The organism is Arthrobacter senegalensis, from assembly GCF_059091765.1.
This window is the reverse complement of record NZ_JBNHGZ010000002.1, coordinates 734,669-790,138: the sequence shown is the minus strand read 5'-3', so window position 1 is coordinate 790,138 and position 55,470 is coordinate 734,669. Positions and strand designations below refer to the sequence as shown.

The window sequence follows — 55,470 nt, the reverse complement described above, 5'->3', positions numbered from 1 at the left end:
GATTAGTGAGTTGACGGCGTCGGTGACCTGCAGGATGGCGGTGCGTCCGTCCCAGATCTCGGCCGCCTCCACCACGGCCTTGAGGTGCTCGCGCAGCTCGTCCAGGGGAACCCGCCAGTCCACGTCCAGCTCCACCGTTCCCAGCAGGGCGGCGGTCCGGCGGGTCCAGTTCTCGAAGGGGGTCCTGGTGAAGTAGGTGGAGGGCAGGATCAGCCGCCGGTCATCCCAAATGTGGACCACCACGTAGGTCATCGTGATTTCCTCCACCGTGCCCCACTGGTTCTCGACTACCACGACGTCATCCACTCGGATGGCATCCGTGAAGGCCAACTGCATGCCGGCAAAGACGTTGGTCAGGGAGCTCTGCACCGCGAGGCCGGCGACCACGGACAGGACGCCGGCGGAGGCCAGGATACCTGCACCGAGCGCCCGGACCTGGGGAATGGTCAGCAGCACGCAAGCGACCGCGATCGTCACGATCAGCGCCACTGCCACACGGCGCCCCAGGATCACCTGCGTCTTGAGCCGGCGCAGCCGGCGGTTGTCCTTGGTGTCCGTGCGGTACTTGGCCAGGATGGCCGCCTCAATGACCAGGAGTACGACGACGGCGAACCAGGCCAGCGCAGCTATGAGCACCACGATCAGGACGAAGTCCACGGCGGTGTGCCACGGCTCATCGGCGGAAGTGATACGCAGGCCCACCCGGATTCCGATGACCGCCAGCGCCACCCGGAAGGGGCTGCGCCCGCGGGCCGAGACATCCCGGATGTTGGGCACACGCCGGAACAGCTGGTTCACTGCAACCCGCAGGAGCGCGGTGATCACCAGTGCTGAGGCAACGGCGATCAACACTACTGTCGCCGGCTGGATCAGGTAGAGATAGTCATCCATATTTTCGATGGTGCAGATCCGGCGCTGAGCCTGTCCAGTCGGGCTGCGCGACCCTTCATACTGGTGCTGGAGTGCTTGGAGTTGCCTCCTCAGGACCGCACTGCCCTAGCCTAACGAAAATCAGTTCGGTTAGGCGAACCGAACTGATTTTGCTAGGTTGGTTTCGTGTCAGATTTTTCTAGCGGCAATGAGACCGGGGGTGAGCAGCCCACACCGGGGGTGCAGGTCCGCCACGGCTTCGCCTTGCTGCTCCAATGGGCCAGCAGGAAAAAGATCCGCCGATACGTCTTCGGCCCCGAAGCCGAGGACCTCTCGCCCACCGACACGGCACTGCTGGAATACCTGACCAGAAGCGGCCCGATGCGGCTATCCGACCTGGCCGCGCAGTGGGGAGTGAATAAATCCACCATGACCCCGCAAATCCGCCGCCTCGAAGCCAGGGAACTGATCGACCGCAGGCCGGACCCCGCCGACCGGCGGGCAACCCTCCTACAGACATCCGCCGCCGGTATTCAACTGCAACAGCAGATCGGCGCCGCCGGCGCTGCAGCGTTCGATGAAATACTCTCCAGCTGGTCACCGGAAGACAGGGAGATTCTCGGCGCCATGCTGGTCCGTTTCGCCAACGAACTCTCCGCCGCCACGCCCCGGCTCTTCCAAAACGGCGCGTCAGCCCCCACCGACATTCCTCCGGCCCACGACCCGGAAAGAACCCCCAACCCCTAGAACAACGCCCCGGGCCGAGATTTCCGCGACGTCTTCCACTCGCGTCGGGGATGTGTCTCGTGCTCTCAAACTGCTGTCCTCGCCGGAGGGCACTGCCGTGCCTTTCGGCACCGCACCCAAATTGCTCCATGAACTTTGTGAAGGTTGACTGAATGAGTGAAAGCAACGACATACAAGAAACGGTGACGTCCAGCGGCACGCTCAGGCGCCACGCCCCACTGATCGTGGCCGAAGCCCTCTTCGCATTCTCTGCACTCAGCGCGCTCATGCGCGGCGAGCCCACGGCAGCCGTCATCCCCGTCGCACTGCTATTGGCCTCGTTCCCGGTTCTGCTGGTGGAGCGGTGGGCGCACGTTGAGATCCCCGCACGCCTACAGGGGCTCTACGCAGTGCTGCTGCTCGGCGGCCCGTACCTGGGAAGCCAACTGGGTTTCTACGCCATCTGGACACCGTGGGACACGGTCGTGCACTTCTACTCCGGATTCGTCGTCGCGCTCGGGATCGTTTTTGCCCTGGGCATCACCGGCCGCCGATACGGGTTCTCAATGCCGCCCTGGCTCGCAGTGGTGATGATCGTCGCGTTCAGCGGTTTCGTCGCCCTGCTGTGGGAGATCGCGGAGTTCGCCTCTGATGCCGCGCTCGGCACCGAAGCCCAGATCACCAACTTCGACACCATGACGGACCTGATCGCCGGAACCGCGTCGGCGATCATCGTGGCGGCCATGCGGATCCTCGTCCGGCACAAGGGACAGTTCCCCTCCGCCGAGGTCCTGACGCAGGGCCCACCACCTCGGCAGGTACCCAGTGCGCACACCCCGGCCGCGGGGCACCCTAGGAGTGCTCCGGTGACCCAGGGCGCCATGCGATAAGACCCGAACCACCGGGCCGAAGTGGCCCGGCCGCCGTCGCACTTGAATCACAGGTTTCCCCGGAGCGTGCGGTGACGCTCCTCACCAAATTCGCCATTTGGCCACTGGGGGGTCTACAGTCAGAAACGCCGCAGGGTGGAGCAGTTCGGCAGCTCGCCGGGTTCACAACCCGGAGGTCGTAGGTTCAAATCCTACCCCCGCAACTACTAGTGGGACCCTTGCCTGTTTCAGGCCGGGGTCCCACTTTTTTGGCCTACTCCCCTGCCGGAGCGCAGCCCGGAACCAGCCGGCAGCGCCCGAAGACGGACCCGAACGACCACGGGCAGCAGCCCGGCCGCCGACCAACGGCGGGCAGCAGCGCGCGGCCAGGAGCACCGCATGGCGGAGCCGCGCCGCGGGTTTGTCCCCAGCGGCGTCCGGGCGGGGAGACGGAGGCGGGGCCCGGAAAAATTGCTCCCCCCGCAGGTGGGCACGGACAGGCTTGGGAGGTCTACGCTGTTCACCGCCACGGTTTTTTGGGCGACGTGCCGCTGACATAAGCGGCAGGCGCCGCCCGCGAGAGAAGGAGAATCCGATGGCTAACGCCGAAGACGACAGCATCTCGAACAATGAGGCGCTGAAACCACTCGTCGAACGCAGTCGCTTCGGCGTGGCGGAACGGCGCAAGCCCGCCGATGCCGATTCCGAGGCCAAGCGCCCGCCCATATCCAGCACGGAACTGAGCAAGGGGCCCGCCGAACTCACCGAGAACCGCGGCCCCCGGGTCAACTGGCGGGTTTTCATCATCTCGTCCGTGATCGTCCTGGCCTTCTCCATCTGGGCCATCATGGCCCCGGGCAACGCGGCCGGCACGATGCACACCATGGTCGGCTGGATCGCCACCAACCTGGGCTGGTTCTACGTCCTGACCGTCACCCTGGTCATTCTTTTCGTCCTGTGGGTGGCCCTCTCCAAGGAAGGCAGCGTCAGGCTCGGCCCCGACCACTCACGCCCCCAGTACAACCTCTTCACCTGGGTCGCCATGCTCTTCGCCGCCGGCGTGGGCATCGACATGCTCTTCTACTCCGTCACCGGCCCGATCACGCAATACATCAACCCTCCCACCGCCGCACCCGAATCGGCGGAAGCCGCGCAGGACGCCGTCGTCTGGACCATGTTCCACTACGGCGTGGCCGGCTGGTCGATGTATGCCCTTCTCGGCATGGCGATGGGGTATTTCGCCTACCGCTGGGGCATGCCGCTGTCCATCAGGGCCGCGCTCTACCCGCTGCTGGGTAAGCGCGTGCGCGGGGCGACCGGCGACGTCATCGACATTTTCGCCTTGGTCGGCACCGTCTTCGGCGTAGCCACGTCGATGGGCATCGGCGTCGTCCTGCTCAACGTCGGCTTCAGCTGGTTGTTCGGCCTGCCGGAGGGCCTGGCCCTGCAGATTGCCCTGGTGCTCGTCGCCGTCGTCATGACCGTGGCGGCCTGTACTTCCGGCGTGGACAAGGGGATCCGGTGGATCTCCGAACTGAACCTGTGGGCGGCCGGAGCGATGATGCTCTACATCCTGGTCACGGGCAAGACCTCATTCCTGCTGAACGCCATGGTCGAAAACATCGGCCGCTTCATCTTCTCGCTGCCGGAGCGCACCCTGCAGACCCTGGCTTACGAGGAGGACGGTTCTGCGTGGATGGCCGGCTGGACCCTCTTCTTCTGGGCCTTCTGGCTGGCCTGGGGCCCGTTCGTCGGCCTCTTCCTGGCACGGATTTCGCGCGGCCGGACCCTGCGGGAATTCGTCATCGCGGCCATCACCGCCCCGGTCCTCTGCGACTTCTTCATCGTCTCAATCTTCGGCAACAGCGCCATGAGCGAGGTGCTCGCCGGCAATACCGAGTTCGCCCAGGAGGCCATCAACAGCCCCGAGCACGGGTGGTATGCGCTGCTGGAAATGTTCCCGGGCGCGCCGTTCCTGATCGGTCTGGCCACCCTCTCGGGCCTGCTGTTCTACCTCACCAGCGCCAATTCCGGTGCGATGGTGATGTCGAACTTCTCCTCCATGATTCCCGATCCGGCGATGGACGGTGCCAAGTGGCTGCGCATCTTCTGGGCCCTGGTCACCGCGATCCTCACGGTGGCCATGCTGGTGGCCGGCGGCGTGACAACCATGGAATACGCAACCCTGATCTTCGCGTTGCCGGTGACCGTCATCGCGTATCTGGTGATGGCCTCCTTCTCGAAGGTGCTCAGGATGGAACGGGCCGAACGCGAGGGGCAGGTGCTGCGACGGCGCACTGCTGCCGCCCATGGCGGGCAGATACCGGAGAAGACCTGGCGGCAGCGCCTGGCGCGGCTGCGGTCCTACCCGTCGAACAAGGCCGTGGCACAGTTCGCCGAGCGGGTCGTGCAGCCGGCGCTGCAGGACGTCGCCAAGGAATTCACCGAACTCGGCTACGAGGCAGAGATGACGACGACGCCGAACCCGAAGACCGGCATCGACGAGCACATCCTCGTGGTGAATATGGACGACCACCGCGACTTCCACTACCAAGTGGCCGCGGTCGAGGCCCCCGTTCCGACCTTCGGCGGCCGCAGCATGCCCCGCGAGATCGACACGTACTACCGCCTCGAGGTGTTCACCCAGACCGGCAGCGAGGGCTACGACCTCATGGGTTTGACCCAGCAACAGGTCATCAACGACGTCCTCGACCGGTACGAGGCGCACCTGGCGTTCCTCAAGTACTCCAGCGAACACGCCTACGCCTCCGTCCTCACCCCCGTGGTGCCGCCGACGACCGAGTCAATTCCGCACGTGCCCAAGAAGGCCGACGACGTCGAGAAGCTCGACGAATCCTAGGAGCGCCGGCCGGCGTCTCGGCGGGCACAATGACTCCCGACGAGCCGCCGGCCCCGTTCCGATACAGTCGTTGCATGGGCACCGACGACATTTCCTTCCATACCCGCAAGTGGGTGCGTCCCGAAGACCTCAACGCCAACGGCACCCTTTTTGGCGGCAGCTTGCTGCGGTGGATCGACGAACAGGCGGCCATCTACGCCATCGTCCAGCTGGGCAACGGCAAGGCAGTCACCAAGTACATGTCGGAGATCAACTTCGTCAGCTCGGCCCGTCAGGGCGATCTGATCGAGATGGGCCTGAAGGCCACGCATTTCGGCCGGACGTCCCTGACGATGCGGGCCGAAGTGCGGAACATGTTCACGCGCCAATCGATCCTGACCATCGAGAAGATCGTGTTCGTGAACCTGGGCGAGGACGGCCAGCCCGCACCGCACGGCTTCACCGAGATCACGTACACCCGCGACCGGGTCCCGCGGCAACATCTGGATCCCACGGCGGTCCAGGACTAGCGGGCCGGCGTCCCGCGGACGGCGGAGAGGGTTACCCGGGTCCACCCGGTGGACGAGGAGGCCCGAAAGCGCCGAAACCACCGGCGGGCCGGGTCCGAGGACCCGGCCCGCCGCCGTCGTTGTTTGTGAGGGGTTACTCCGTCGCCGCCAGCTGGCCGCAGGCGCCGTCGATCTCCTTGCCGCGGGTGTCGCGCAGCGTGGTGGGGACGCCGGCGTCGTTGAGCCGGGCCACGAACTCGCGGGTGACGTCCGGGTCGGACGAGGTCCAGATGGAACCCGGGGTCGGGTTCAGAGGGATGGGGTTGACGTGCACCCAGCCGCGGCCGCGCTTGTTGAGCTTCTTGGCCAGCAGGTCGGCCCGCCACGCGTGGTCGTTCATGTCCTTGATCAGCGCGTACTCGATGGAGACGCGCCGGCCGGTGCGCTGGTAGTAGCCGTAGGCGGCGTCCAGTGCCTCATCGACCTTCCAGCGGGAGTTCACGGGGATCAGTTCGTCGCGCAGTTCGTCGTCCGGGGCGTGCAGGCTGAGCGCGAACGTGAAGGGGAGGTTCTCATCGGCCAGTTTGTTGATCGCCGGCACCAGGCCCACGGTGGAGACGGTGATGCCGCGGGCGCTCATGCCGAGGCCCTCGGGCGCCTCGTCCACCATGCGGTGCACGGCATTCATCACGCGCTTGTAGTTGGCCAGCGGCTCACCCATGCCCATGAACACGATGTTGGTGACGCGCTCGGCGTCGTGCCCGGCGTCCTTGCGCTTGCCGCCCAGACCGCCCTCGGCGATGACCCGGTTGGCCTGGACGATCTGGTCCAGGATTTCCGCGGTGGACATGTTGCGGGTCAGGCCGGCCTGGCCGGTGGCGCAGAACGGGCAGTTCATGCCGCAGCCGCACTGGCTGGAAACGCAGAGCGTGACCCGGCCCGGGTAGCGCATCAGGACCGATTCGACCAGCGAGCCGTCGAAGAGCCGCCACAGGAACTTGATCGTGTCGCCGTTGTCGGTGGTCAGGCGCTTGACCTCGGTGAGGAGGGTGGGGAAGAAGGTCTCGGCCAGTTCCGCGCGCCGCTCCTTGGGCAGGTCGCTCATGCGCTCGGGGTCGGTGGTGTAGTGCTGGAAGTAATGCGTGGACAGCTGCTTGGCGCGAAACGCCGGCAGTCCCAGCTCCTTCATTTTTTCCTGCCGCTCGGCCAGCGTCATGTCGGCGAGATGGACCGGCGGCTGCGTGACCCGCGGGGATTTGAACTGCAGCAGCGGACGGCCCTCGCTGGTGACGGCCTGGTTCCAGCCCTCGGCGGCGGGACGCACCTGGGGCCGGTCGGAAGTTTTTTGGGGGGAAGAAATCTGCGAAGACATTGCCACCTATTGTCTCACAGGCACGATATAGTTCTCCCTCCGCCGCCGCCCGCCCGGGGCCGCGGCTGCTCCCGGCCGCTCGGCCGCCGCCGGGCCGGGGCGAGGTGTGCTTATTCTGGTCCAATGCGGATATGGAGCCTGCACCCCCGGCTGCTCGACCGGAGGGGTCTGGTGGCCTGCTGGCGGGAGGCCTTGCTGGCGCAAAAGGTTCTCGTAGGCGAAACCAAGGGCTACCGCAACCACCCGCAGCTGCAGCGGTTCCGTGCCGCGGAGGACCCGATGGCAGCCATCGGCGCCTATCTGGAGGGGCTGGCAGCCGAGGCTGCGGCCCGCGGATATGCCTTCAACACCGGCCTGATCCGGTGTCCGGGAACCTCGGCGGCCGGTGCTGCCGCAAGGCAGCGGCAGCCGAGCCTGCCGGTCCATTCGGAACAGCTCAGCTTCGAACTGCGGCATCTGATCGCCAAACTCGCGGTGCGGGACCCGGACCACGCCGTGGTCTTGAACCAGCGGCTGGAGCGGCAAAGCCCCGGCCGGGTCCCCGACCCCCATCCGCTGTTCACCACGGTCGAGGGACCGGTGGAGGATTGGGAACGGCCGGTGTGACGCCTTCCGGCCGCCGGCGTGAACGCGGCCGGCCCGGACATGGCCGAGTCGGAGGCCAGTTGTATCGAGCGGAGAGGTTGATTGAGTGGCTCACTCGCCCCGGCCGTGCACCGGCCTGGCGTTCGTCGGGGGTTCTCCGACCTCCTGGATGGTGTGGCCGCCGCAAGCCGCCGTGAGTACGCTGGCCCGGTCGATGCGTGACACGGTAAACCATCGCATGGCGTTGCGCAGCCGGCACCACCCGACCAGGTACCACTGGCCGTTCGTGGAGGCGAACAGCACTGGCTCAACGTCGCGGGTGGTCGTGGTCTCGTCTCCCGACGTGTAGCGAATGCGGATCACGCGCTGCTCGGCCATCGCTTCCTCCAGTGCCGACTTGATGGAACGCGACGAGGAGGGAAGCGCGTTGACCCAGACGCGGTGGGCCAGCTCGTCGGCCCGTGCTCGGGTTTTGGGATCGAGGACGTCCAGGATCTTCTGGATTCCTGCTGCTGCCAGATCGGCGTAGGGGGCATCGGGTGCAGCGGACACGGCTGCCATGAGCGCCACGGCCTGCGCCGGGGACAGGCTGACGGGCGGCAGCGACGCGCCTGTAGCCAAACCGTAGCCACCGCCGGGGCCCGGGCGAGACCATACAGGCGCACCGCTGTTCTCTAACGCATCGAGGTCTCTCTTAATAGTGCGCACGGACACCGCGAACTCTCTCGCCAACCGGTCGGCGGAAACCCCCCGTGCGCCGCTGCGGCGCAACATCTCGGACAGGGCATGGAGCCGCTCGACCCGCTTCACAGTTCAGGCGCCGACAGAATCATGACATAAATAGTGACATACCCTTGTCCGTAGTGCCTGCGAGGGTAGGGCCATGACAACTACCACGAGCACTCCGACCATCATTCTCATCGCCGGCCACTGGCTGGGCGCTTGGGCGTGGGATGAAGTCCTTGAACACCTGACGACCGACCGCTCCCGCGCAATCGCGATGACGCTGCCCGGTCTCGACGGGGACGATCCCGAGCGTGCGGCGAAGACTCTCGACGATCAAGCCGCGGCGGTCCTGGACGTCTTCACTGAACTCGGGGTCTCCGAGGATCAGCCCGCGACTCTCGTCGCCCACAGCGGGGCGAACGCCCCCGTCAGCCTCGTCCTCGACCGTCGCCCCGAGCTTGTCCATCGAGTGGTGTGGGTCGACTCCGGCCCCGTGGCCACGGGAAGCGCCTTCGCCCCGGACCTCCCGGAGGAGTTGAAAGAGCTTCCGCTGCCGCCCCTCGACGTCCTCGCACAGCAGGCGAGCCTCGAAGGCCTGAGCGCAGAGGTCCTTGAGCGTTTTCAGGCCCGGGCCGTCCCTGAGCCCGGACCCGTGCTGCGTCAGCCCGTCGAGCTCACGAACGATGCCCGCCGTACGGTCCGGACCACCCTGGTGTGCTGCTCGATCCCGAGCGCGCAGGTGCTGGAACTGGCCCGCGCAGGCCATGCCATGTTTGCCGAAGTCGCGAACATCGAGCACCTCGACGTCCTTGACCTCCCGACGGGGCACTGGCCTATGTGGAGCCGTCCCCGCGACCTCGCCACGGCCATCCGGTCAGCGGCTTCTCGAACCAACTGAACTGCACGTACAACCTGAAGGGGTCGGCCGCATCCGTGGCGCATGCGGCTGCCAGCCGCCCTGCCCACGCTTGATCAACGTGCCCGGCCGGGAGCTAGCGGCTCCGGCCCTCCTGGAAGCGCACAATGCGCTCGATGGCCGTGGCCACGGCGTCGGCACCGGCGGCAAAGGACAGCCGGACGGAGCGGGTGCCGTTGACGGCATCGAAGTCGGCGCCGGGGACCAGTGCCACGCCCTCTTCCTCCAGGAGCGCCCGGCAGTATTCGGCCGAATCGGCGAAGCCCTCCAGCTGCCGCCCGAGGTCGGCGTACAGGTAGAAGGCCCCGTCGGCCGGTGCCGCGCTCCCCCACTCGAGCCGGCTCAGGTTCTGCAGCAACAGGGCGCGCACCTCGGCGAACGCGGCCACCGCGGCCTCCGCCTCCCTGTAGGAGTCCGCCTCGAACGCCGCCAGTGCCGCCAGCTGGGCCGGGGCCGGCGGGCACAGCGCCACGTTTCCGGCGAGCGCATCGAAGGCCGGCGCGAGGTCGCGCGGCATCAGCGCCCAGCCCAGCCGCCACCCCGTCATCCCCCAGTACTTGGAGAAGGAAGAAATAACGACGGCGGTGCGGTCCAGTTCCCAGGCGCAGGTTCCGCGGGCATCCGGTTCCGCGGGATCGGCCGGATACGTGATGCCCTGGTAGATCTCGTCGCTGACCAGGCGGACCCCATGCTCGGCGCACCAGGCCGTGAGCGCGGCGAGCTCGCTCCGCGACACCATGGTGCCGGTGGGGTTGGCCGGCGACGCCAGCACGAGGCCGGCCAGCGGCCCATGGGCCGCCGCCGCTGCGGCCAGCAGTTCCGGCGTCGGCTGGTAGCGGGCTTCCGGACCGCAGTCGATCTCCACCACGTCGCAGCCGAGCGCTCGCAGAATGTTCCGGTAGGCCGGATAGCCCGGCCGCGCCAGCGCCACCCGGTCGCCCGCATTGAACGCGCTCAGGAACGCCAACATGAAGGCCCCGGATGACCCCGTGGTCACGGCCACTTCCTCCGCCGCCACGTCCAACCCGTACCAGCGCCGGTAGTGGCCCGCGATCGCTGCCCTCAGCTCCTGGATGCCAAGCGCGCTGGTGTAGGTCAGCGGCCGGCCGGAGGCGTGGATCTCGGCGGCCCGCTCGGACACTGCCCGCGGGGCGCCGCCCGCAGGTTCCCCCGCGCACAACGACACCACGTCCCGGCCGGCAGCGCGCATCTGCGCGACCCGGTCCAGGATGCTCATCACTTGGAACGGCGGCACATGGGAACGGCCGGCCACCTGCAGTTCGTTCACGATCCTCAGAATCAGCCGGCGGTACCGGCGGTCTTGGCGATGTAGACGTCGCAGGCGGCTTTGTGGGTCACGGAACTGGCCACGCTGCCGAGCACCCGGCCCAGCCCCTGCATGCCCACGTTGCCGACCACGATCAGGCGGGCGTTGACGCGTTCCGCCTCTGCCACCAGCGCGTCCTGGGGCTTGCCGAGCACCGCCGTGTAGCTGGTCCTCAGGCCCTCCGCGCCCAGTTCTGCCGCGACGTCCCTGGCTACCTTCTCGGCCCGCTCCGACTCGTGGATGAACCACTTGTCGTTGCCGATCTCCACGACTTCGGTCGCATCGGATTCGTGGGCGGTAACCACCCGGAGCTCGGCGCCCATCGACGCGGCGAGTTTAGCCGCGGTGCGCGCCGCCTTCATGGCGGTATCGCTGCCGTCTACTCCTACGATGATGATTCCGGCCATCGGGCCACCCCTTCGAGCACGTCGTCTGGCGGCCACGTGGGCCGTTTCACACCAACTTACCCGCCGCGTGGGCGATCCGCCGGGAGCCGCGGGTCGCCGTCGTCGTTATCAGTCCACGAACTCCGACTGGGTCTCGATGAACTCCCAATCTTCTTCCGGCAGCGTTGCTTCCTTCAGGTCCGGGCCGCCCGCCTCGTAGACCGCCGCCGCCGCATCTGCGTCCACGACGTCTGCCCTCAGGTTTTCCCGGAACCACTGCTTGTGGCCGGTTGGCAGCTTCAGCCACCACTGTTCAATCCGCAATTCCGCCATCTCGCGCCTCCTTGTATCTCGCCGCTACTACTTCCACCGTAGGTGTGTGGTTTCCCGCGGACAAGGGAGGCCTGCACGCGGGCGCCGCAGGCAGCGGCGACAACTACCTCTGCCGGTAGTTGTTGGCTCGTACCGGCCGGAGTGCCACAGTGGACCTCGTCCGCACTCCCGTTGCGCCGCGCCGGCCGCGGGCCCGTCTGGAAGGAACAGCCAATGGACCGCATGGTTTTCATCAACTTGCCCGTCAGCGACCTGAAGAAGGCCACGGACTTCTACACCGGTCTGAGTTATACGCTGAATCAGGACTTCTCCTCGCCGGATGCCTCGTCGGTGGTCATTTCCGACACAATCGTGGTGATGCTGCTGACCCAGGAGCATTTCGGCAAGTTCCTCCGGAACGGCACTCCGCATCTGGGCTCGGATGCCAAGGAAGTGCTGGTGGCCCTCAGCGCCGAGTCGCCCGAGGAGGTGGACCGGTTCGTGGCCAACGCGACGTCGGGCGGCGGGACCATCTACCGGCCGGCGGAAGAAGAGATGCCGGGCATGTACGGGGCCGCCATTGCGGACCCGGACGGACACGTCTGGGAGATCATGCACATGTCACCGGAGGCGATGCAGGCAGTCGCGGAGCAGAACGCCGCGGCGGGCAACGCCGACGGGGCGCAGTAGCTTCCGCGCGGCCCGGTTTCCCTGCCGGCCGGCCGCATCCCGAAAATGTCCTGGATCCATCCCCGGGCGCGGAGTGCCCGGGGGATGGCGGCTGGCTCCCGCTGCCGGCGCTCGGCTTTCTTGCCCGGCGAACCTATGGGTCGGCTCGAAGTTCTGGCACAGTGAAGAGAAGCAGCCGGCACCGGCAGCGGGCCGGCAGCCGATCGACGCGGAGGTCCGCCATGACAGCCTCAACAACGGGCACCACCCGCCCGACCGTCCTGTTCGTGGGCGTGCGGGATGCCGGCCGCTCACAGATGGCCGCCGCCTACCTCTCCCAGCTCGCCGAGGGCGGCATCGAGGCCCGGTCGGCCGGAACCCGGCCAAGGGGACGGCTGGACGCCGCCGTCGTCGAGGCCATGGCCGAAGAGGGCATCGACCTGTCCGCCGTGCGTCCCACGGCGGTCACCCACGAATCGGTCAACAAGGCGCAGATGGTGGTCACGTTGGGTTCCGGCGACGAATGCCCGGTGGTCCCCGGCCGGCGCTATGAAGACTGGGACGTGGACGACCCCGCAGGCCGGGACGCTGCCGGCGTGCGGGCGATCCGTGACGACATCAAGCACCGGGTCCAGCACTTGCTGTCAGAACTGCAGCCGGCCCTGCACCCGGACGCGCAGTAGAGCACGCACGGCAGAAGAGCCCGCACGGGGACGCCAGACTGGATGCCGGAGCCTGTCCGCGGCCGGGCTCACGTCCCCGGCGCCTCGGCAGGCGCCTCACTCGCCGCCTCCGCGTACGAGGCCGAGATCCGACGATAGACCGGGGTCAGGAAGGCCAGCAGGGCGGCCACGATCATGACGATCCCGGCCACGAGGAACACCAGGGCGATGCCGCGGGACGTGCCCTCGCCCAGGAGCGGTGCGAGGGTGGCGGCGCCGTCACCCGAGCGCGCGTACGGGATGATCCAGAGTTGCGCGATCGGTGCGATCAGGAACGCGGTGATCGGCGCAGCCGCGGATTCGAAGGCCATGGCGAATCCGAACACCCTGCCCTGCCGCTGCAGCGGAACCACCTGCTGGATGACCGTCTGCTCGGCGGCCTCCACGAAAGGCACCAGCGCCAGGTAGAGCCAGATCCCGGCAATGTACAGCCAGGCCCACTCGCGCAGCGTGAACACCGCGCCGAGGGCCCCCATCACGATCACCGCGACGAGCATGGTGCGCAGCGGATTACGCCCGAGCCCGAACTTGCCGATCACCGCGCCGCCCACGATGAATCCGGTGGAGCCGAGCGCGAGGTACGCACCCCACAGCTCCACGGGGAACAGTTCCAGCCCATAGGGATCCATGAGCGCCATGTAAACCCCGCCGATGAAATTGTTGAAGGTGGAGAACAGGATCAGCGCGAACAGTCCGGCGATGGCCAGCACGGCGGCGATGGAACCGCGCAGGTCGAAGCCGCCGCGTGCGTCCGTGGCGGCCGCGCGCACCTCCTCCGGCATGCGCAGGGTGAGCAGGTGCAGGAAGGCGAGCGCCGTGAGCACCAGGGCGACCGCGATCGTCCCGCCCATGCCGAGCAGGCCTACCGACAGCCCCGATAGCACCGACGTAACGATGAAGGCCAGGCCCTGCACCATGCCCACCAGCCCGTTGGCATTGGCCCGCCGCTCCGGGTCGACGAGGATCGTCACCGTGGTGGAGAGGGCAATGTTGCGCATGTTCTCCACCACCGCGCCGATCAGAATGATCAGGGAGAAGACCCAGAACCACGGCCGGGTGAGGTCCAGCAGCCAGGCCTGGGGGGTCAGCAGGAACATGGCCCCGGACAGAAGGAACATCGCCAAGGTGAATACGGCGGCGATGCGCATCACGGCCAGCTTGCGGTAGCGGTCCACGAACGTGCCGAAGCTGATGCTGGAAAGCGCAATCAGCAGCATGTATGCCCCGCCGATCACTCCGGTGGCGATGACGTTGCGCGTCTCCAGGTACACCCAGAACGTCAACGCGAACCACAGGTAGCTGGTGGTGATGTTGGCCAGGGCCGTATTCACCAGGATCCCCATGAACGTGCGGTACCGCTGTGCAGGGCTGCGCAGGGTCGTGTCGACTGCGGCTGGATCGACGAGGTTCGGTGCTTCGCCGTCCCCGATCGGCACCGAAGTACCGGCCGCCCCCGCGGTAAGACCCGCACCCTCCTGGTGAGCCGGGGCCCCGGCAGGTCCCGGTTCCTGCTCGGTCATGCGTTCCAGTGTACTGACCAGACCCAGGTACGGACACGGCAAAATTCGGCCCGTCCATCCCGGCTCCCGGCCCCGGCAGGTGGCGGGGTAACTACAGGTGCAGGTGACTAGCTGCAGGTGTAGGTGACGCCGTCCACGACGTGCGTGCCCGGTCCCAGCTCGCCACAGGCTTCCATGAGGTAACCGACGCCTGCCAGCGCGATGATGATGAACAGCATCAACAGCACCGTGCCCACGGCGCCGATGATGATGCCGGCGAGCGCAAAGCCGTTTTTGGCACCCGCGCGCTTGGACTGCACCATGCCGATGATGCTGACGATCAGCCCGGCCACCGTCAGCGGTCCGAGCAGGGACAGGATAAAGCCGACGATCCCCATGGTCCTGCCGGGAACGGGTTGCCCGGGACCGGGCTGTCCCGGGTACCCGTAAGGCTCGTTTGGTTGCTGGTATGCCTGGCCGGCGCCCTGTTGCGGGTAGGCGGGGTAGGCGTCCTGTTGCGGGTGGGCGGGGTAGGCGGGGTAGGCGCCCTGCGTGGACGGCGGCTGCTGGGAAGCCGCGGGCTCGGGATGCTCCCCGTGGCCAGTGGGAGTAGACATGTGGTTCCTCTCATCGGTGCGTAAACGATTTTTCGTCCCCACCGAACACCCTATGTCCGGCGGCCGCGGATCAGCCCCGGCCCACCAGCGTGTCGACCTGTTCCAGCAAGGCATCCATCTCGCCGTCGGCCAATTGGTATTGCTGCGCATCCGGCGAGAAGAAGGTTGCGCTGTAGTAGAGGCCGTCGCCGATCAGCTTCACGGCCTGCGCCAGCGGCCGGCTGCCAAGCGCCTGCTCCAAGGCATCCAGCCAGAGTTCCTGGATCCCGGCAAAGGTCCTCGCCGCGGACGGGTGGCCTTGCTGGACCAGGCGCGCCACGGCCACGATGGCCCGGTCCAGCGGCGAATCGACGAACCTGGACGTGCGCACGTAGTAGCGGGCCGCTCCTTCCGGGGCACTGATGATCTGCTCCGCGTCGGCGGCGGTCAGCGCGGAGAGCCGCTCGCACAGGGCGTCCACCATCGCCTCCTTGGACGGAAAGTGGTACAGCAGCCCGCCCTTCGACACCCCGGCCGCCGCCGCGACGGCGTCCATCGTGGCGGCTCGCTCGCCCTCTTTGATCAGGATGTCCTCGAAGTTGTCGAGGATCCGGTCTCTCGCACTGGCCATTCACCCATCCTAGGACTCCCCCCGCCCGAGGAGCTGCCACTTTGCAGGTAAACCGTCCAGACGGTACAGTAGATCCGACTTCCCCGATTCCGAAAGACCCACCATGCTTACCGTCACCCAGCGCGCCGGGCGCCGAGAATGGACCGCCCTGGCGGTCTTGATGCTTCCGGTCCTGCTGGTCGCCGTCGACAACACGGTGCTCAGCTTCGCGCTGCCCGCGATTTCCCTGGCGTTCAGCACCAGCGGCACCACCCTCCTGTGGATCATCGACATCTACCCCCTGGTACTTGCCGGCCTGCTGGTGGCCATGGGCAGCCTGGGCGACCGGTTTGGCAGGCGCCGGATGCTGATGATCGGCGCGGCCGGTTTCGCCGCACTGTCCGCGCTGGCCGCGTTCTCCCCCAGCGCCGAACTGCTGGTTGCCGCACGCGCCGGCCTGGGCATCTTCGGGGCCATGCTGATGCCGGCCACCCTGTCCCTGATCCGGAACATCTTCACGGACCGGGCGCAGCGGCGCCTGGCGATCGCCATCTGGGCCGCCGGCTTCTCCGCCGGCGCCGCCCTCGGCCCGCTGCTGGGCGGCCTGCTGCTGGAGCACTTCTGGTGGGGTTCGGTCTTTCTGCTCGCGGTCCCCATGCTGCTGCCCATGCTGGTGCTGACGCCGGCGTTCGTGCCCGAGTCGCGCGATCCCGAGCCCGGCCCTATCGATGCGGCCAGCATCCTGCTCTCCGTCGCCGCCCTGCTCCCCGTGGTATACGCCATCAAGCAGCTGGCCGGCGGCGGAAATCCCGCCGTTGCGGCAGCAACGTTCACCCTCGGCATCCTGGCCGGCTGGCTGTTCGTCCGCCGCCAGCTGGTCCGCGCGAACCCGATGCTGGATGTCCGGCTGTTCCGCCACCGCCCCTTCACCGGCGCCGTGCTGGTCAACCTGTTGGCCGTGTTCTCCCTGGTCGGCTTCCTGTACTTCGTCTCCCAGCATCTCCAGTTGGTCCTCGGACTCAGCCCGCTGCGGGCCGGCCTGGTACTGCTGCCCGGCCTGGCGGTCACCATCACGGCCGGCCTGCTCGCGGTGCCGCTGGTGCGCCGGATTGCCCCGCACCGGCTGGTGGCCTGCGCCCTGTTGCTGTCCGCGGCGGCCTACGCCCTGGTGGCGTCGTCCCCGGACGCCCCGGCGGCGACCCTGATGGCGGCCTTCGCGCTGCTCGGCGCCGGGGTCGGCGCCTCCGAGACGCTCTCGAACGACCTCATTTTGTCCAGCGTCCCCGCGGCCAAGGCCGGCGCCGCCTCCGCCGTGTCGGAGACGGCCTACGAAGTGGGCTCTGTCTTCGGGACCGCCGTGCTCGGCAGCATCCTGGTCGGTGCCTACCGACGGAACATCGCCCTGCCCGCCGGGCTGGACGCCGAACAGCAGCAAGCCGCCGGCGAGACCCTCGGCGGCGCCATCACCGTTGCCGGGCAGCTGCCCGAACGCACCGGGGCCGCCCTGTTAGACTCCGCGGTCCATGCTTTCGACAGCGGCGTGACCGTCACCGCCGGGCTGGCCGCGGTTCTCATGGTCGCGGCAGCCTGGCTCGCCTTCCGAACGCTGCGCGTCCCGCAGCACCAGTGACTCGGGGCGCAGCCGGCGCCCTTGCGTGATACCCCTAGGGGGTATAGATTGGTGGCATAGCCCACCGAATGAGGAAGCCATGAGCCACACAGCACTGCCTGCGGAAACCGAAACTGTCACCTCCCCCGCCGACGAGCACATCGGGCACGCCTACACGTCGGACAAGGAAGCGTACCTGCGCCGGCTCAAGCGCGTTGAGGGCCAGGTCCGCGGCATCGCGCGCATGGTGGAGGACGACAAGTACTGCATCGACATCCTGACCCAGGTCGCCGCCGTCAACAAGGCCCTGCACGCGGTGAGCGTTGGCCTGCTCGAAGACCACATCGGACACTGCGTCATCGGCGCCGCCAAGGAATCCGAACTCAGCGGCGACCCGCAAATCGTCGAGGACAAGGTCAAGGAAGCCTCGGACGCCATCGGCCGACTGCTGCGCTGACCTTCCCCGCGAACCCAACCCCAAGGAGACAGTCATGAGCACCACCACCATCAGCATCGACGGCATGACCTGCGGCCACTGCGTGGACGCCGTCACGGAAGAACTGCAGGCCCTCGACGGCGTCCGCGGCGTCAGCATCGAACTCAACAAGGGCGGAATCTCCACGGCGACGGTCAGTTCCGAGGCGGATCTTGACCCGGCCCAGATTGGCGAGGCCGTCGCCGAAGCCGGGTACACCGTCGTCGCGCAGAACGCCTAGCTCCAGATCGCTTCAGGCCAGACGGCCTTTGGCCAGTGCGACGACGGTGCCCTCCGGCCGCCGTCGGCCCCCCTTTTTTCGCGAACCAGCGGACGCGCTGCCCCCGCACCGTCCCACGCAGAATTGAGACAACCAACCGATGTCCTCCCATCCCGGCACCATGGATCCTGAAGCAAAACCGAACCCGACCAGAACCGTCGAACTGGCGATCGAGGGCATGACGTGCGCCTCCTGCGTGAACCGGGTGGAACGCAAGCTCGGCAAGATCGAAGGAGTCCAGGCAAGCGTCAATCTTCCGCTGGAGTCCGCCGTCGTGCTCGTCCCGGACGGCGTCACGAACCAGCAGCTGGTGGACACGGTGAAGGCCACCGGCTACAAGGCCCGGGTGAAGCCGCAGCCGCACTCCGCGCCCGCCCCACGGCACGGGGATACGGGGCACGGGTACGACCGGAACCACGACCGGAACCCGGAGGCGGACCACGGCACCGGCCCCGGCGGCCAGGACCACCACGACCACTCCGGGGGCGCCGGACAGGGTGACGACGGCGAGCACGCCGCCCACGCCGATCACGTGGAGGGTGAGGACCACATGGCCCACGGCGGCACAGCCGGCCAGCTGCGTCCGCGCCTCTGGACGGCCGCCGTCCTGACCTTGCCGATCTTCATCATTTCGATGATCCCCGGCGCGCAGTTCCCGCACTGGGGTTGGGTGGCCTTCGCGCTCAGCATCCCGGTGGTGTTCTGGGCGGCCTGGCCGTTCCACCGCGCCGCGGCGATCAACGCCCGGCATTTCGCCTCCACGATGGACACGCTGGTGTCCCTCGGCGTGCTGGCCGCCTTCTTCTTCTCCGCCTGGCAATTGGTCATAGATCCAATGCTGACCGAACACGTGGGCGGCAACATGTCCGAGCACGAACTGTACTTCGAGGTGGCCGTCGTCGTGGTCACCTTCCTGCTGCTGGGCCGCTATCTGGAAGCCAACGCCAAGCAGCGGGCCGGCGACGCCCTGAAGTCGCTGCTCAACCTGGGCGCGAAGGACGCTACGGTGCTGCGGGACGGCGCCGAGGTGAAGGTGGCGGCCGCCGACCTGGTCCCGGGCGACATCATGGTGGTCCGGCCGGGCGAAAAGATCCCCACCGACGGCTACGTGGTGGACGGGCACTCCGCCGTCGACACGTCGCTGCTCACCGGCGAATCCGTGCCGGTAGAAGTGGATGTGGACGACACGGTCACCGGTGCCACCATCAACACCTCCGGCCGGCTGCTGGTCCGCGCCACCCGGGTCGGCTCGGACACCACGCTGGCGCAAATGGGCCGCCTGGTCAGCCAGGCGCAGGCCGGCAAGGCCCCGATTGCCCGGCTGGCCGACCGGATCAGCTCCGTCTTTGTCCCGGTGGTGCTGGTCATCGCCGTCGTCACTTTCATCCTCTGGATGGTTTTCACCGGCGACCTGCAGGCGGCGTTCACCGCGGCAGTCACCGTGCTGGTGATCGCCTGCCCCTGTGCGCTCGGGCTCGCCACGCCTACCGCCCTGCTCACCGGCACCGGCCGGGCGTCGCAGCTGGGCATCCTGATCAAGGGGCCGCAGATCCTCGAGGACACCCGGCACGTGGACACCATCGTGCTGGACAAGACGGGCACCGTGACCACCGGGCGGCAGGCAGTGGAGGGCGTGCTGGCCCTGGCGGACCGCGGCGAAGACGAGGTCCTGCTGCTGGCCGGCGCGGTAGAGGCCGGCTCCGAACACCCGATCGCGCTGGCCATCGTTGAAGCGGCCCGCAAGGTCGCGGCCCGCACCGGCACGCCGTCCGGCGCGACAGCCGGCGCGACGGCCGGCGAGCATGCGCTGCCCGCCCTCTCCGACTTCCACAGCACGGCGGGCGGCGGCGTCCGCGGCACCATCACCGAACGCGACGGACGCGCGAGCACCGTCGTCGTCGGCCGCAACAACTGGATGGACGAGAACGGCATCGCCCTCACCGACACCCACCGCCGAACCCTGCTGGAGCAGCAGCAGGCCGGGTCCACGGCGGTCTGGGTCGCCGTCGACGGCACCATCGCCGGAATAGTCAGCCTGCAGGACACCGTGAAGGAGAACTCGGCGGCCGCCATCGCACGGTTCAAGAACCTGGGGCTGCACCCCATCCTGCTCACCGGCGACAACGCAGCGGTGGCCGCCGAGGTGGCCGCCGAGGTCGGCATCGCCCCCGGGGACGTCTTCGCCGACGTACTCCCCGAGGAGAAGGTGGCCGCGATCAAGCGGCTGCAGGACGAGGGCAAGACGGTGGCAATGGTGGGCGACGGCGTGAACGACGCCGCCGCGCTGGCCCAGGCCGACCTGGGCATCGCCATGGGCGCCGGCACCGACGTGGCGATCGAGGCCGCGGACCTGACCGTGATGGGCAGCGACCTCGGCCAGGTGGTGCAGTCCATCGAGCTCAGCCGCCGGACGCTCTCCACCATCAAGTCGAACCTGTTCTGGGCCTTCGCCTACAACACGCTCGGGATCCCGGTGGCCGCGCTCGGGCTGCTCAACCCGATGATCGCCGGGGCCGCGATGGCCGCCAGCTCGGTGCTGGTGGTAGCCAACTCCCTGCGCCTGCGCCGCTTCGGACGGTAGCGGGCGGGGGGGGCGACAGCCCGCCGGGCGGCACAGCAGCCTCCCGGCGGACCCGCCTCCCCGCGGGCCGCCTCCCGGCGCCGGGCCTAGACGGCGGCCCCGTAGCGGACGGCGGCGCGGGCACGGGCCTTCACGGCTTCTTCCTCACGGTTCTTCGGCGGCGCCGCGGTCACCAGGTCGTCGAGCAGGTGGGCGGTGATGTGTGCGATCTCGTGCACCGCCCGGTTGAAAGCTTCCTCGTTCGCCTTCGACGGCTTGTTGCTGCCGCTGACCTTGCGCACGTACTGTAAGGCGGCAGCCTCGATTTCGGCGTTCGTGGCGGCGGGCTCGAAGTTGTGGAGCTGGCGGATATTCCGGCACATGTCGGGCCTCCGGTTCGGATCGTGGATGCTGGCTGGTTCCAGTTTGCTCCCCCGCCGCGGCATCGCACCACCCCGGCAGGGCACCGCCTCCGACTTCCTCGACCACTGGCCCGCCACCCTCGGAAGGAGCACAGTATGTGGTGAGGGAGTCCCACTCGACCGGGGCAACCCGAGCTGGACAGGAGACCATCATGAAAACAGCAGTCCTCGGAACCGGCAGGGTAGGCCAAACCATCGCGGCCCGCCTGGCCGAGCTCGGCCACGCCGTCACGATCGGAACCCGCGATCCCGAAGCCACGCTGTCCAGGACCGAGACAGATGCCATGGGCACCCCGCCCTTCACCGTCTGGGCGGCCGACAACCCCGGCATCGGAGTCACCCGCTTCGCCGACGCCGCAGCCGGGGCCGAGCTGATCATTAACGCCACCAACGGCAGCGCCTCCCTGGACGTGCTGACCCAGGCCGGGGCCGAGAACCTCGACGGCAAAGTCGTGCTCGACATCGCCAACCCCTTGGACCCCAGCACCGGGATGCCCCCGACCCTCTTCGTCAAGGACACTGATTCCCTCGGCGAACAGATTCAGCGCGCCTTCCCGGCCGCGCGCGTCGTGAAGTCCCTCAACACGCTCACCGCCGACCTCCAGGCCCGCCCCGGGCTGCTCTCCGACCCCGGAACGGTCTTCGTGTCCGGCAACGACGCCGACGCCAAGATCACGGTCACCGAGCTCCTGAAGGCCTTCGGACATCAGGACGTGATCGACCTCGGCGACATCACTACCGCCCGCGGTGCCGAAATGCTCCTGCCCGCCTGGCTCCGCCTCTGGGGCGCGCTCGGCACGCCCCGCTTTAACTTCAAGATCGTCCGCCAGCCCGCTGGAGATACTTCCGGTTCACCGCCGGTTTAGGGCCGCGCAGCTCGTCCGCCCGGACCAGCACCACGCCCGCCACGATCAGGGCGCCGCCGACCAACTGGATGGCCGCGGGCAGCTCGCCCAGCAGCAGCCAGGCCCAGATGACGGCGAAGAGCACCTCGGTCAGCGAGACGAAGGAAGCCACCTTGGTACCGAGCGCCCGGGCGGCCATGATGCCGGTGACATAGGACAGCACCGTGGACAGCAGCACCAGTCCGACCAGCGGCACCCACCACTGGGTCTGCCAACCGGCCAGCTCGACGCCGGCCGTGCTGAAGGACATCGGCAGGATCTGCACCGCGCCCAGGACGACGATGGCCACACCGCCCACCAGCAGGCCGCCGGCGGCCAGCACCAGCGGCGGCAGCGAGTCGTTTTGCTTGGCAGTGATGAAGAAGTAGACCACCAGGCAGACGGCGGCACCCAGCCCCCACAGTACGCCGGCAACGTCCAGCTTGACCGGCCCAAAGACGTCGAGGACGAGCATGAGGCCGGCCACCGCCAGCACGGTACCGGCGATGGTCGCGGGCCGCGGCAGCCGGCGGCTGGTCAGCCAGAGCCACAGCACAATCAGCACGGGCGCCAGGAACTCGAGCAGCAGCGCCACCCCCACTGAGAGGCTGGCAACGGCATTGAAGTAGAAAAGCTGGCAGCCGGCCACGCCGATTAGCCCGAACAGCCCGATGGTCTTCCAGTTTTGCCGCAGTTGGTCCCACCGGCCGCGCAGCATGAACGCGGCGGGCAGGGACAGCACCAGCGCCGCGGCCACCATGCGCACCGCCACCGCCGAGCCCGGCGTCCAGCCGGCCTCAAGAAGCGACTTGGCGAAGGGTCCCGAGAGTCCGAAGATCGCCGAAGAGGCCAGGGCGATGCCGACGCCGGCCACGGCGGAGCCGGGGCGCGGCGGGGCTGTCTGGGTACGCTGTTCGGCGGCGGTGGAGGCCATGACGGATCCTTGGGGAAGTGCGGGTTCGCTCCCGGCGCAGAACAGGTCTGTCAGGAGTCATGAGCGGTATACTACTGACAATATCGCCGCCACTGTCAGGGGTCAATGTGGTCTTTGCTCATGACACCGAGCACTCGCTGGTGGATGCTGCCCGGCTGATCAATACGGCCGAGGTCTTCCCGGACACCCTCGCCAGCGTAGCGGATCTCGATGCCCTCGTGGCGGACTTCGGCTTCACCGGCTCGCGCACGCATACGACGGCGGAGCTGGAGGCGGTCCGCGCCCTGCGCCCCGTGCTCAAGGAGGTCTGGTCCGCGACGGAGGACCGCGCCGTCGTCGTTGTCAATACGATCCTGGCCGACGCCGGCGCCATCCCGCAGCTGGTCAAACACGACCAGTGGGACTACCACCTGCATGCCACCAGCCCGGACGCGCCGCTGGAGGTCCGTATGGCCGTGGAGGCGGCGATGGCGCTGGTGGACGTGATCCGCGAGAAGCAGCTGGACCGCCTGCGGACCTGCGCCGCGGACGACTGCACCGCGGTGCTGGTGGACCTGTCGAAGAACCGGTCGAAGCGCTTTTGCGATACCGGCAACTGCGCCAACCGCACGCACGTGGCCGCCTACCGGGCGCGCAAGTCGGCCGCAGCCGGCTGACCGGGCGCCAACGGTTGACCGGAGGACGGTACTAGCGGCTGCCGGCGGAGTAGGGCGGGCCGGGATCGAGGTCGATGACCGTCCGCAGCGGCGGCAGCAGCGAATCTTCCCAGCTGGCGGTGAACACCAGGTCGTCCGGGCCGTTCAGCCGGCTGTTGGATTCGATGACCGGCCCGTGTTCGTAAAGGTACGCTGCCACGTTGAAGGCCAGTTCCACCATCTGGTTCGGATCCTTGTCGCGGAAGTGCACCTGCACGTCCGGCAGGCCCAGCTGGTACATGCCCAGGCTGTCCACCACCATGGCTCCCTCGTCGTTGCTGACCAGGAAGAACCGCATGTTCACCGGGCCCGCCAGCGGGTGGGCCGCCTCAAGCTCCAGGGGGTCCCGCCAGTGCGAGTTGTGCAGCCAGCGGACCGCCGCCGGCCGCGTCTCTGCGGCCAGCAGGCGCAGCACCCGCTGGAAGGACTCGACCCGCGGCTTGGGTTCGAACCCGCTGGCCACCACCTCCGTGACCAGGATGCGGTGCGTGCAGCCGGGAACCTGCTGCTCGGCGTCGGGCCAAGACCAGCTTTGGTCCGCGGGGGTTGCCGCCAGCGCCTCGGCCGCGGACAGCGGCCCGCGGGGAACGGCTACTCCGGTGCTCAGCCGGATCGTTTTCACGCCGGAGGCGCCGTTGATGTCGAAGGAGTGCGCGGCATGCGGCAGCAGGGCTACGCCGTCGGAAAAGGAGGCGCCGGGGAATTCCTCCGCCAACCGCGCCTGGAGTTCCTCGCTGAAGAGCAGGGGATCCGACCGGTACCACAGCTCCGCGGCCACCGTGGTCTTGGCCTCGGGCGGTTGTCCGCCGCCGGTCGGCGCGGTGTCGCCGGGATCTGCCGGGACGGGCAGGTGCGGGGAAGGCTGGCCGGAAGTCATGCTGCCATGCTCGTCGGGTCCGGCCGGGCCGGCGCCAGGCATCAGCGGCGCGCGTCGCCGTCGTCGTCGTTCCCCGAGAGGCGGTTGGTGGCCTCGGGGTTCGCGGCGGCCTCCGCCGCCTGCTGTTCTTCCACCTGGGCCCGGCTCTGCGGCGTGCCGGGGGCGGGAACGGTGCCGGCGCCGCCGGGGATCTTCGAGGAGACCCGATGGATCCCGGAGCCCTCGCTGAGGTGGCTCGGGTTCTCCTTGGTGGACATGGTCAGCACCGCCACAATCAGCAGCGAGGCGATGAAGGCGATGCCGGCCGCGGTCACGCCGAGGTCCCAGCGCAGCAGGTTTCCGGACCCGCCGGTGGCGAAGACCATGGTCAGCGCGCCCGCTATCACGGCCAGTACCGCCGAGAAGATCAGCGGGCCCTTGACGGACATCCGTCCTTCGTCCGGACGGCCAGACGCGTTCTTGCCCACGATGATTTCCTCCTGCTGACGGATAAAGCCTGCATCCAGTCTACCGGCCGTAGAAGTTGCCGCGCAGGCGCCGGTGGCGCCGGCCACACCCGCGGGCCGTATTCAGCCGGCCGCGGACTGCCTGGCGTCGTGGCGCAGGCTGAGGGCGGCGATCAGCAGGACGACGGCGATGATGATCGCCGCCCCGCCCAGCACCCCCAGCAAGGCATGCGGGCCCAGGTGTGCGAAGAAGGGCAGCGCGAGGCCGAAGCCCACGGACACGGCACCGGTGATCAGCCAGTCGCGGGCCAGCACGGACCCGGCCTCACCCGTCGCGGGCGGGGCAGCCGCCGGGTTCCCGGGAACCTCGCGGCCGCGGGTCGGTCGGTTGCTCCACCAGAGCATCAGCTCGGCCCCGCCGGAGACCAGCAGCGCCGCGGTGGCCAGCACGGTGAACATCGGCACCGTCTGCAGGGCGCAGGTCAGGATGCCGGCCACCGCGAGTACGGCGGCCTGCAGGAGCAGCAGCTGGCGGTGGGCCGCAGCGGCCGGCTTGCGCGCCAGCAGCCAGACCGCCCCGCCGCTGAGCAGCAGGAACAGCCCGCCGGCCAGTGCCATCACGGTGCGGTCGGGTTCCTGCCAGAAGATGGTGGTGGCGCCAAAGGCGGCGGCCACCAGGGCGCGGATCAGGACCGGCTGCCAGAACACGGCCGCCTGGGTAGTACTCGGGATCGTCACGGTTCAAGCCTAGTGTGCCCCGGTGACCATCCACGCATCGTTGCGGACCCGCCAGCCGAGCGTGACCGCGCGGGCCGCGGTGTAGCCGAGCCCGAAGGCCGCCCACAGCCAGACGAGTCCCGCCGTGCCGGTCAGCCCGGCCATGGCCACCCACACCAGCAGCGGCGCGTACGCCAGCAGATTCACCACGCCGGCAATGGCCAGGTAGCGCGCGTCGCCGGCGCCGATCAGCACGCCGTCGAGGACGAAGACGAGGCCGCAGAGCGGCTGGCTCAGCGCCAGCAGCCAGATCGCGGCGGTGAACGCCTGGTGGACGGCCGGGTCGGAGGTGAAGACCCAGCCGAGCACCGGCGCCACGGCCGCCAGCAGCAGGCCGGTCACGACGCCGAATCCCACTCCCCAAACGATCATCCGGCGGGTCAGCGAGTGTGCCAGCGCCTTGTTCGAGGCCCCGAGTTCCTTCCCGATCAGGGCCTGCGCGGCGATCGCGATGGCGTCCAGCGCGAAGGCCAGGAAACTGTACATTGTCATCACCAGCTGGTGGCCGGCCAGGCTCACCGGTCCCTGCGAGGTGGCCACAAAGACCGTCGCGAGCAAGGCAATCCGCATGCTCAGGGTCCGGAGCATCAGCCAGGAGCCCACGTGCGTGGTGGCCTTCAGGCCGACCCAGGTGGGCCGCAGCCGCACGCTGTGCCTGACGGCTCCGCGGTAGACGATGACAAGGTAGACCGCCGCCATGGCCCACTGGACCAGGCTGGTGCCCATGGCGGACCCGGCCACCGAGAGCCCCATCCCATAGACCAGCAGGAAGTTCAGGCCGATGTTGGCCAGGAAGCCGATGCCGGCGACCAGCAGCGGGGTCTTGGTGTCCTGCAGGCCGCGCAACACGCCGGTGGCCGCCAGCACGATCAGCATGCCCGGCAGGCCGGGCATCGACCAGCGCAGGTAGTCCACCGCGAACCCCTGCACCTGCCCGCTGGCCCCCATGGCCGCGGTCAGGTCCGGGGCGAAAGCCCAGCCTGCGGCGGCCAGCACCACGCCGACGGCCAGCGCCAGCCAGATGCCGTCCCGCCCGACGGCGTATGCATCCGCCATCCGGCCGGCGCCCAGCAGCCGCGCCACCGCCGGCGTGGTGGAGTAGGCGAGGAAGATCATCAGTCCGACGACGGTCTGCACCACGGTGGCGGCCAGCCCCATTCCGGCCAGTTCCGCCACCCCGAGGTGTCCCACGATGGCCGAATCGGCCGCCAAAAACAGCGGCTCGGCGATCAGGGCGCCGAAGGCGGGGATGGCGAGTGCAAGGATTTGCCGGTTCAGGCTCCGTCCCTGCCGCTGTACGGCTGTCTTCTCCGGGTTCACGCCCACCAGCTTAGGCGCCTTGCAGCCCGGATTCCGGCGTGACGAACCGGCAGCGCGGCCCTGGAGCTTTTAGCCACCGTGCATGCATTATGCATGCACTTCCACAAGCTCTAAGGTTTTCCCCGTCATCCGGCGCCTCGCGTACGCAGGGCGAGCACCGCCGTCGTACCGGCGATGACGGCGAGCGCGGCGGTAAACGCGACGACGCCGTTCCAGCCGAACCGGCCGAAGAAGAGGCCGCCGGCCCAGCCGAACAGGCTGGACCCGGCGTAGTAGAAGAGGTTGTAGAGGCCGGATGCCTGGGCCGCGCCGACCGGCGCCAGCCGCGGCGTCCAGCCCGACGCGACCGAATGGGCGGCGAAGAATCCGCCCGTGAACACGAGCAGCCCCAGCAGGACCAGCGGGAGCGAGTCGACGAGGGTGACCGCCAGCCCGGCGATGCTGACCAGGATCCCGCCCAGCAGCACGGGCAGCCGGCCGGTCCGCGCCGTCAGGCCGCCGGCCACCCGGGAGCTCACGGTGCCGGCCAGGTAGGCCAGGAACAGCAGGGAGGCCAGCGACGCGGGCAGGGAAAAAGGCGGCGCCTCCAGCCGGAAGCCCAGGTAGTTGTAGACGGCGACGAAACCGCCCATGAGCAGGAATCCCTGGGCATAGAGCGCCAGCAGCGGCGTCGAGCGCAGGTTCGCCAGGATCCGCTGCCCCAGCCCGGGCCCCTGTCCGCGCACGATCGGCAGGAAACCGCGCGGGGCCGGTGCCAGCCGGACGAACAGCACGGCGGCGAGCGCGGCGGCGGCGCTGACCGCCAGCACGCCGGCGCGCCAATCGGCCCACTCCCCTACCGGCCCGGCGATGAGGCGGCCGGCCAGGCCGCCCACGGTGGTGCCCGCCACGTAGGTGCCGGCCGCGACCGCCGCGTGCAGCCGCTGCACCTCCTCGTTCAGGTAGACGAGTGCGACGGCGGGGATGCCGCCCAGCGCGGCGCCCTCCAGGAAGCGCAGCGCCAGCAGGGCGGGAAAATTCGGCGCCAGCGGCAGCGCCAGGCCCAGGATCACGGCGGCGCCGATCGCCCACGTCATGGTGCGCTTGCGGCCGGCCCGGTCCGCCACCGCCGACCAGGGCATGACGGCCAGGGCTAGGCCGATGGTGGCGGCGGAAAGACTGAGCGCGGCGTCGGCCGCGCTGACCTGGAAGGTTCGGGCGATGCCGGGCAACACCGCCTGCACCGAATACAGCTGGGCGAACGTGGCGAAGCCGCCGAAGAGCAGCGCCAGGAGCATGTTGCGGTATCCCCGGCTGCCTTTCGGGTGGCCTGCCCAAGGTTGTTCCGCGTCGCTCACGCCTTCGATGCTATGCCGGGTGCCACCGCCGGCAGGATTTGTACGGTCCCCTCCCGAGGTTGCAGTCCGCCGCAGCCGCCCCCTAGGCCGGAATGATGCGCACGGGAATGGATTGCCAGCCTCGCAGCGTGTTGTGCAGGAAGGGCACGGGTTCGGCGGTGAACTCGATGGTCTTCACGCGTTTGGCCAGGGTGGTCAGCAGCACGTCCATTTCCAGCCGCGAGATAGGCTGGCCGACGCATTGGTGGATTCCCATGCCGAATCCCAAATGACCGCCGGCCTGCCGGTCAATCCGGTACTCGTGGGCGTCGGGTCCCCAGTGCTCCGGATCGCGGTTGGCCGCGCCGACGAAGACCGCCACCTTGGTATCGGCCGCCAGCTCAATACCGTGCAAGACAGTATCGCGGCTGGTGGTGCGGAAGAAGGACTGGAAGGGTGACTCGTACCGGAAGGCCTCGTCGATGGCGAATTTGGTCAGCCGGGGATTCTCGTGGACCTTCGCCCACTCCCCCGGATGCTGTGCCAGCGCAGCCAGCGTGTTGCCGATAGAGAAGATGGTGGTGTCCAGCCCCGCCGAGAGCATGGCCCGCACGAGCAGCGCAGCCTGGGCTTCGGTGATCTCGCCGCGGTCGGCGTAGTCCCAGATCTGTGCCCCCAAGCTTCCCTCCGCCAGTCGCTCCCGGGCTGTATTGGCCATGGCCCAGTCATTAGTGCCGGCGCCCAGGCGGAAGAACTCCTTGGACCGCTCGTCGTCCGGGCCGAAAGTGCTGAAGTTCATCGCACCGAGCGCGAGCAGGTTTTCGGCCCGCCCCGCGCGGGGAATTCCCACCGCGTCGCCAAATACCCGCAGCGGGAAGACCTGAGCGAAGTCGGTCACGGCGTCGAACTCGCGTAGCTGCAGCACCTGCTCCACCAGCTCGTCCGCGAACTCCTGGAACTGCCCGCGCAGCGCCCGGGTTCCCTTGGGAGAGATCACGCCGGCCATCGCCTGGCGCATGGCGGTGTGGAGGGGCGGGTCGGACTCCATGATGCCCTGCGGACGCCATGACGGTTCGTGGTGGAGGTTTTTCGGCCCCGCGCCGGCACCGGAAATAAAGGTGGCGTGGTCGTCGAGGATGTCCTTGCACGCACCGAAACGGGTGAACGCCGGCACACCGTACTTGTCCAGCCACACCCCAGGTCCGGCTTGGCGCATCCGCTCGAACAGCGGATACGGGTCGGTCAGGTTCGCGTCCGAATACGGATCGTCGGAAATGGCGGGGGCTGCTGCCACCGGCAAGTCGGTTGTCATTGGAGCCTCACTCATCGTTGCGCCAGGGAATGGCCTCAACGTAGCGGTGTTTTGAGACTGAAGCGGAATCCCATTCTCATTCTGTGAGAATGGCAATTGCCGGTGGGGCCAGCCTCGGTGGAGCATCTCTGGAGTGCCCCGGATGCCGGAAGGTTTGTGAGGAGGTTGGGTTGACATCATTCGAGCGCGGACTGGCCATTTTGGCCGAGGTCGCTGCCGACGGCGATGCCACCATCGACGCGGTGGCCAGCAAGCTGGGCATCCCGCAAAGCACCGCCTACCGCTACTTCAAAACGCTCAAGGACCGCGGCTTCGTCCAGGAAGACGGGGGGCGCTACCGGCCCGGTCGGGCCCTGCTGGAACTCACCGGCCGGCACCACGTTCAGTCCCACCTCGCAGAGGTGGGCACGGCAGTGCTCAAAGATGTGGTTGATGCGGTGGGCGAGACGGCCGTTTTGATCATCCGGGTAGGCACCCAGGCCATGTGCCTGCGACGGGTGGAGCCGGATAAGTCGCTCAAATACACCTTCGCCATTAACGAAATGCTGCCGCTGCATGCCGGGGCCGGGCAGCGGATCCTGTTGGCCTGGGCGCCGCAGGACGTCGTCCGCCAAGTGCTGGACCGCCAGCTGCCGCGGTTCACGGACCACACTCCGACGGCCGAGCAGGTTCAGGCGGCCTTGCCGCAGATCCGCGCCGCGGGCCGCGCCGTCTCACGCGGCGAGCTCGATTCGGGCTCGGTATCCGTCGCAGTGCCGGTCTTCTGCCGCGGCGAGGTGGTTTGTTCGCTCAACGTCGCCGGCCCCGAAAGCCGTTGCGGCACCACAGCCTGGATTAATTCCGCGCTCAACGCCTTGGGCTGCGCCGCCCGGAACCTCACCGAATCGCTCCAGTCCACGACCAGTTTCCAATCAACCAGGGAGATCGCCGATGAACACCCAGACCGTCACTGAAACCCCCGTCGTAGTGGGGATTAGCCGCACTACGCTCGAGGATATGATCCAGGTGGCGCGGTTCCGCCGGCCGGTGGAGATCTCCGACGAGGCGCTGGCCCGGATGGAACCGAGCCGGGCTTGGCTCGGGTCGGTGGTGGAGCAGATGGAAGCCGGCCACCCTACCGCGCCGATCTACAGCATCAATACCGGTTTCGGTTCCCTCGCCGGACGCAGGGCCTTCGACGAGGCTTCCGACACTGCGGAGCTGTCCCGCCGGCTGGTCCTGTCAAACGCCGCCGGCGTCGGCCGCTATGTGGACGAGGAAGTGGTGCGGGCGACCATGTTCATCCGGATCGTGAGCCTGGTCCAGGGCCACTCCGGCATCCGGGCGGAGATCGTCACCACCTTGGCTGAAATGCTCAACCGCGGTGTCTGCCCTGCCATCCCCGAGTACGGCTCGCTGGGTGCCTCGGGGGACCTGATTCCGCTGGCGCACGTGGCCATTGTGATGACCCGCTCGCACACCGGCGAAGACGAGGAACTGGACTCCGGCGAGGCTTTCCTGGACGGCGCCATAACCAGCGGCAAGAACGCGATGGCCGCCGCCGGTTTGGACCGGCTGCCTCTGGGCGCCAAGGACGGCCTGGCACTGCTCAACGGCACCTCCTTCTCCTGCGCCCAGGCGGCTCTTGCCCTGTTCGACGCACAGAACCTGCTGGAAACCGCGCAGATTACGGCCGCCATGACCATCGAGGCGCTGATGGGCTTTGGCGACGCCTTCATCGCCGAACTGCATGAAGCCCGCGGCCAAAAGGGCCAGATCGAGGTGGCCGCCCGAATCCGGGAACTGCTGGCCGGCAGTTCCCTGGTCGATGGCAGCGCCGAGGCCGACCCTGTGCGCCAGCCGCCCCAGGACGCGTACTCGCTGCGCTGCGTGCCGCAGGTCTTCGGCCCGGTCAAGGACACTTTGGAGTTCGCTGTCGGGATCATCGGCAACGAAATCAACGCCGCCACCGACAATCCGCTGATCTTTCCGGCGCTTCCGGCCAGCCGCTCCCTCAAGGCAGTCTCCGGCGGCAACTTCCACGCCGAATACGTGGCCTTCGCCGCGGACTTTATCTCCATTGTGGTCACCGAGATCGGGAACATCACCGAGCGCCGGCTCTTCCGGCTTGACGACGGCACCCTCAACCGCGGGCTGCCGGACATGCTGATCGACAGCGAGCAGACCGGCATGGACTGCGGCTACATGCTTCCGCAGTACCTGGCCGCTGCTCTCGTCTCGGACTCGAAGACCCTCTCGCATCCGGACAGTGTGGATTCGATCCCCACCTGCGCCAACCAGGAGGACCATGTCTCCATGGCCAACAACGCCGGCAGGCACGCCCGGCAGGTCGTGGCGAACATCGAGACTGTGGTGGGGATCGAACTTCTCATGGCCTGCCAGGCCCTGGAACTGCGGTTGGCCAAGCCGGAGACCGCGTCCGCCACGCTGGCACCGGCCAGTCGGGCAGTGCTGGAGATGGTCCGTTCGGCCAGGTCGGCCGACGGCCGGGCGGTGGACCACATCAACAGGGACGTGGTGATGTACCCGCGCGTCCGCACCGCCCGGGAACTCGTTCACGGCGGCGCCGTCGTCACTGCGGTCAATGAGGTGCTGTCCGGCTCGGCCTAGGTTGGGAAGCCGTTCGGCCCGGCGGTGGGAACAGGCCGCCGGAGCCGGCCTTTTCGGAACACAGGAAGCGCCCGCTAGCCCCCTGCCACGGGCGTTCGCCGGGCACAATACAAGGAGACACCTGCATGGAAACCGCACCGCACGACGGCTTCTTCGACGTCGAGGTCACCCGGATCGAGCCCGCCTCCGACTCGGTGGTGGCACTGCGGCTACAGCATCCCCGCGGCGAGGCATTGCCTGCGTGGCAGGCCGGCGCGCACGTGGATGTGCTGCTGCCCAACGGGCTGCTGCGGCAGTACTCGCTCTGCTCCCGGCCGGAGGACGACTTCTGGCGCTTGGGCGTGCTGCGGGAACCGGCCGGACGCGGAGGCTCGGCCTGGATTCATGATGAGCTGCGGCCCGGCACCAAGCTGCAGGTGCGCGGCCCGCGGAACAACTTCGCCCTGGAACCGGCCGGCAGCTACCTGTTCATCGCCGGCGGCATCGGCATCACCCCGATCCTGGCGATGGTTCGGCAGGCCGAGGCCGCCGGCGCGGACTGGACGTTGGTTTACCTAGGCCGCAGCCGCACCTCGATGGCCTTCCAGGACGAACTGGCCGCTTACGGCGAGCGCGTCCGCTTCCACGCCGACGACGAGTCCGGCCTCTTCCCGCTCGAACCGCTGCTGGCCGAACTCGACGCCGACGCCCACGTCTATGCGTGCGGACCCGCTCCGCTGCTGGGCGCGCTCGAACAACTGACCGCGGACTGGGCGGATCTGGCCAGGTACCACTTTGAGCGCTTTGCTGCCGGTCCCGCCCCCGTCCCGGCCGCGGCGGAAGCAGACAGCGAATTTGTGGTCGAGACCGCTGACGGCACCGAGGTCACCGTCCCCGCCGGCACCACCATCCTGCAGGCTTTGATGGACATTGGCATTCCCGTGCTGAACTCCTGCCGCGAGGGCATCTGCGGCACCTGCGAGACCCCGGTCATATCCGGCGAACCCGACCACCGGGACAGCCTGCTCTCGGACGAGGAGCGCGCGGCCGGGGACACCATGATGATCTGCGTCTCGCGCTGCAAGGGCGGGCGCTTGGTATTGGATATCTGAGCCGGCCCCGAGCTTCCGCCCCTCCCTGGCCGGCGTCCAACACTTGACCATATCCGGAGCGCTCGATGCCTCACGCATTGATGGGGCAGCGGCATGCTCCGGCCGGCCTCGCCATTAGACTCGGTGACGAAAGCACGGTTTCCACTGTTACCTCCCACGAAAGAGGATCTTCTTGTCCCAGCTCCAGCCCGGCATGTCCGCCCCCGAGTTCACCCTCTCCGACGCCGACGGCAAGAAGGTCTCGCTGTCCGACTACGCCGGCGGGAACGTGGTGGTCTACTTCTACCCCAAGGCCGCCACCCCTGGCTGCACCACCGAGGCCTGCGACTTCCGCGACAGCCTCAACTCCCTGCAGGCCGCCAACTACGACGTCATCGGCATCTCGCCGGACGGCCCCGAGGCCATCCAGGCGTTCAGCGACGCCGAGAGCCTGACGTTCCCGCTGCTCTCCGACCCCGATTTCGCCGTGGCCAAGGCATACGGTTCCTACGGCGACAAGACCTTCGGCGGGAAGGTCTTCACCGGCACGCTGCGCAGCACCTTCGTGATCGGTCCCGACGGAACCATCAAGCACGCCGAGTACGACGTGGACGCCAAGGGCCACGTCGCCCGCCTGCGCGAAACGCTCGGGGTCTAGTCCCGGGGACTTCCCAACATCCCAAGCACGACGGCGGCGCTTGGCTGGCGCCGTCGTCGCTCCGTTTTGGGCGCCTGCTCCACTAAACAACCGGAGCAGGCGCCCGAACCGGAGCGTGCGCCCGAACGGGAGCAGTCAGGCCGGCTTCAATCGGCCAACTGCCGACCGCCGCCGCCACCGCCGGTGCGCACCGTCAGCCGTGCCGCGGCGGCGGCCCCCAGCACCGCGCAGGAGAACCAGATCGCGCCGCCCGGGCCTAGCGGGGCGGCCACCAGACCCGCCGCCAGCGGCAGCACGACCTGCCCCACCCGGTTGCCCAGCAGCCGCAGCGCCAGCGCCGACCCCCGGGATTCCGGCCGCACCGCGTGGCTGATCAGCGTCATGGTCAGCGGCTGGCCCAGGCCCAGGAGGAAGCCGCCCACGAACAGAGCCGCCGCGGCCACCCAGAACGGCTCCAGGACGAACGGCGTCACCGCGATCGCCGCGCCGGAGCCCAGCAGGCTGGCCACCAGCAGTTGGATGCGGGTCCAGCGGTGGACCAGCCACGGCAGCAGGATCCGCGAGATGATCGACGCGCCCGCGCGCACCGCCAGCAGGACGCCCACCCATAGCGGCGGCACCCCGAGCTCCTCGCCGACCAGCGGCAGGAACGCCACCAGGATGTCGATCACCGAGAGCAGCGCCATGGACGCCAGCATGTTCCAGGCCACGCCGGGCCGCCGCAGGATCTGGCTCACCGGCTCCTTAATCACCGGCTCCCTCGCGGCGCCGCCGTCGTTCTTGCCGCGGCGGAGCCGCCGGGCCGCGGCGCCGGGATGCGCGCCGATCAGCATCACGGGCGCCCCGGCCGCGGCAATGCCGGCCGCCAGCAGCAGGGTCAGGTCGATGGCGCCGAGCCAGCTCGGCCCCACTCCCGCGGTCTCGCTGCCCAGCAGCAGCCCGGCCAGCAGCGGGCCGACCAACTGGCCCAGCGAAAACGCCGCGGTGAACCAGCCGAAACCGCTGTCCATCTGGTTCAGCGGCGCATAGCGCCCGATGGCGGACTGGCCGGCAATGGTGAACACGAGGTGCCCCACCCCGAGCAGGGCCATGGAGATCGCGATGACCGCGAACCCCTGCGCCAGGGCCAGCCCCAGCGTGGCCACCGCCAGCAGGGCCGCACCCAACGCGACCATGCCCTTGAGCGACGGAATCCGGTCGCTCACCCGCCCCAGCCACAGCGCCGCCACCACCGGCAGCACGGCGTAGACGGCGGTCACCACGCCGATGACTGCCGCGTCTCCGCCCAGGGCCAGCAGCTTGTACGAAACCACCGGCCGCGACACGTTCAGGGACGTCTGGGTCAGCACGGCGGCCGCCATCAGGACCCAAAGCCAGAGGCGGGAGCCGGGCTGGTTCGGCGGATGCGTGCTCATGTCCTCGTTCCTGCAGTACGGCCGGCCTCCCCATTCTGCCCCGCGCCCGGCCGTTCGTCGCAAAACCGTTGCGCAGCCGGTGCCCCGGTGGTCGAATGGGTGGCATGGCTACTGGGGAGACGGTCCTGGCGATCGGGACCAAGAAAGGGCTGTGGCTGGCTACCAGCCGCGACCGGACCAATTGGTCGCTGTCCGGCCCGCACTTTTTGATGAACGAGATTCCCAGCATCGGGATCGACCAGCGAGGCGGCTCGACCCGCCTGCTGGTGGGAGCCCGTTCCGAGCACTGGGGGCCCACGATCTTTCACTCGGAGGACCTCGGCGAGACGTGGACCGAACCGGAGAACGGCGCCATCCGTTTCGGCGACAACGACGGCGCCGCTGTGGAGCGGATCTGGCAGATCCAGCCCGACGCCGCGGACCGGCCGGGCGTGGTCTGGGCCGGCTGCGAACCGATTTCGGTCTGGAAGTCCACCGACGGCGGCGAGCACTTCGAGCTCAACCGCAGCCTGTGGGAACACCCGGACAAGGACCAGTGGGGGGCCGGTTACGGCGGAGCGGCGATCCATTCGGTCCTGCCGAGCCCGCAGGATCCGGACACCGTGCACGTGGCCATGAGCACCGGGGGCGTGTACCGGACCACCGACGGCGGCGCCAGCTGGCAGGCACGCAACCACGGCATCAGCGCCTACTTCATGCCCGATCCGAATCCCGAGGTGGGCCAGTGCGTCCACAAGATCGCGCGGGATGCCGCAGATCCGTCCACGCTCTTCGCACAGAACCACCACGGCGTCTACCGCTCGGACGATTCCGGCGACAACTGGCAGTCCATTGCCGACGGGCTGCCCACCGACTTCGGCTTCGTCATGCTCACCCATCCGCGCAGGTCCCGGACCGCCTGGGTGGTCCCGATCAAGGCCGACGGCGAGCGGATTCCACCGGACGGGCATCTCGCCGTGCACCGGACCGACGACGGCGGCGCCACCTGGGCGCGTTTCGCCACCGGGCTGCCGGACCAGGATTACAACGTGGTGCTGCGCGACGCCGCCGCCGCGGACACCGGCGATCCGGCCGGCGTCTACTTCGGCACGCGCGGCGGCTCGGTGTACGCCAGTGCCGACGAGGGCGAAGTCTTCGTGGAAGTGGCCTCGGGGCTGCCGGACGTCCTGTGCGTCCGCGCGGCCACCCTGTAAGGAGGGATCCCTATGGTGGGTGTGGCAGAAAAAGCGGTCACCGTCGTCGTGCCCAGCCTGCTGGCCAAGGTGACCGGCGAGCAGCGCGAACTGACCGTGCCGGCCTCCGGTCCGCAATCCGTGGCGGAGATCCTGGACGCCTTGGCCGGCGATTACCCGGTCTTCAACCGCCGGGTCCGCAACGAAACCGGTGCCATCCGCCGCTACGTCAACCTGTATCTCGACGGCGAGGACATCCGCACGCTGCAGGGACCGGCGACGCTGGTCGCACCCGGGCAGGAACTGCTGATTATCCAGTCCGTCGCCGGTGGATAGGATCCACGATTAAGCCGACAATGGTGTACCAATAGCCGCCGCAACTTGGAGGAGGGACCCGATGACCAGCAACAGCCAGCACGAAGCAGAGATCACGGAAGCCAACGAGGCGGACGTGCAGGAACAGGCCCTTCCAGTCCGCAGTGACGACCTGGAACACGAAGCATCGCCGGCGATGACCTCCACCTGGGAGGCGAACGAGGCGGACCTGCAGGAGCAGCTGGAACCGGTCAAGTCCGACGAGGACGACGAGTATCCGCGCGGGGAAGCCGAGTAGGACCGGTCCGCTCGGGACGCGGGAGTCCAACCCAAGGACGAGTTGGCAACGTGCGGGGAATCAGCCAGGGGCAGCGCCACGTGCCGTGCCGCCCGCTACTCCCCGACCAGTCCGTCCACTGCCTCGCGCAGCAGGTCGGCATGCCCGTTGTGCCGCGAGTACTCCTCGATCATGTGGACCAGGATCCACCGGAGGCTGGGAACCCCGGTAGTGGACCCGGTCGCCGAGCCGGTCCCGTCCAGGCCCCCGTCGGCCAGGGCTTCGGCGGTCAGGGAGCGGGAGCGTGCCACGGCTGTTTGCCACATCCGGCGGAGCTGTTCCGGCGTGTTGTCGCCCGCGGACTGCCAGTCCCAGTCCGGGCTGGCCTTCCAGTCCACTGTGTCCCAGGGTGGCTGCGGTTCCTGCCCGTGCAAGCGGTGGGAGAACCAGTAGTCCTCCACGAACGCCAGGTGCTTGAGCATGCCGCCCAGGGTCATGCGGGACGGCTCCAGGGTGGCGGCCAGTCCTTCCGCGCCCAGACCCGCGCATTTCCATTCGAGGGTGGCGCGGTGGAACTCCAGGAAACCCAGCAGTGTCTCCGCCTCCCCCGCCGCCAGCGGAGGGTCGGTGCGGCCTTGCTCGTCCACGTCGCTCATGGTCAGCGAGTCTAGCGGCACGGAATAATGGCCGCATGCGACTTGCAGTTTTCACCGGATCGGCCAGCGGCAGGGACGACATCTACGCGCGGGAGGCGGAGCGGTTCGCCACGGAACTGGCTTCCCGTGGGATCGGGATCGTGTACGGCGGCGGGCAGGTGGGCCTGATGGGCGTCGTCGCGGACAGCGCGGTGGCAGCCGGCGGCGACGTGGTGGGCGTGATCCCGGTGTCGTTGGACAAGACCGAAGTGGGGCACCTCGGGCTGAGCACCCTGCACGTGGTGGACTCCATGCACGAGCGGAAACAAATGATGGCGGACCTGGCCGACGCCTTCGTGGCGCTGCCGGGCGGCATCGGAACGCTGGAGGAGATTTTCGAGGCCTGGACGTGGCTTCAGCTCGGGATCCATGAGAAGCCGGTGGCCTTCCTGAACATCAACGGCTTCTGGGACCAGTTGCTGGCGACCATCGACGGCCTGGTCGCCGGCGGCTTCCTCAAGCAGGACTATCGGGATGCGGTCATCGTGGCCGGCTCCGCCGCCGAGCTGCTGGATGCCATCGAGGGCTGGACGCCGCCGGTGCGCAAGTGGCGGGATCCCGGCGAGCGCAGCCGCATCTAGCAGTCCGATTCGTGGCGGACGCGGACAGCGCCCCTCCCGTCCGGGAGAGGCGCTGTCGGTGGCAGCGGACGGCGGGGAGGGCCCGCCGTCGTACCGTGTGAGGCTTTGAGGCCTACGGGAAGAACTTGTCCAGCTCTGCCGGCTTCTGCAGGGTGCCGTACTTCAGGGCCGCGTCGGCGAGCTTCTGCGCCGCCTCCATGTTGAAGTCCTTGCGGAAGGTCGGCAGGGCCATCTCCGCGCGGGAGTCTTCGTCGATCTTGGTGTAGGTGCCCACGATCTCGCGGACCTCGTCCGGGTTCTCCTGCGCGTACTCCAGCGAGCGGTTCATCGCGGCCTGGAACTTCTTGACCAGCTCCGGATCGCCGGAGACCGTCTCGCCGGTGGCGAAGTAGCCGGAAATGTCCAGGTTCTTGTCGAAGTCGGCGAAGTTGTAGGAGACCACGCGGCCGCCGTCCTCGACGGACTGGGACAGGAACGGGTCCAGGATCCACGCTGCGTCCACCTGACCGTTGGCCAGCGCGGCCGGGGCGTCCGGGAAGCCGATCTCGACGAACTTCACGCTCTCGGGGTCGCCGCCGTCGGCCTCGATCACGCTGCGGATGGTGGTGTCACCGATGTTGGAGAGGGTATTCACGGACACGGTCTTGCCGGCCAGGTCCTTGGGCGACTTGATGTCCGAATCGCCCTTCACCACTACACCGCCGAAATCGTGCTTGGTGTCGCCCGAGGTGGAGTTGCCGTTGGCCACCAGCTGGATGTCCAGGCCCTTGTCGTTGGCCACCATGACCGAGACGACGTTGCCGAAGGCGAAGTCGAAGCCACCGCTGACCACGGCGGGGATGGCGGCCGCGCCGCCGGCGACGTTCTGGATGTCCAGGTCCAGGCCCTCTTCTTCGAAGAAGCCCTTCGAGTCACCGAGCCACAGCGGGGCGGTGTCCACGATCGGGATCACGCCGACGGTCACCTTGGTCAGGTCGCCGGCGCCGGCGGATTCGTTCCCGCCGGCCTCGTTGCCTCCGCCGCTGGGCGATCCGGATCCACAAGCCGCCAGGCCAAGCGCGGAGACACCGGCCAGCAGCGTCAGGAATGTTCGCTTCATGTCACTTCCTCAGTTCGAAAAAATCAAGTGACAGCGCCCGCGGTCTCCCCCAACCGGAGAGCGCGGCCATTGCGCTGCCACCGGGGACCACTATGTCACGGCTCACACCGGGTGCCTGCAGCGCGGACGAAATGTGACGCGTCACCCACTTTGTTGGCGCCGCCACCCTCTGTCCGCGTCACCCACTCTGCTGCCGGAACCGCACGTGACGCGCCCTCACCGGGCGGCGAGTTGCGCCTTGACCTGCTTGCGCAGCACCTTGCCCAAAATCGACGTGGGCAGCTCCTCCACCGCAACGATCCGGCGCGGGACCTTGTACGCGGCCAGCCGGCCGCGGCAGTAGTCCCGCAACCCCTGTTCATCCAGCCGGACCGTGCCTTCGGGGCGCAGCACGACGGCGGCCGCCACCTCCTCGCCGCCCTCCGGGCGCGGAAGGCCGACCGCGGCCGCCTCCATCACGTCCGGGTGTGAGCGGAGGGCGTCTTCGACTTCGGACGGCGACACGTTGAAGCCGCCGGTGATGATCAGTTCCTTGACCCGGTCGACGATGCGGACGTTGTGCTGCCCGTCCACGGTGACGATGTCGCCGGTGCGCACCCAGCCGCCGTCGAGCAGGACCTCCGCCGTTTGCTCCGGCTTGCCCCAGTATCCCTGGAAGACCTGCGGGCCGCGGATCAGCAGTTCGCCCGGCTGTCCCGGCGCGACGTCGCGCGCCGGGTCCTCCGGGTCAACCACCCGCATCTCCGTGCTGGGGAACGGGACACCGATCGTGCCGTTCTGCCGCGTCGGCGCGAACGGGTTGCCCAGGGCCACCGGCGATGTCTCCGTCATCCCGTAACCCTCCACCAGCAGGCCGCCGGCGGTGTCCTCCCACAGGTCCACGGTGGCCTGCGGCAGGTTCATGGCACCCGAGATGGCGAACCGCACGGACCCCAAATCCGCCCGGCGCTTCCTGGCCTCCCGGGCGGTCCGCTCGTAGATGGGCGGCACCGCGCAGAAGATGGTGGGCGGGGTCTTCTTCGCCGCTGCCAGCACCAGATCCACGTCAAACTTGGGAAACAGGACCACCCGCGCGCCGATGAGCACCCCGAACGTCAGGTGCAGTGTCATCCCGAAGGCATGGAACATCGGCAGGATCGCGTACATGACCTCCTTGCCCTCGGCCACGCCGTGCATCCACGCGCGGCCCTGCTCCGCGTTGGCCCGCAGGTTCCGGTGCGAGAGCATGGCGCCCTTGGGTTTGCCGGTGGTGCCGGAGGTGTACTGGATGGCCGCCAGGTCGGTCACCGCCGGCCGGGGGTGCGACTTCTTCAGCGGCCTGGCCTGCAGCAGCCTCTCCCACGTCACGGTTCCCTTAACCCGCGTGGTCAGCGCCTTCCGCGCGGTCCTGGCCGCCGGGACGGGCAGTCGCAGGGCCAGGCGCTTGGCCCGGGGCATCGCACCGGTGAGGTCAACTGACACGATCGCCTTGACCTCGATGTCCGGCGGAAACGCCTGCACCTTGGCCACCACGTTGTTCCAGACAATGGCAACCGTCGCCCCGTGGTCCTCGAACTGGTGGCGGAGTTCGCGCTCGGTGTACAGCGGATTATGTTCGACGACGACGGCGCCCAGGCGCAGCACGGCGTAGAAGGCCACCACGTGCTGGGGGCAGTTCGGCAGGATCAAGGCCACGCGGCTGCCCGGGCCTACGCCAAGCCGGCGCAGGCCTTCCGCCGCCCGGTCGATCTGCCGGCCCAGCTCGCGATAGCTGGTCGTGGCGCCGAAAAAGTCGAGGGCCGTCTTCCTCCGGAACCGGCGGACCGAGTCTTCCAGCATGTGCGACAGGGATTCGGTCGGTACATCGATCTCGGCCGGCACGCCTGGCTGGTAGTTCTGCAGCCACGGGCGATTCTCAACGGTGGACACAGCAGCGACACGTCCTCTCACTCGGTTGCTACCAGTCTAGGGCGCGTCTTTTGGGCCCAACCAGCAGCGCCCCGCCCTCCTCACGGAGAACGGGGCGCTGCGATGCATGCCGGATTACTGCGCGGGCAGCTGCAGAACCTGGTCCACGAAGATCAGGTTCGGATCGGAAACGGTGTCCGCATTGGCGGCGAACAACTCCTGCCATCCGCCCTGAAGGCCCAGGGACTGGGCGATCTTGCCCAGGGTGTCGCCGGGCTGCACGGTGTAGGTTTCGCCGCTGACCGCCGGTGCCTGGACCGCGGGTGCGGCCGGTGCCGGGGCCGGAGCCTGGGCGACCGGTGCCTGCTGGACCGGCGCCTGCTGGACCGGCGCCTGGGCGACCGGTGCCTGCTGGACGGGTGCCTGCTGGATCTGGGCCGACTGGCTGCTCACCTGCGACCCTCCGCCGCCGCCGGCCAGTCCCAGCTTGGACGAGCAGGCGGGCCAGGCGCCCCACCCCTGGCTGTCCAGGACGTTCTCGGCCACGGCAATCTGCTCGGCGCGGCTTGCGTCGGCGGCAGAACCGCTGCCGCCGTTAGCCGCCCACGTGCCCGGGGCGAACTGCAGGCCGCCGGAGTAGCCGTTGCCGGTGTTGATGTTCCAGTCGCCGCCGGACTCACACTGGGCCAAGGCGTCCCAGGTTGCCCCGTCGGCCGCGTTCGCGGCCGGTCCGACCAGCGCAACGCTGGCTCCGGTAAGGGCGACGGCGGCGAGGCCGCCACGCAGGGCACGGCTAAGGTTCAGGTTTTTATTTGGATTCACAATGCTCCGGTTCGGCCGCCTTATGCTCAGTCCGTCCCCGAACGTCTCCGCACCGCCGTCAGCCACTCGCAAAATCGAGGTCATGTGGACGTCTGCCATTCTGACGGCGAAAGGCGTGGGCAGCGTCCGGGCATTCCATGGGTAGATCGCGCCGGAAGTTCCGGCATCCCCTGGCGCGGTCATCTGACCCGCGCACGAACTGCACGTTACCGTAAAGTAACCAACGTTGCAAAACCGTGATCTAGTAACAGTGTGTCGGTGCGCGCCGCGGCCCGAATCACGGCTAGGTGCACCCCGGCCCCTTCGGGCTCTTCCCAGTGCCCGGCCCAGGACGTAGCGTGGGGATTCCTATTCGATCGGAAGGTTTTCCCATGGCAGAGAATCCCAGTCCCATTGACATCCAGAAGGCGCTGGGCGGCGTGGACTACCCGGCATCCGCCGCCGACCTGGTGAAGAACGCGGAACAATCCGGGGCCGGGGACGACGTCCTCTCGGCGCTCAAGAATCTCCCCGACAAGCAGTACGAAAGCCCGGCCGAGGTCAGCAAAGCGGTAGCCGGCAACTAACGCCCTCGGCCAGCAGTCCTGTCCACCGGCACCAACTCGACGTCGAGGAGCCGGCCGCCGTCGGCCGTCGCGGTCATATACGTGCAGACCGGCTGACGGCGGCGGTCCGTCGGCGACCCCGGGTTCAGCAGCCGCAGGCCGCCGGGCGACGTGGTGTCCCACGGGATGTGGCTGTGGCCAAACACCAGCACGTCGGCATCGGGGAAGCGAGCCTGGCAGCGCTGTTCGCGCCCCTTTGCCGCCCCGGTTTCGTGCACCATGGCGAACCGGACCCCGGCGATGGTCGCCCGGGCAATCTCCGGCAGTCGCGCGCGCAGGTCGTCGCCGTCGTTGTTGCCGTACACACCGACCAGCCGACGGCTCCGCTCTTCCAGGTCGTTGAGCAGCCCGGCGGTGACCCAATCGCCGGCGTGGAAGACGACGTCGGCCGCCTCCACCGCGTCCCACACCTGGTCCGGAAGGTGCCGCGCCCGCTTCGGCACGTGTGTGTCCGCCAGCAGCAGCAAGGAGGTGGGCATACCGGCATCCTCGCATATCGGATCAGAGGCCGACGGCCATGCGCAGCCCGAGCGCCAGCATGACCACGGCGATCAGCCCGTCGAGCAGGCGCCAGGAGCCGGGCCGGGCGAAGAAGGGACGCAGCAGCCGGGCGCCGAAGCCGAGGGCGCCGAACCAGATGAGGCTGCCCGCCACGGCCCCGGCGCCGAAATACCAGCGCAGTTCCGGCCCCTGGGTGTTGGCGATGGAACCGAGCAGCAGCACCGTGTCCAGATACACGTGCGGGTTCAGCCAGGTCAGGGCCAGCGCCGTGGCAGCCGTTGCGGCCAGTCCCCCGCCGGAGCGATTGGCCGAGGCGGTCAGCACGCCCGGCCTGATCGCCCGTTTGGCGGCGAACACCGCGTAGGCCAGCAGGAACGCCGCCCCGCCCAGCCGGATGACGTCCACCACCGCCGGGGCGGCCTCGATCACGGCGCCGATGCCGGCAATCCCGGCGGTGATCAACAGTGCATCGGACACCGCGCAGATGAGAACGACGACGCCGATGTGCTCGCCGCGGATGCCCTGGCGCAGCACGAAGGCGTTTTGCGCGCCGATGGCGACGATCAGGGCCAGCCCGGTTCCCAGGCCCAGCAAGACGGCGGGAGCGATAGCGGTAGTCACAACAGTCGACGCTACTGACAACGCGCGCATCAGTACAGCTAAAGAAACTTCAGTTACGTAAGCTTGGCTTATGCAGCCGTTCCAGTTCGACCATCTGGCGACCTTCGCCGTCGTCGTCCAGGAGGGCAGCTTCGATGCCGCCTCCCGCGCGCTCCACGTGACACCCTCGGCCGTGTCCCAACGGATCAAGTCCATGGAGCGCGCGGCCGGGCAGGTCCTGTTGCAGCGCACCGCTCCGGTGCGGCCGACGGCGGCCGGAGAGGTGGTCCTGCGGCTGGCGCGGCAGGTGCGGGTCCTGCAGGCCGACGCGCAGCGCGAACTCGGCGGCGACGGTGACGGCGTGGCCCTGCCGCTGGTGGTCAACGCCGATTCGCTGGCCACCTGGTTCCTGGGCGCGCTGGCCCGCATGCCGCGCGACCGCGGGGTGTTTTTCGAAGTCCACCGCGAAGACGAGCAGCATTCGACCTCCCTGCTGCGGGCCGGACGGGTGACGGCCGCGGTGACGGCGACGCCGGAACCGGTCCAGAGCTGCTCGGTGGAGGCGCTCGGCGCGCTGCGCTACCGGGCGGTGGCCAGCCCGGCCTACCTGGCTCACTGGCGTCCCGCCGGGACCGGACACGCCGACCCGGCGTGGCTGGCGGCCGCACCCGTGCTCGATTTTGACCGCAAGGACGACCTGCAGGAGCTCTTCTACCGGGAACTGACCGGCGCTGCGCTGGCGGCGCCGCGCCATTATCTGCCCGCCTCGGCGGAGTTTGCCTCGGCGGTCCGGCTGGGCTTCGGCTGGGCCCTGCTGCCGGAGCAACAGTGCCTGGCTGACGTCCGCACCGGGACGCTGCACGAACTGGCCCCCGACCTGCCGGTGGACGTGCCGTTGTACTGGCAGCGCTGGAAAATCAGCTCGCCGGTGCTGGACGAACTGACTGCCTGCGTTCGGCAGACCGCCCAGGAGCAGCTGCGGCAGCGCTAGCTCAGCGCCCGGAAATCCCGCGGCGCGCGGCGCCTCCGCCCGCCGCCAGGGGGAGCCGTTTTCTCCGCCCCGAACCCCGGCACCCGTGCCCGGCCCCTACAGTGGAGGGGGAGATCCAGACGAAGGGGCACGATGCAAGACCGCATTCGCAACGCCCGCCTGCTCGAGCGCGTGATGAGCGCGGAGCAGGCGGCAGAACTGATCAAACCCGGCATGACCGTGGCCATGAGCGGCTTCACCGGCGCCGGTTATCCGAAGGCGGTGCCGCAGGCGCTCGCGGCACGGATGGAAACCGCGCACGCGGCCGGGGAGCAGTTCAAGATCCGCGTACTCACCGGCGCTTCGACGGCCCCTGAGCTCGACGGCGCCCTCGCCAAGGTCGACGGGATGCAGCTGCGCCTGCCCTACCAGTCGGACCCGGCGCTGCGCGAACGGATCAATGCCGGCGAGCTGGACTACATCGACATGCACCTCAGCCACGTCGCCCAGCACACCTGGTTCGGGTTTTTCGGCGACGTGGACCTGGCCGTGGTCGAGGCGGTGGGCATCCTCGAGGACGGACGGCTGATCCCGTCCACCTCGGTGGGCAACAACATGACCTGGCTCCGGCAGGCCAGCCAGGTCATCGTGGAGATCAACAACGCACAGCCGGTGGGTCTCGAGGGCATGCACGACGTCTACTACGGCACCGCCCTGCCGCCGGAGCGCAGGCCCATCCCGCTCGAGCATCCCGATGACCGGATCGGCGAACCCTACCTGCAGGTGGATCCGGACAAGATCGTGGCCGTCGTGCATACCGACGCGCCCGACCGGAACTCCCCCTTCAACCCGCCCGACGACGCGTCGCAGCAGATCGCCGGCCACCTGCTGGACTTCCTGGACCACGAGGTCCGGCGCGGGCGCCTGACCGAGCAGCTGCTGCCGCTGCAGTCCGGCGTCGGCAATATCCCCAACGCCGTGCTGGAAGGCCTGGCGGCCGGCGGCTACCGCGGCCTGACCGCCTACACCGAGGTCATCCAGGACGGCATGCTGCAGCTGCTCAAGGAGGGCGTGCTGCGCATGGCCTCCGCCACGTCCTTCTCGCTCAGCCGCACGGGCCTGGAGGAGTTCAATGCCAACGTCGACTACTACCGCGAGCGCATCATCCTGCGCACCCAGGAGATTTCCAACCACCCCGAGCTGGTCCGCCGGCTGGGCTGCATCTCGCTCAACGGCATGATCGAGGCGGACATCTACGGCAACGTCAACTCCACCCACGTGGCCGGCACCAAGGTCATGAACGGCATCGGCGGTTCCGGCGACTTCGCCCGGAACAGCTACCTGTCCGTGTTCATGTCCCCCAGCATGGCCAAGGGCGGGAAGGTGTCCAGCATCGTGCCGATGGCCAGCCACGTCGACCACACCGAGCACGACACGATGATCGTGATCACCGAGCAGGGTCTGGCCGACCTGCGCGGGCTCGCCCCGAAGCAGCGGGCGCGCAAGATCATCGAGACCTGCGCGCATCCGGATTACCGGCCCATGCTCCAGGACTACTTCGACCGGGCCTGCCGGGACAGCTTCGGCAAGCACACCCCGCACCTGCTCGGCGAGGCCTTGTCCTGGCACCAGCGCTTCGTGGAGACCGGCAGCATGCTCCCCGCACGGCAGTAACGGCCGGGAGTATGACGCCGTCGTGCCTTCGGCCTTTCGCCGCCCGGTGCGGCTGACGGTAGGCTGCTGGCTTGTACACGGGAGTCCGGTGAGCCGGGCTGAGAGGAAGCTTCTCAAGTTTCGACCGTTGAACCTGATCTGGATCATGCCAGCGCAGGGAGCAACCCTCACACCCGTGCCCTGCTCACTCAACAGAAGGGCGCGACAATGCAGACATCCGACGGCATGCACCTGGTGGCGATGGTCAACCCGCCGACCAGCCAGTATTCGGAGAACTGGCGGCATCCGCTCTCCCGGCGGGACTGGCTGAGCGCGGAGTTTTACCTCGATCTGGGCCGGACGCTGGAACGAGGCTGCTTCGACATGCTGTTCCTGCCCGACGCGCTGGCCGTCCCGGAGGACAACACGGGCGACTACGCCACCACGCTGGTCACCGGCGGCAAGGGCGCCATCTATCTCGACCCCTTGGTCACCCTGTCGCTGGTCGCCGGCGCGACCAAGCACCTGGGCCTGGCCGCCACCATCTCCACGACCTTCACCCCGGCCTACACGATCGCCCGGAAGCTGCTCTCGCTGGATCACCTCTCCGGCGGCCGGGTCGCCTGGAACATCGTCACGTCCACCACCGACGCCGAGGCCGCCAACTTCGGCCTGGCCGCCATCCCGCCCAAGTCGGAGCGTTACGACCGGGCCGACGACGTCGTCCAAGCCGTGGTGGACCTGTGGGAAACCTGGGAACCCGGGGCACTGACACTGGATGCCTCGGGACGCCGGTTTGCGGATCCGGAGCGCGTCCGCCGGATACCCGAACGGCCCCGGCGCGACGGCGACGACGACCGTCCGCTGAGCCGCGGTCCGATCACCCTGCCGCGCAGCCCGCAGGGACGGCCGGTGCTCATGCAGGCCGGATCCTCCCCGCGCGGCATGGAGTTCGCCGCCCGCTGGGCCGAGGTCGTGTTCGCCGTCGCCGACACCCCGGACGCAATGCGCGCGGTGCGGACCGAACTGCGGGCCCGCGCTGCGGCCGCCGGACGGAATCCGGATCAGCTGGCCGTACTCCCGGCGGTCCAGCCGATCACCGGCGCCACGCCGGCCGCCGCCCGCCGGGCGCTGCGTGGCCTGGAGGCGGCGCTTGACGAGGAGGACGTCCTGACGAAGTTGGGCCGGCTCCTCCACGCGGCCCGGGAGGACCTGACGCCGGACGGCAGCGCCGAGGAGTTGCTGCTGGCCCATCGCGGGGCCACGGGCAGCGAGGGTTTTGAACAGATGCTCCTGGCCGCAGCCCGCCGGGAATCCATGACCGTCCGCGAGCTGGCGCTGGCGCAAGCCATGAACCAGCTGAAACCCCAGCCCGTGGGCGATCCGGCGGACATCGCCGACTACTTGTGCGAACTCTACGACTCTAAGGCGGCGGACGGTTTCGTGATCATGTCGGCCCTCTACCCGTCCTCGCTCGAAGACTTCGTCAACGGCGTGGTGCCGGAACTGCAGGCCCGGGGCCGGTTCCGGACCGCCTATTCGGGACACACCCTGCGCGATCACCTGGGAGCCTCCCCGAAAGGCAGCCGCTCCGTCGCGTCTTAGCAGCCCTTCCGCTCCGGCTCAGCGCTGGTAGATCCGGGCGAGCACGGCGTCGAAGACCCGGTCGGGCAGCAGCCGGCGGGCGCCCATGATCGTCCGCGCGCCCCTGCCGACCGGGTACCGGCTGCGCGTGCGCCGAGCGGCCGCCACCCGGGCGATGCGCCGGCCCACAACGTCCGGCCGCGTTCCCGTGCGTTCCGTGTACGCCCCGGCAATCGCCCGCGCCACGCTCTCTGCCTGCGGCGCGTAGGCCGTGCCTTCGGAACTCTGCTGCAGGCTCTCCACCGCGATGGCGTCCCACTCGGTCAGGATCGGCCCGGGCTCGACGATCACCACGTCGATGCCGAAGGGCCTGAGCTCCACTCGAAGACAGTCCGACAAACCCTCGACCGCGAATTTGGCCGCGTGGTACCAGCCGCCGAGGGGTTCGTAGAACACGCCGCCGATCGAGGAGACGTTGATGATCCGCCCGGTACCCTGGGCCCGCATGGCCGGGACCGCCAGCTGGATGAGCCGCCCCAGCCCGAACAGGTTCACTTCGAACTGCTGCCGGGCGTCCTCCAGCGGCACGTTCTCGATGGCGCCGTAGGAGGCGTACCCGGCATTGTTGACCAGCACGTCCAGCCGTCCCTGCTCCGACAGGATGTGCTCCACCCCGCGCACCATCGACGCGTCGTCGGCCAGGTCCATCTCGAGGACGCGCACCCCGTGCTCTTCCAACGGGCGCATCCTCTCCACCCGGCGCGCGGCCGCATAGACGGTGAAGCCGCCGCGTGCCAGTTCCCGGCAGGTGTGTTCCCCGATCCCGGAGGACGCTCCGGTAACCAGGGCGACTTTGTCCGTCATCATCAAGCCCGCCTCACTTTTCCAAAGCCATGACGACGGCGGTGCGCGCCTCGTCCGGCAACGTCCGGCCGGCGCCGTCGGGCGCGAAGAGCCGCCGGCAACCGTCGAGTTCCACCGTCAGCGGAGCACCGGCGCCCTGCCCCTCAGCGAGCGGCCAGAGCACCGCAAACTCCGTTGCGTCGTCGGCGCATTCGCCAGCATCCGGATCCTGTGCGGCCGCGTTCAGGAGGGCGTCCTTTGCCGTGCCCTCCAGGCTCCTGCCCTTGGAAAAAATCCCCGACACGATCCGGATGACGCCAAAATTCAGGTCCGGCTGCGCGTCGGCGGGCAGTTCATCCTCTGCGGCCGGCACCGGCGCGGTCCGGTACTCGCAGATCCTCAAGGCGTCGACCTCGCCGGCGCGTGGCAAGAGGCCGGGGGAACCTGGCACGCCCTCGCCGCTGCCGCGCGGCTGCTCCGCTCCCGGCTGCTCGAACGGCGCCAGCTCAGTCACTCCCGGCATCGCCTTGAAGCCCCACTCGGCGGGGCAACCGGCATCCAGTGCCGCCCTCGGCTGGATCAGTTCCAGCCGGTGCCGGGTGGACTCGATCACGGTCATGCCCGCCAGGACCTCGCGGACCCCGGGTTTCGTCTTGCCGCAGGAATCCGTCGGCCAGGCGGCCCGCATGGCCTTGCCGGCCGCATCCACCAACCACAGATCGGGGACCATTTCCATGTCGGCGGTGCAGACCAGGTTCGCCCTGGGTCCGTCGCTGGGCTGCGCCAGCGCAGTGAGCAGCGCGTCAATGTTTCCGGTGAGCCGCTCTTCCGTGACCGCCGACCACAGGCCGTCCTCGTCCTCGACGGTTGCCATCGCCAGGGCATCACAGCGGATGACGTCGACCGGCGCGAAGGCTTCGGGCACGCCGCCGACCGCCGGCGGCGGAGGTACGGACGGATTCCTTGGTTCGACCATGTGCTGTGCTGTTGTGCAATCGACGGCGTCAACCAACTCGGCCTCGGGCCGTGCTGGTTCCCCCGGATCTCCCGGCAGCTGCCCGCAGGCCGCCAGGGTGCCCGCCGTCAGCACTGCCGCCATCACCGGCCCAAGCCTCCGGCCCCGGCTTCCCTGCCGCCGCTTCCGCTTCACCGCGCCCGTCCCCCGATCACCGTCGATGCCGTCAGTGTAGCGAGGCGCTTCGGAAAAGCATCGCCGGCGCGGCCGCCGGGCAGAGGGGTGAACCTGCGCCGGAGCGTTCAGGAAAGACGGCGGAACTCGCCCGCCCGGAGCTGGACATAGATCGGCAGGGTCATCTGGATGTGTGAAACGCCGACCGGCTCGTCCAGCAGTTCATTGATGGTGGTTTGCCCTTCCAACTCGGTCACTTCGCCATCCATGACTCGAGCCTACGTCGACCGGACGCTCCCCGGACCAAGACACGCGCCACCTGCTGCTTGGTGCCGCTCCTGCCGGGCATCCATGACGCTCGGGAGGGTTCACGTATCGTCCTCGGGCTATGGCGACAGTTGCTGTCGGTGATTAGAGTCGTCGACATGGAGAAGGTTCCGTGGGCAGCACCGTCCGGTTCCTGATCCTGCCGCTGATGCTGTTGGCGCTGCTTGCTGTGCCTGGATCCGTCGCCCCGCGATCGTATCCAAGCGCTATTGCGGGACTCGGAGATTCAATTACCCAGGCCGCAAACGCCTGCTGCCGGCCCGGCAACTACCCGGCCAAGTCCTGGTCAACCGGCGACGGGCGGTCCGACGACATCCGCAGCCACTACGAGCGGCTGGCGGCGCTGCACCCCCAGATCAACAACAACAACTTCAACGACTCGGCAAGCGGCGCCAAGGCGGCAGATCTTCCTGGACAGGCGTCCATGGCCGTGGCCCAGAAGGCGGACTACATCACCCTGCTCATCGGGGCCAACGACCTGTGTGCCTCGTCGGCATCAGCGATGACGTCCACCGCCGATTTCGCCAGGCACGTCGCGGCTGCCCTCGAGGCGCTGCACCGCGGGCTGCCGCAGGCCCGCATTTACGTCAGCAGCATTCCCGACCTTCATCGCCTGTGGTCCGTTCTGCGCACCGATCAGGAGGCCAGTCGCGTCTGGGCGGCCGCCGGAACCTGCCCGTCCATGCTCGGCGCAGCGGTCACCGAGGACCAGCGGCAGGAAGTGGTTGCCCGCGAGCGGGCCTTCAATGAGATCCTCGCGGAGACGTGTGCACGGTACGGGAACTGTCACTGGGACCGGGGCGCCGTGTACGCCTACAAGTTCTCCGCCGACGAGATCAGCACCCTGGACTACTTCCACCCCGGCCCGGCCGGCCAGGCCGCCCTGGCCGAGCTGACATGGCAGGCCTTCCAGGGACACCGCTGAACCTGCATGTCAGCCACCGGGCACCCCAGCACGGCCCCGTACCAGATGCCCAAGAGACATCTACCCAAAAGCGCGGCTGGGTTAGCAACTCTGCTGCTTTTCGTGCGGGGACGCCGCTACTCGTAAGATTTTGAAGTTCTTGTCAGCAACATCCGCCCTGCTTGATGACTCATTTTCTGCGCGTGTTAGCTTGATCACCGTCCTTTCCGGCGGGCCCGCCCGGAAAGCTGAACCACCGCTGCTACCTTCCGGAGGCACAATGGGACTCAGCTCCCCCACGCATACAGACGACAGTGATGTCGCGCCCACACCCGCTGCAGAAACACGACGCGGATCCTTGCCAGGGGCAGGGGCGGGCCGCATCTCCGGCAAGGCCGGAAACGAACTCAAGCGCGGGCTGAGCAGCCGGCACCTGCAGATGATCGCCATCGGCGGTGCGATCGGCACGGGGCTGTTCGTGGCCTCGGGCGGCACGATTTCCCAGGCGGGTCCCGGCGGAGCCTTGGCCGCCTATGCGTTGGTCGGACTGATGGTGTTCCTGCTGATGCAGTCGCTGGGCGAAATGTCGGCCAAGATTCCGGTGGCCGGTTCCTTCCAGACCTTTGCGACCCGTTTTGTCTCGCCGTCCTTCGGGTTCGCGATCGGCTGGAACTACTGGTTCAACTGGGCCATCACGGTGGCCGCCGAGCTGGTCGCCGCCGGAATCATCATGGACTTCTGGTTCCCGGGAGTCCCGGGCTGGGTGTGGGCCGGGATTTTCCTGCTTGTCTTGACCGGGCTCAACGCCCTCTCCGCCAAGTCTTTCGGGGAGTCGGAGTTCTGGCTCTCCCTGATCAAGGTCGCCGCGGTGGTGCTCTTCCTGATCGCCGGTGTGTTGATGATCGTCGGCATCCTTGGGGACAACTCCCCGGGCCTGAGCAACTGGGAGAACCGCGATGATGTGTTCCACGGTGGTTGGGTCTCGATCATCTCGGTCTTCATGATTGCCGGGTTCTCCTTCCAGGGCACCGAACTGGTGGGCGTGGCCGCGGGCGAAGCCAAGAACCCGCGCCGCGAAGTGCCGAAGGCCATCCGCACCGTCTTCTGGCGCATCATGCTCTTCTACATTGGCGCCATCTTCATCATCGGCTGCCTGATCCCGTTCACCGATCCGAGTCTGCTGGCCTCCGGCGAGGCCGATGTCGCAGTGTCCCCGTTCACGCTCGTCTTCTCGCGCGCCGGGATTGCCTTCGCGGCGGCTCTGATGAACGCGGTGATCCTGACCGCCATCCTCTCGGCGGGCAACTCCGGCCTATATGCCTCCACGCGCATGCTTTACGCCATGGCCCATGACGGCAAGGCCCTGAAAATCTTCCGACGTACTAATGCGCGCGGCGTGCCGATTCCGGCGCTCCTGGCCACCGCGGCCGTGGGACTCTTCGGGTTCCTCTCCGCGATCGTCGGCCAGGGCGCGGCCTACTCCTGGCTGCTGAATATGTCAGGCCTGTGCGGTTTTATCGTGTGGGCGGGAATCGCCATCTCCCACTACCGCTTCAGGCGCGGCTTTCTGGCCCAGGGCAACAAGGTCAGCGACCTGCCGTACAAGGCCTCCCTGTTCCCCGTCGGCCCGCTGCTGGCCTTCGCCATGCTGGTCCTGGTGATCGCCGGACAGAACTACGAGGCCGTGCTGGCCGGACGGGGCATGGAGGTGCTTTCCTCCTACATCGGGCTGCCGGTCTTCATCGCCCTGTGGCTGGCCCACCGCCTCATCACCAAGTCCACGATGGTGCCGCTGCTCGAGATGGACCTCCAATCACCGGAGGACCTCGAGGACGAACCCGCCGGCGCCACCCGGTGACCCTGCTGCCCCGGAGTTACCCAGGCGCAGCGGGGCGCCGCCGGTAGCCAAGCGCTGCGGGGCCCCGGCCGTAGCCGCTCGCCACGTGATGCCCGGCAGCTGCCGGGCATCACCCGCTCGGCGCCGGGGCGGGTTCCTCGGCGGGGGCAGGCTCCTGGGCGGGCGCTGGTTCGGGCTCGGGCGTGCCGGTGGGCATCGGTGTCGGGGACGTCATCGCCGTACCGGGGTCGGGTTCTCCGGCGGGTGTCTCTGCCGGGGCCGGCGGCTGGACGCTGCCGGTGTCCGCCGGAGGTGTTGCCTCCGGCTGCGAGCCCGGGTCCGAGGTCGGCTGGGTGTTGGACTCCGCGTCGGTGTCCGTGCCGGTGCCGGTGCCTGCGCCGGCGCTGCCGTCACCGATGGCGGCGTCCTGTTCGATGATGCCGAGGATGCGCATCTTGTAGTCGTTCAGCCGGGCCTGGATTTCGTCCAGGGGGACGTCTTCGAGCGACCGGCCGTAGGCCGCAATCTCCTCCCACAGGGTTCCCAGTTTCTCCATGCCGGCGTCGCTGAGCGGGCCGTCCAGGGTAAGGACCAACTGGCTGGCGAGCGCGTAGGTGAGGCACTCGACGCAGTTGTAGTTGGCCGCCGCCGAGAGGTTTTGGGGGACGACGACGTCGGCCTGGCCGAGGATCAGGACAACCTGGAAGCCGACGGCGACGGCGGTGCAGCCCCGGCAGGAAGCGAAGGCGTAGGCCTCGTTCGTGGCGTCTACCGGCCCGTCTTCGGCCCAGACCAGGGCGAAGGCGACGTCGTAAACCACGGACCCGTCCTCAACGTTGACGGCCAGGGCCTGGTTTCCGTCCTCCCCGGGGGCCAGCGGTCGGTCGAACGGGAAGACCCAGGCCGGCGGTGTTCCGGCGCCGGCGTCGGTACCGGTGGTGCCGGAACCGCCGTCGTGCTGTAAATCCTCACCGGTGTCCGCCGTAGCGGTCTCCTGGTGCCCGGCCTGCAGGTCGCGGGGAACGAGGACCATCGCCAGTTGGGGCTTCTCCGCCGTGGGCAGATCGCTGCCGGAGGGCCACGCCGCCACCGTTTGCCCTGCGCCGCCGTCGGCCAGCCCCGCCGGTGACATCGGGGCGAAGGAAGCCGCCGCATCGAACAGGGTTCCGCGTTCGTAGGGCTGCACCGGACGGTAGGCGCCGTCGTCGGGCCACCAGGCACAGGCCAGGCCGGCGAGAACGGCCGCGGCGGCGGCCATGGCGGTCACCCGGCGGAGGGGCCGGCCACGGGTTTTCGCCCAGGCCGCCGCGCCAAGCTGGCGGGCCATCCGCAGCAGGATGTAGGCAATCCCGAGAACGGGAAGCGCGACGGCGGTAATCGCCAGGACGCGCACGGCCATGCCGGCGACGTCGCCGTCGGAACCGGCAGCGGCCAGCAGCCTTTGTTGATCCACGATGCTGGCCCAGGCCGTCCCCAAAATCCGGGGAAGCGAGACCACCATCATGGCCAGGCAAAACAGGAGCAGCGGAACCGTGACCAGGACCCAGGCGGTCACGACGGCCCGGGCCCAGGGCTTGAGCAGCTTGGGTTCGGGATCGGACCACCGCCAAGGCAGCAGCCCCAGCAGGGTGGGCTTGATCCGTTGGAACAGGTCGGGAACCCCGGTTGCGTCGGCGAGAATGTGATACCCGTCGAAGCGGACCAGGGGCAGCAGTTGGCGCACCATCTGCAGTATCTGGGTCACCACCACCAGCAGCAACGCGTCGAAGCCGGTGAGCCACCAGACGCCTATCGTGCCCACCACAACGATGGCGTTAAAGTACAGGCCGCCCAGATCCGTGCGGAGCCGGCCGCCGCGCCCCAACCGGTAGGAATCGGTGACATCGGTGTAGAAAGCGGGCCAAATCAGGTACAGGCCCACGCCCATGGCTCCCGGGGTTGCGCCGCCGCGGCGCGCGCCGGCGGCATGGCCGAACTCGTGGAAGCCGGCCGAGAGGATGGTGATGGCGAACACCAGGAGCAGCAGCCCGGGGTTGGCGAAGGCTTGGTGCGTTGCCGAGCCGAGGCCCTTGACCATGAGCACCCACCAGCACGCCGCCAAGAAGGCCAAGGTCACGGGCAGGGCGATCAGCGGATGGAACAGGACGGCGAATGGAGCGGTCAGCTTCCGGGTCAGCGCGGGATCCGTGACCGTGTAGCGGAAGCGCATGCCCAGCAGCGGGCTGGCCTTTTTGACGTCGGGCTGCGAGCCGTCCGCGAGCCGCAGCAGGCCCAGCGGCAGCAGCTGCTTTTCGATCAGGGTCTGCACGTTTCCGGCAGTGATCAGCCGGCCGGACGTCTCGCCGGCGTGTTCGGCTATCTGGTCGAGGCCCCGGACGCCGTCGACGCCCTCCAGGACCGCATACAGGAGCGGGGTGAGCTGGAGCGTCTGCCCGTCCGCGCGCCGGACCAGCGCGGGCGGCTCCCGGTAGCCGGA

The 55,470-nt window shown here is 68.5% G+C and carries 56 protein-coding genes, 1 tRNA gene and 1 riboswitch (2 of these 58 only partly in view); of the genes, 29 read left to right on the top strand and 28 right to left on the bottom strand.

The window, feature by feature from the left end:
* Positions 1–891, bottom strand: partial view of a mechanosensitive ion channel family protein gene (locus AC5RVG_RS09090; protein ID WP_494013583.1) — the 5' portion only. It extends 324 nt beyond the left edge of the window; 891 of the gene's 1,215 nt are visible here — the first part of the coding sequence; its start codon is at positions 889–891; the stop codon falls past the left edge of the window.
* A 165-nt stretch (positions 892–1,056) separates the two neighbouring features.
* Between AC5RVG_RS09090 and AC5RVG_RS09085 the strand changes: the two genes are divergently transcribed.
* From AC5RVG_RS09085 to AC5RVG_RS09065, 5 genes are all read left to right on the top strand, one after another.
* Positions 1,057–1,617 carry a MarR family winged helix-turn-helix transcriptional regulator gene (locus tag AC5RVG_RS09085; protein WP_494013582.1) on the top strand — a complete coding sequence of 187 codons (561 nt, stop codon included), beginning with the start codon at positions 1,057–1,059 and terminating at the stop codon, positions 1,615–1,617.
* Positions 1,618–1,769: 152 nt separating this feature from the next.
* Positions 1,770–2,486, top strand: a complete 717-nt coding sequence (locus AC5RVG_RS09080) for a DUF2238 domain-containing protein (protein ID WP_494013581.1) — start codon at positions 1,770–1,772, stop codon at positions 2,484–2,486.
* 129 nt (positions 2,487–2,615) lie between these two features.
* Positions 2,616–2,689 (top strand) — tRNA-Val (locus AC5RVG_RS09075).
* Positions 2,690–3,060: 371 nt separating this feature from the next.
* Complete coding sequence (gene betT / locus AC5RVG_RS09070; protein WP_494013580.1) at positions 3,061–5,325, top strand: choline BCCT transporter BetT; 2,265 nt, start codon at positions 3,061–3,063, stop codon at positions 5,323–5,325.
* 74 nt (positions 5,326–5,399) lie between these two features.
* Positions 5,400–5,834, top strand: coding sequence for an acyl-CoA thioesterase (locus AC5RVG_RS09065; RefSeq protein ID WP_494013579.1), 435 nt, complete (start codon positions 5,400–5,402; stop codon positions 5,832–5,834).
* Between the two features lie 133 nt (positions 5,835–5,967).
* Here AC5RVG_RS09065 and rlmN read toward each other — a convergent pair whose 3' ends face one another.
* On the bottom strand, positions 5,968–7,185 hold the full coding sequence (gene rlmN / locus AC5RVG_RS09060; protein WP_494013578.1) for a dual-specificity RNA methyltransferase RlmN: 1,218 nt from the start codon (positions 7,183–7,185) through the stop codon (positions 5,968–5,970).
* Between the two features lie 123 nt (positions 7,186–7,308).
* On the opposite strand from rlmN, the gene AC5RVG_RS09055 reads away from it, so the two are divergent.
* Positions 7,309–7,791 (top strand): pyrimidine dimer DNA glycosylase/endonuclease V, encoded by a 483-nt coding sequence (locus tag AC5RVG_RS09055; RefSeq protein WP_494013577.1) that lies wholly within the window; start codon positions 7,309–7,311, stop codon positions 7,789–7,791.
* A gap of 90 nt (positions 7,792–7,881) precedes the next feature.
* On the opposite strand, the gene AC5RVG_RS09050 is transcribed toward AC5RVG_RS09055, so the two are convergent.
* On the bottom strand, positions 7,882–8,580 hold the full coding sequence (locus tag AC5RVG_RS09050) for a helix-turn-helix transcriptional regulator (protein ID WP_494013576.1): 699 nt from the start codon (positions 8,578–8,580) through the stop codon (positions 7,882–7,884).
* 73 nt (positions 8,581–8,653) lie between these two features.
* Between AC5RVG_RS09050 and AC5RVG_RS09045 the strand changes: the two genes are divergently transcribed.
* A complete protein-coding gene (locus tag AC5RVG_RS09045) occupies positions 8,654–9,394 on the top strand; it encodes an alpha/beta fold hydrolase (protein ID WP_494013575.1) in 741 nt (246 codons plus the stop codon).
* A 94-nt stretch (positions 9,395–9,488) separates the two neighbouring features.
* Here the strand turns inward: AC5RVG_RS09045 and AC5RVG_RS09040 are convergent, their stop codons facing one another.
* The 3 genes from AC5RVG_RS09040 to AC5RVG_RS09030 form a co-directional block, all read right to left on the bottom strand.
* Positions 9,489–10,649: an aminotransferase class I/II-fold pyridoxal phosphate-dependent enzyme gene (locus tag AC5RVG_RS09040; RefSeq protein ID WP_494013778.1), complete on the bottom strand. Its 1,161-nt coding sequence runs from the start codon at positions 10,647–10,649 to the stop codon at positions 9,489–9,491.
* A gap of 62 nt (positions 10,650–10,711) precedes the next feature.
* Positions 10,712–11,146: a universal stress protein gene (locus AC5RVG_RS09035; protein ID WP_494001074.1), complete on the bottom strand. Its 435-nt coding sequence runs from the start codon at positions 11,144–11,146 to the stop codon at positions 10,712–10,714.
* A 108-nt stretch (positions 11,147–11,254) separates the two neighbouring features.
* The gene (locus AC5RVG_RS09030) at positions 11,255–11,458 is read right to left on the bottom strand and encodes a hypothetical protein (protein WP_494001075.1); all 204 of its coding nucleotides are present in this window, start codon (positions 11,456–11,458) and stop codon (positions 11,255–11,257) included.
* Positions 11,459–11,671: 213 nt separating this feature from the next.
* Here AC5RVG_RS09030 and AC5RVG_RS09025 point away from each other — a divergent pair, with 213 nt between their 5' ends.
* Positions 11,672–12,127 (top strand): VOC family protein, encoded by a 456-nt coding sequence (locus tag AC5RVG_RS09025; RefSeq protein WP_494013574.1) that lies wholly within the window; start codon positions 11,672–11,674, stop codon positions 12,125–12,127.
* A gap of 221 nt (positions 12,128–12,348) precedes the next feature.
* On the top strand, positions 12,349–12,789 hold the full coding sequence (locus AC5RVG_RS09020) for an arsenate-mycothiol transferase ArsC (protein WP_494001077.1): 441 nt from the start codon (positions 12,349–12,351) through the stop codon (positions 12,787–12,789).
* Between the two features lie 68 nt (positions 12,790–12,857).
* Here the strand turns inward: AC5RVG_RS09020 and AC5RVG_RS09015 are convergent, their stop codons facing one another.
* From AC5RVG_RS09015 to AC5RVG_RS09005, 3 genes are all read right to left on the bottom strand, one after another.
* On the bottom strand, positions 12,858–14,171 hold the full coding sequence (locus tag AC5RVG_RS09015) for an MFS transporter (protein ID WP_494013777.1): 1,314 nt from the start codon (positions 14,169–14,171) through the stop codon (positions 12,858–12,860).
* A 284-nt stretch (positions 14,172–14,455) separates the two neighbouring features.
* Positions 14,456–14,944 carry a DUF4190 domain-containing protein gene (locus AC5RVG_RS09010; RefSeq protein WP_494001079.1) on the bottom strand — a complete coding sequence of 163 codons (489 nt, stop codon included), beginning with the start codon at positions 14,942–14,944 and terminating at the stop codon, positions 14,456–14,458.
* A gap of 70 nt (positions 14,945–15,014) precedes the next feature.
* Entirely contained in the window at positions 15,015–15,554 is a 540-nt protein-coding gene (locus AC5RVG_RS09005) for a TetR/AcrR family transcriptional regulator (protein WP_494001080.1), read from the bottom strand.
* 103 nt (positions 15,555–15,657) lie between these two features.
* Here AC5RVG_RS09005 and AC5RVG_RS09000 point away from each other — a divergent pair, with 103 nt between their 5' ends.
* From AC5RVG_RS09000 to AC5RVG_RS08985, 4 genes are all read left to right on the top strand, one after another.
* Positions 15,658–17,163 carry an MFS transporter gene (locus AC5RVG_RS09000; protein ID WP_494013573.1) on the top strand — a complete coding sequence of 502 codons (1,506 nt, stop codon included), beginning with the start codon at positions 15,658–15,660 and terminating at the stop codon, positions 17,161–17,163.
* A gap of 79 nt (positions 17,164–17,242) precedes the next feature.
* Positions 17,243–17,599 (top strand): metal-sensitive transcriptional regulator, encoded by a 357-nt coding sequence (locus tag AC5RVG_RS08995; RefSeq protein WP_494013572.1) that lies wholly within the window; start codon positions 17,243–17,245, stop codon positions 17,597–17,599.
* Positions 17,600–17,633: 34 nt separating this feature from the next.
* Entirely contained in the window at positions 17,634–17,858 is a 225-nt protein-coding gene (locus AC5RVG_RS08990) for a heavy-metal-associated domain-containing protein (protein WP_494001083.1), read from the top strand.
* 160 nt (positions 17,859–18,018) lie between these two features.
* Entirely contained in the window at positions 18,019–20,478 is a 2,460-nt protein-coding gene (locus AC5RVG_RS08985; RefSeq protein WP_494013571.1) for a heavy metal translocating P-type ATPase, read from the top strand.
* An 86-nt stretch (positions 20,479–20,564) separates the two neighbouring features.
* Here the strand turns inward: AC5RVG_RS08985 and AC5RVG_RS08980 are convergent, their stop codons facing one another.
* The gene (locus AC5RVG_RS08980) at positions 20,565–20,840 is read right to left on the bottom strand and encodes a DUF2277 domain-containing protein (RefSeq protein ID WP_494013570.1); all 276 of its coding nucleotides are present in this window, start codon (positions 20,838–20,840) and stop codon (positions 20,565–20,567) included.
* A 191-nt stretch (positions 20,841–21,031) separates the two neighbouring features.
* Here AC5RVG_RS08980 and AC5RVG_RS08975 point away from each other — a divergent pair, with 191 nt between their 5' ends.
* Positions 21,032–21,745, top strand: coding sequence for an NADPH-dependent F420 reductase (locus AC5RVG_RS08975; RefSeq protein WP_494013569.1), 714 nt, complete (start codon positions 21,032–21,034; stop codon positions 21,743–21,745).
* Here the strand turns inward: AC5RVG_RS08975 and AC5RVG_RS08970 are convergent.
* A complete protein-coding gene (locus AC5RVG_RS08970) occupies positions 21,693–22,697 on the bottom strand; it encodes an EamA family transporter (RefSeq protein ID WP_494013568.1) in 1,005 nt (334 codons plus the stop codon). The genes AC5RVG_RS08975 and AC5RVG_RS08970 overlap by 53 nt on opposite strands.
* Positions 22,698–22,804: 107 nt before the next feature.
* Here AC5RVG_RS08970 and AC5RVG_RS08965 point away from each other — a divergent pair, with 107 nt between their 5' ends.
* Complete coding sequence (locus AC5RVG_RS08965; protein WP_494013776.1) at positions 22,805–23,353, top strand: CGNR zinc finger domain-containing protein; 549 nt, start codon at positions 22,805–22,807, stop codon at positions 23,351–23,353.
* A gap of 31 nt (positions 23,354–23,384) precedes the next feature.
* Here the strand turns inward: AC5RVG_RS08965 and AC5RVG_RS08960 are convergent, their stop codons facing one another.
* The 6 genes from AC5RVG_RS08960 to AC5RVG_RS08935 form a co-directional block, all read right to left on the bottom strand.
* On the bottom strand, positions 23,385–24,269 hold the full coding sequence (locus AC5RVG_RS08960; protein WP_494013567.1) for a DUF4261 domain-containing protein: 885 nt from the start codon (positions 24,267–24,269) through the stop codon (positions 23,385–23,387).
* Between the two features lie 41 nt (positions 24,270–24,310).
* Positions 24,311–24,736: a hypothetical protein gene (locus AC5RVG_RS08955; protein WP_494013566.1), complete on the bottom strand. Its 426-nt coding sequence runs from the start codon at positions 24,734–24,736 to the stop codon at positions 24,311–24,313.
* 102 nt (positions 24,737–24,838) lie between these two features.
* Positions 24,839–25,453, bottom strand: a complete 615-nt coding sequence (locus AC5RVG_RS08950) for a hypothetical protein (protein ID WP_494013565.1) — start codon at positions 25,451–25,453, stop codon at positions 24,839–24,841.
* Positions 25,454–25,462: 9 nt separating this feature from the next.
* A complete protein-coding gene (locus AC5RVG_RS08945) occupies positions 25,463–26,818 on the bottom strand; it encodes an MATE family efflux transporter (RefSeq protein ID WP_494013564.1) in 1,356 nt (451 codons plus the stop codon).
* A 119-nt stretch (positions 26,819–26,937) separates the two neighbouring features.
* Positions 26,938–28,089 (bottom strand): MFS transporter, encoded by a 1,152-nt coding sequence (locus tag AC5RVG_RS08940; RefSeq protein WP_494013775.1) that lies wholly within the window; start codon positions 28,087–28,089, stop codon positions 26,938–26,940.
* A gap of 142 nt (positions 28,090–28,231) precedes the next feature.
* Positions 28,232–29,440 carry a cytochrome P450 gene (locus AC5RVG_RS08935; RefSeq protein ID WP_494013563.1) on the bottom strand — a complete coding sequence of 403 codons (1,209 nt, stop codon included), beginning with the start codon at positions 29,438–29,440 and terminating at the stop codon, positions 28,232–28,234.
* A 170-nt stretch (positions 29,441–29,610) separates the two neighbouring features.
* Between AC5RVG_RS08935 and AC5RVG_RS08930 the strand changes: the two genes are divergently transcribed.
* The 4 genes from AC5RVG_RS08930 (at position 29,611) to bcp (ending at position 33,778) form a co-directional block, all read left to right on the top strand.
* Positions 29,611–30,393, top strand: coding sequence for an IclR family transcriptional regulator (locus AC5RVG_RS08930; protein WP_494013562.1), 783 nt, complete (start codon positions 29,611–29,613; stop codon positions 30,391–30,393).
* The gene (locus AC5RVG_RS08925; protein WP_494013561.1) at positions 30,371–32,050 is read left to right on the top strand and encodes an HAL/PAL/TAL family ammonia-lyase; all 1,680 of its coding nucleotides are present in this window, start codon (positions 30,371–30,373) and stop codon (positions 32,048–32,050) included. The genes AC5RVG_RS08930 and AC5RVG_RS08925 overlap by 23 nt, the downstream gene beginning before the upstream one ends.
* Before the next feature lie 125 nt (positions 32,051–32,175).
* Positions 32,176–33,141, top strand: a complete 966-nt coding sequence (locus tag AC5RVG_RS08920; RefSeq protein ID WP_494013560.1) for a PDR/VanB family oxidoreductase — start codon at positions 32,176–32,178, stop codon at positions 33,139–33,141.
* Positions 33,142–33,313: 172 nt separating this feature from the next.
* On the top strand, positions 33,314–33,778 hold the full coding sequence (bcp, locus tag AC5RVG_RS08915; protein ID WP_494013559.1) for a thioredoxin-dependent thiol peroxidase: 465 nt from the start codon (positions 33,314–33,316) through the stop codon (positions 33,776–33,778).
* Between the two features lie 146 nt (positions 33,779–33,924).
* Here the strand turns inward: bcp and AC5RVG_RS08910 are convergent, their stop codons facing one another.
* A complete protein-coding gene (locus AC5RVG_RS08910) occupies positions 33,925–35,193 on the bottom strand; it encodes an MFS transporter (protein WP_494013558.1) in 1,269 nt (422 codons plus the stop codon).
* Positions 35,194–35,288: 95 nt separating this feature from the next.
* Here AC5RVG_RS08910 and AC5RVG_RS08905 point away from each other — a divergent pair, with 95 nt between their 5' ends.
* The 3 genes from AC5RVG_RS08905 to AC5RVG_RS08895 all read left to right on the top strand — a co-directional run bounded on the left by AC5RVG_RS08905 (position 35,289) and on the right by AC5RVG_RS08895 (position 36,978).
* The gene (locus tag AC5RVG_RS08905) at positions 35,289–36,386 is read left to right on the top strand and encodes a sialidase family protein (RefSeq protein WP_494013557.1); all 1,098 of its coding nucleotides are present in this window, start codon (positions 35,289–35,291) and stop codon (positions 36,384–36,386) included.
* A gap of 12 nt (positions 36,387–36,398) precedes the next feature.
* A complete protein-coding gene (locus AC5RVG_RS08900) occupies positions 36,399–36,701 on the top strand; it encodes a MoaD/ThiS family protein (protein WP_494013556.1) in 303 nt (100 codons plus the stop codon).
* A 61-nt stretch (positions 36,702–36,762) separates the two neighbouring features.
* Positions 36,763–36,978, top strand: a complete 216-nt coding sequence (locus AC5RVG_RS08895) for an Rv3202a family protein (protein WP_494013555.1) — start codon at positions 36,763–36,765, stop codon at positions 36,976–36,978.
* Positions 36,979–37,073: 95 nt separating this feature from the next.
* Here the strand turns inward: AC5RVG_RS08895 and AC5RVG_RS08890 are convergent, their stop codons facing one another.
* On the bottom strand, positions 37,074–37,613 hold the full coding sequence (locus tag AC5RVG_RS08890) for a DinB family protein (protein WP_494013554.1): 540 nt from the start codon (positions 37,611–37,613) through the stop codon (positions 37,074–37,076).
* Positions 37,614–37,648: 35 nt separating this feature from the next.
* Here AC5RVG_RS08890 and AC5RVG_RS08885 point away from each other — a divergent pair, with 35 nt between their 5' ends.
* Positions 37,649–38,233 (top strand): LOG family protein, encoded by a 585-nt coding sequence (locus tag AC5RVG_RS08885; protein ID WP_494013553.1) that lies wholly within the window; start codon positions 37,649–37,651, stop codon positions 38,231–38,233.
* A 112-nt stretch (positions 38,234–38,345) separates the two neighbouring features.
* Here the strand turns inward: AC5RVG_RS08885 and AC5RVG_RS08880 are convergent, their stop codons facing one another.
* The 3 genes from AC5RVG_RS08880 to AC5RVG_RS08870 form a co-directional block, all read right to left on the bottom strand.
* Complete coding sequence (locus AC5RVG_RS08880; RefSeq protein WP_494013552.1) at positions 38,346–39,332, bottom strand: ABC transporter substrate-binding protein; 987 nt, start codon at positions 39,330–39,332, stop codon at positions 38,346–38,348.
* 216 nt (positions 39,333–39,548) lie between these two features.
* Complete coding sequence (locus tag AC5RVG_RS08875; RefSeq protein WP_494013551.1) at positions 39,549–41,240, bottom strand: long-chain-fatty-acid--CoA ligase; 1,692 nt, start codon at positions 41,238–41,240, stop codon at positions 39,549–39,551.
* A 114-nt stretch (positions 41,241–41,354) separates the two neighbouring features.
* Entirely contained in the window at positions 41,355–42,041 is a 687-nt protein-coding gene (locus AC5RVG_RS08870; protein WP_494013550.1) for a transglycosylase family protein, read from the bottom strand.
* A gap of 371 nt (positions 42,042–42,412) precedes the next feature.
* On the opposite strand from AC5RVG_RS08870, the gene AC5RVG_RS08865 reads away from it, so the two are divergent.
* Positions 42,413–42,607 carry a DUF2795 domain-containing protein gene (locus tag AC5RVG_RS08865; protein WP_494013549.1) on the top strand — a complete coding sequence of 65 codons (195 nt, stop codon included), beginning with the start codon at positions 42,413–42,415 and terminating at the stop codon, positions 42,605–42,607.
* On the opposite strand, the gene AC5RVG_RS08860 is transcribed toward AC5RVG_RS08865, so the two are convergent.
* Entirely contained in the window at positions 42,604–43,125 is a 522-nt protein-coding gene (locus AC5RVG_RS08860) for a metallophosphoesterase family protein (protein WP_494013548.1), read from the bottom strand. The genes AC5RVG_RS08865 and AC5RVG_RS08860 overlap by 4 nt on opposite strands.
* 22 nt (positions 43,126–43,147) lie before the next feature.
* Positions 43,148–43,768 carry a LysE/ArgO family amino acid transporter gene (locus AC5RVG_RS08855; RefSeq protein ID WP_494013547.1) on the bottom strand — a complete coding sequence of 207 codons (621 nt, stop codon included), beginning with the start codon at positions 43,766–43,768 and terminating at the stop codon, positions 43,148–43,150.
* A 70-nt stretch (positions 43,769–43,838) separates the two neighbouring features.
* On the opposite strand from AC5RVG_RS08855, the gene AC5RVG_RS08850 reads away from it, so the two are divergent.
* The 3 genes from AC5RVG_RS08850 (at position 43,839) to AC5RVG_RS08840 (ending at position 47,975) form a co-directional block, all read left to right on the top strand.
* Positions 43,839–44,738, top strand: coding sequence for a LysR family transcriptional regulator ArgP (locus tag AC5RVG_RS08850; RefSeq protein ID WP_494013546.1), 900 nt, complete (start codon positions 43,839–43,841; stop codon positions 44,736–44,738).
* Between the two features lie 132 nt (positions 44,739–44,870).
* Entirely contained in the window at positions 44,871–46,391 is a 1,521-nt protein-coding gene (gene scpC / locus AC5RVG_RS08845) for a succinyl-CoA:acetate CoA-transferase ScpC (protein WP_494013545.1), read from the top strand.
* 67 nt (positions 46,392–46,458) lie between these two features.
* Positions 46,459–46,568, top strand: a riboswitch (TPP riboswitch).
* Positions 46,569–46,598: 30 nt separating this feature from the next.
* Positions 46,599–47,975: an NtaA/DmoA family FMN-dependent monooxygenase gene (locus AC5RVG_RS08840; RefSeq protein WP_494013544.1), complete on the top strand. Its 1,377-nt coding sequence runs from the start codon at positions 46,599–46,601 to the stop codon at positions 47,973–47,975.
* 18 nt (positions 47,976–47,993) lie between these two features.
* Here the strand turns inward: AC5RVG_RS08840 and AC5RVG_RS08835 are convergent, their stop codons facing one another.
* The 3 genes from AC5RVG_RS08835 to AC5RVG_RS08825 form a co-directional block, all read right to left on the bottom strand.
* Positions 47,994–48,818: an oxidoreductase gene (locus AC5RVG_RS08835; RefSeq protein WP_494013774.1), complete on the bottom strand. Its 825-nt coding sequence runs from the start codon at positions 48,816–48,818 to the stop codon at positions 47,994–47,996.
* A gap of 13 nt (positions 48,819–48,831) precedes the next feature.
* Entirely contained in the window at positions 48,832–49,899 is a 1,068-nt protein-coding gene (locus AC5RVG_RS08830) for a hypothetical protein (RefSeq protein WP_494013543.1), read from the bottom strand.
* A 155-nt stretch (positions 49,900–50,054) separates the two neighbouring features.
* Positions 50,055–50,195: a hypothetical protein gene (locus AC5RVG_RS08825; RefSeq protein WP_493979801.1), complete on the bottom strand. Its 141-nt coding sequence runs from the start codon at positions 50,193–50,195 to the stop codon at positions 50,055–50,057.
* 170 nt (positions 50,196–50,365) lie between these two features.
* Here AC5RVG_RS08825 and AC5RVG_RS08820 point away from each other — a divergent pair, with 170 nt between their 5' ends.
* Together AC5RVG_RS08820 and AC5RVG_RS08815 are read left to right on the top strand one after the other, a co-directional pair.
* Positions 50,366–51,178: an SGNH/GDSL hydrolase family protein gene (locus AC5RVG_RS08820; protein WP_494013542.1), complete on the top strand. Its 813-nt coding sequence runs from the start codon at positions 50,366–50,368 to the stop codon at positions 51,176–51,178.
* A 259-nt stretch (positions 51,179–51,437) separates the two neighbouring features.
* Positions 51,438–53,015, top strand: a complete 1,578-nt coding sequence (locus tag AC5RVG_RS08815; protein WP_494013541.1) for an amino acid permease — start codon at positions 51,438–51,440, stop codon at positions 53,013–53,015.
* A gap of 109 nt (positions 53,016–53,124) precedes the next feature.
* On the opposite strand, the gene AC5RVG_RS08810 is transcribed toward AC5RVG_RS08815, so the two are convergent.
* Positions 53,125–55,470 carry the 3' portion of a hypothetical protein gene (locus AC5RVG_RS08810; RefSeq protein WP_494013540.1) on the bottom strand. It continues 126 nt past the right edge of the window, so the window shows 2,346 of its 2,472 coding nt (coding positions 127–2,472); its start codon lies beyond the right edge, outside the window — the gene reads right to left on this strand; its stop codon occupies positions 53,125–53,127.

Bases quoted from the DNA above. Each gene is read 5' to 3' on its own strand.
- AC5RVG_RS09080 (WP_494013581.1), top strand. From the start codon at position 1,770: ATGAGTGAAAGCAACGACATACAAGAAACGGTGACGTCCAGCGGCACG.
- betT (WP_494013580.1), top strand. From the start codon at position 3,061: ATGGCTAACGCCGAAGACGACAGCATCTCGAACAATGAGGCGCTGAAA.
- AC5RVG_RS09065 (WP_494013579.1), top strand. From the start codon at position 5,400: ATGGGCACCGACGACATTTCCTTCCATACCCGCAAGTGGGTGCGTCCC.
- rlmN (WP_494013578.1), bottom strand. From the start codon at position 7,185: ATGTCTTCGCAGATTTCTTCCCCCCAAAAAACTTCCGACCGGCCCCAG.
- AC5RVG_RS09055 (WP_494013577.1), top strand. From the start codon at position 7,309: ATGCGGATATGGAGCCTGCACCCCCGGCTGCTCGACCGGAGGGGTCTG.
- AC5RVG_RS09045 (WP_494013575.1), top strand. From the start codon at position 8,654: ATGACAACTACCACGAGCACTCCGACCATCATTCTCATCGCCGGCCAC.
- AC5RVG_RS09040 (WP_494013778.1), bottom strand. From the start codon at position 10,649: ATGAGCATCCTGGACCGGGTCGCGCAGATGCGCGCTGCCGGCCGGGAC.
- AC5RVG_RS09035 (WP_494001074.1), bottom strand. From the start codon at position 11,146: ATGGCCGGAATCATCATCGTAGGAGTAGACGGCAGCGATACCGCCATG.
- AC5RVG_RS09030 (WP_494001075.1), bottom strand. From the start codon at position 11,458: ATGGCGGAATTGCGGATTGAACAGTGGTGGCTGAAGCTGCCAACCGGC.
- AC5RVG_RS09025 (WP_494013574.1), top strand. From the start codon at position 11,672: ATGGACCGCATGGTTTTCATCAACTTGCCCGTCAGCGACCTGAAGAAG.
- AC5RVG_RS09020 (WP_494001077.1), top strand. From the start codon at position 12,349: ATGACAGCCTCAACAACGGGCACCACCCGCCCGACCGTCCTGTTCGTG.
- AC5RVG_RS09015 (WP_494013777.1), bottom strand. From the start codon at position 14,171: ATGGGGATCCTGGTGAATACGGCCCTGGCCAACATCACCACCAGCTAC.
- AC5RVG_RS09010 (WP_494001079.1), bottom strand. From the start codon at position 14,944: ATGTCTACTCCCACTGGCCACGGGGAGCATCCCGAGCCCGCGGCTTCC.
- AC5RVG_RS09005 (WP_494001080.1), bottom strand. From the start codon at position 15,554: ATGGCCAGTGCGAGAGACCGGATCCTCGACAACTTCGAGGACATCCTG.
- AC5RVG_RS09000 (WP_494013573.1), top strand. From the start codon at position 15,658: ATGCTTACCGTCACCCAGCGCGCCGGGCGCCGAGAATGGACCGCCCTG.
- AC5RVG_RS08995 (WP_494013572.1), top strand. From the start codon at position 17,243: ATGAGCCACACAGCACTGCCTGCGGAAACCGAAACTGTCACCTCCCCC.
- AC5RVG_RS08990 (WP_494001083.1), top strand. From the start codon at position 17,634: ATGAGCACCACCACCATCAGCATCGACGGCATGACCTGCGGCCACTGC.
- AC5RVG_RS08985 (WP_494013571.1), top strand. From the start codon at position 18,019: ATGGATCCTGAAGCAAAACCGAACCCGACCAGAACCGTCGAACTGGCG.
- AC5RVG_RS08980 (WP_494013570.1), bottom strand. From the start codon at position 20,840: ATGTGCCGGAATATCCGCCAGCTCCACAACTTCGAGCCCGCCGCCACG.
- AC5RVG_RS08975 (WP_494013569.1), top strand. From the start codon at position 21,032: ATGAAAACAGCAGTCCTCGGAACCGGCAGGGTAGGCCAAACCATCGCG.
- AC5RVG_RS08970 (WP_494013568.1), bottom strand. From the start codon at position 22,697: ATGGCCTCCACCGCCGCCGAACAGCGTACCCAGACAGCCCCGCCGCGC.
- AC5RVG_RS08960 (WP_494013567.1), bottom strand. From the start codon at position 24,269: ATGACTTCCGGCCAGCCTTCCCCGCACCTGCCCGTCCCGGCAGATCCC.
- AC5RVG_RS08940 (WP_494013775.1), bottom strand. From the start codon at position 28,089: ATGCTCCTGGCGCTGCTCTTCGGCGGCTTCGCCACGTTCGCCCAGCTG.
- AC5RVG_RS08935 (WP_494013563.1), bottom strand. From the start codon at position 29,440: ATGACAACCGACTTGCCGGTGGCAGCAGCCCCCGCCATTTCCGACGAT.
- AC5RVG_RS08925 (WP_494013561.1), top strand. From the start codon at position 30,371: ATGAACACCCAGACCGTCACTGAAACCCCCGTCGTAGTGGGGATTAGC.
- AC5RVG_RS08920 (WP_494013560.1), top strand. From the start codon at position 32,176: ATGGAAACCGCACCGCACGACGGCTTCTTCGACGTCGAGGTCACCCGG.
- AC5RVG_RS08910 (WP_494013558.1), bottom strand. From the start codon at position 35,193: ATGAGCACGCATCCGCCGAACCAGCCCGGCTCCCGCCTCTGGCTTTGG.
- AC5RVG_RS08905 (WP_494013557.1), top strand. From the start codon at position 35,289: ATGGGTGGCATGGCTACTGGGGAGACGGTCCTGGCGATCGGGACCAAG.
- AC5RVG_RS08900 (WP_494013556.1), top strand. From the start codon at position 36,399: ATGGTGGGTGTGGCAGAAAAAGCGGTCACCGTCGTCGTGCCCAGCCTG.
- AC5RVG_RS08895 (WP_494013555.1), top strand. From the start codon at position 36,763: ATGACCAGCAACAGCCAGCACGAAGCAGAGATCACGGAAGCCAACGAG.
- AC5RVG_RS08890 (WP_494013554.1), bottom strand. From the start codon at position 37,613: ATGAGCGACGTGGACGAGCAAGGCCGCACCGACCCTCCGCTGGCGGCG.
- AC5RVG_RS08885 (WP_494013553.1), top strand. From the start codon at position 37,649: ATGCGACTTGCAGTTTTCACCGGATCGGCCAGCGGCAGGGACGACATC.
- AC5RVG_RS08880 (WP_494013552.1), bottom strand. From the start codon at position 39,332: ATGAAGCGAACATTCCTGACGCTGCTGGCCGGTGTCTCCGCGCTTGGC.
- AC5RVG_RS08865 (WP_494013549.1), top strand. From the start codon at position 42,413: ATGGCAGAGAATCCCAGTCCCATTGACATCCAGAAGGCGCTGGGCGGC.
- AC5RVG_RS08860 (WP_494013548.1), bottom strand. From the start codon at position 43,125: ATGCCCACCTCCTTGCTGCTGCTGGCGGACACACACGTGCCGAAGCGG.
- AC5RVG_RS08850 (WP_494013546.1), top strand. From the start codon at position 43,839: ATGCAGCCGTTCCAGTTCGACCATCTGGCGACCTTCGCCGTCGTCGTC.
- scpC (WP_494013545.1), top strand. From the start codon at position 44,871: ATGCAAGACCGCATTCGCAACGCCCGCCTGCTCGAGCGCGTGATGAGC.
- AC5RVG_RS08840 (WP_494013544.1), top strand. From the start codon at position 46,599: ATGCAGACATCCGACGGCATGCACCTGGTGGCGATGGTCAACCCGCCG.
- AC5RVG_RS08835 (WP_494013774.1), bottom strand. From the start codon at position 48,818: ATGACGGACAAAGTCGCCCTGGTTACCGGAGCGTCCTCCGGGATCGGG.
- AC5RVG_RS08825 (WP_493979801.1), bottom strand. From the start codon at position 50,195: ATGGATGGCGAAGTGACCGAGTTGGAAGGGCAAACCACCATCAATGAA.
- AC5RVG_RS08815 (WP_494013541.1), top strand. From the start codon at position 51,438: ATGGGACTCAGCTCCCCCACGCATACAGACGACAGTGATGTCGCGCCC.